The sequence below is a fragment of the Dyadobacter jejuensis genome (assembly GCF_003149085.1).
GTDB lineage: Bacteria > Bacteroidota > Bacteroidia > Cytophagales > Spirosomataceae > Dyadobacter > Dyadobacter jejuensis.
Genome location: NZ_QGDT01000012.1, coordinates 1 through 57,671, shown reverse-complemented (window position 1 = coordinate 57,671; position 57,671 = coordinate 1). Strand labels below are relative to the sequence as shown.

Below are 57,671 nucleotides of genomic sequence, written 5' to 3'. Positions count from 1 at the left end.
AGATGGGGCCGAAGCCATGCTCTTCAGGAGTAGCCAAGGTGGCAGAACACAGCCTCCAATGTCCGCCTTCATAGTCCAAAATGTACTCCCCTTTTATTGGCTTCAAGTCGTCGTTGAGGTATACACGCGACACCGAACGGTGAACTTCATGATTACAGATCATGATATAACCCGATCCATTGGGATTCTTAACGAAAGCGGCACCATCGGGTTGAGCACCATACTTAAAATCTGGAGAATCGCGCAAGGTGTCATCCGAACTAATTAAAGTCGTTATTTTCAAATTACTAAACCCGGGTAGAGATTGGATCAAGGCGGGGGTCACCGACTGATCGACGATTTGGACGGGGGCAACAGCCGGATTGTCCTGTTTAGATGTACAATTTGTTAGGAGTAATCCACTACAAACTAGGCCGGCAAGTGCCGTCTGAGCGGTTTGATGGAAACTTTTAGACATTCTACGGTTTATTTTTATAAAAAGCTAGGGGCACCAGGGCATCACCTGGGTAGGACAATATTAACGAATAAAGATGTAATCACAGGAAAAACAGCCGATTAGCTGTCAATAAAATCGATCGAGAGGAAAGTATACCCCTCAAGAGGTTCCCACCCTACGCCAATACAATCGGCTCCAGCCTACGCAAACACCTCTCGAAGGGCCCCCAGGAGATTATAGTAAAGAGAAAGGCCTGCTTGGTAGTAGAACCTTGCCAGAAAACCGTCCATCAGAAGGCTCGGGACTGAGCCCCCAGCTACCTAGGGAGCTACATGGTAGACCAATAAAGGGATATGGGTATGCACGACCAATTTTTTGGTGAGGCTGGGGTTATACAGTAATTGCTCGAGAAAATCCCTTTTCCGTGTCGATACCACCAATAGATCGGCCCCAGAGTCCTTGCAATAATGATCGATCCCTTTTTCAACTCCTTCGCCGTTGCCCGACTGCACCACCACCTGCTCCTTAGGTATATCAATCGCAGCGGCCCATTGCGCTATCTGGACCTGTTCTTGTGGCTCATCGTGGCCGTGCCCACCAATTTTTATTAAACTTAATTCGGCTTCCAAAGACTTGCTTAGGCTACCTACTGCCGTCGCTATGTCTAATTCACTCGGGTCTAACTGAGTGGCATACACTATTTTTTTTACTTCCTGAGGCGACACTTCCATAGGAACTACAAGGACAGGACAAGGGGCATCTAAGGCGATGCGCGTAGCCGAACTCCCTATCAATTTATCCAAAAAACCGCCACTTCCGGTCCTACCCACCACGATCAGGTCGGCATTGATCTCCTCGGCCACCCGCAATATAGAGGAATAGATGCCATCGGTCGCCCACACGCTTTCGGCTTTAAACCCCTCACTTAGGGCCTCCGTAACATATTCGCTCAACGACCGTCGGGCCTCTGCCTGTTCCTCTTGATAAGTGGGCATACGAGGAATGGATGCCGGGGTGGTTAGGTCGCCAATATAAGGAACATAAGCATACAAAAAAGTGAGAGATGCGCCGGTTTTATCGGCCATTTGTTTGGCCATTACTGTAGCCTTCCGGGCATTCTCAGAGAAATCGATGGGGATTAGTATTTGCTTCATCGTATAGTCCTGTTTAGGTAGTGGTGATGTCGATCGGCCGGTTTGCGCAACAACTACCGTTAAACACCATGATTACCAGTGAAATAATGTCTTACTAAAGATGCAAAAATTATCGATAAAATCAAACAATTTGCCGGGTATTCAGCGCCAAAAAAAGCACCCGAGTCAAGATAGACTCGGGTGCTTAGGCCGTTAAAATGGATACGTTGGTCAGCCAATTGGCTACCGATGTCTCTACTGAGCTACTTGCTTATTTTTTCTGTTTCGATAAAAAAGTAATCAACGACGCAAATTCCTCATAGGAGAGGGCGTTGGCCAGTCCAGCAGGCATCATAGAGTCTTCCATTTCCTGACGCGAAACGATATCCTCTGTTTTGATGGTATACACCTGCCCAGCGATATCGCGCAACACCAGCTTAGTAGCCGACTCTTGGGTCACAAAACCCATATAGGACTTATCCCCTTTGGCGGTAATCAGCACCGAGGCGAAGCCTTGAGAAATGGAAGCATTAGGCTTCAAGATCGACTCCGCAATTTGCTGACGGCTCATAATAGAGCCTATCTGACCCATAAAAGGTCCTTTCATCGTCTCCCCTTTGTTAATGCTATGGCACGCAATACAGCCCTGCATGGTAAACAGCTCCTTCCCCTTGGCGGCATCGCCAGGGATTTTCTCGATGGCTAACATCACATCTTCAATAGATGCCTCGCCTACCTGGCCCTTTTTATTTTTGATTTTCTCCAAATCGATTTTCTTTTCTTCTTTGGCCACTGGCTGTTCTTCTCCTCCAAATTCAGTAATTCCCATACGATTTTTGGCGTTTAAGTCGGCAAAGAATTGCTTACCAGCGTCATCGGCCTTGGCAAACTCTTGCTCCAGCAGTTTTTTTATCTGGGGCGAGGCTGTCCATTGTACCCCCTTGTAGTAAGGACCGTGGGTGTCGGGACGGGTACTCCACCACCAGCTACCGTCATAGTCGGCTTCGATGAGGTAAAGGCGCGACAAGGTCGAAAGAATATCCTTTTTTAAGGGTTCAGCATCGGTTGAAGCATAGGCCGAAATCAACCCTGACACCGCTTTAGGGTCGTGCATATAACGCAGGGCCCATAAGGCCAAGGTGTTGTTTTTGGTCCCTATGGCCTTTACACAAGCATCTACAGCCCCCAAATTGACCAAGGTCCTTACAGCGATATGTGCGGGAATGATAGCCGCATTGGGCGTAGCATGAGGGCCTTCCGTGCCTTTGGCTGGAGCCACAAAAGAGGCCGGTACAGGGGTGGCCAGCAAGGTGGCGGCTACTTCCTTACGATCAAGCCTTCCCAATCCGATCATCGCAGCGATGCGAACCCGCTCCGAAGAGGAGGTCAAACCCTCCAAAAATGGCTCTACAGGAACCTTTGAGGCCCATCCTTTACGATCTGACAAGGCCCTTAATACAGTTTCTTGAACGGCTGGGTCGGCCGCGAGCTTCACCATCGAAGCGATACCTTGCTCTCCTGCCAGCTGGGCATAGGTATATATCCCCGCTACGCGAGCTTCTGGAGACAGGCTAGAGTTACTAGCGACTTTCCATGCCATTTTAATGGCCGATTTGGACGATCTTTTTAATAATTCCTGTTGTGCCGCAAGTCGGGCCACAGCCCCTTCTCCCTGCAACAAGGCGCCCAGTTGCTTCACTGAAGCCTTGCTGACATCGGCAAATGGCCGATAGACCCAGTCTTTGGGAACGGCTCTAACTACGAAACCCTTGCCAGGGTTACCCGAATATCCGGCTCCGTCCCAGGCCGATAGGTACAACCGACCCGACCCGTCCACATCAAGGTCGGTGATTTGAGCCAACTTAATAAACTCTTCTTCCTTTTGTTTGTAGCTTGCCCCGTCGGCGGTTACCCTATGGATATACAGCTGGCTACGGCCCCAGTCGGCCATCATAGGCACTTTATTGAATTGGTCGGGCCAGGTGGGATCGTCCATAAACAAAGCCCCCGTTCCGGACCCACCACCCACGTCGATTAGAGCGGGCAAAATTTCTTCCGTAAAATTTTTGAAAAGCACCGGATACCCATATTCCCCCGATTGGATTTGGTGGCTAAAACGTACGTTCCACCCTCCCCCATCGTTGGTATTGCCCCGAGCGAAGATATTCATCAGAGGGTCGATAGCCAGGTCATAAATGTTTCGAAGGCCATGGGTATACACCTCCATTTCGGTGCCGTCGGGGCGTACGCGTACTATCCCGCCCCCGAGCATGGTAAGCTTGGTTCCGGAGCGGTCTATAGCCTCATGAAACCCAAAATCGCCTACGGCTATATAAATCCAACCATCGATACCCATTCTGATACCATTGGTAGCATGGTCGGTCCCCCTGTTTCGAAGGAAATTGGCATTGCTAATATGCTCAATAAGTGGCTTGGACGGGCCGTCGGCCACGCCATCTTGATCCTTATCCTCAAAAACCACCAGATCCATACCACTGGCCTTGCCAGTTTCTTTGGAAAACACCGTATGCAGTACATACACTTTGTCGCCATTGACTATAATACCCCGAGGGTTGTCGGCTAGGGCGAAAATGGTATGCCGGTCCACTTTCCCATCGTTATCACTGTCGATCAACTTGACGATGCTTCCGTGGTCGGGCTTCTTGCCCAGAGACCCCATCTTATCGACCCCCACATACACGGCACCCCCTGGAGCTACCGCCAAACACGCGGGACTGGGCGTCCACTCAGAGGTCGAGAAATTGGTGATATTCAACTGTTCGGGCCAACTTTTGGCATTGGGCAGCGAGTCGGCCACCGGTGCTACCGATAGGCTAGGCTTATTGGGTTGGCCCATTTCTGGAAAATACCAGAACCATAAAAGGAAGGCGAAAAGAAAACTAGTGGAAATTTTTAACATGCTGGAATAAAAGTACTTGAAAGAATTAGGAATATTGGACTAAGCACCATACAATGCGTCTTATATCATTGTATGCGAGGTCTATCTACCTTTTAAACCGCAAAATAAAACATTTTTATGGCTCCATCAGCTTTACAATCGTGTCTTTTCTACAATTTCTACCAAAATATAGTCCAGAGTGCCTTATCGCCCCTCATTAATGGCCTATTATTTAGAAATGATACATCACACTCACTTTGGCAAAGAAAGGAGTACCTGGAGTGAAATGTATTTCAGAGACGGGTTCTGCTTCATTCTTTAGTCGGCTTTCCGTATCAAACTGCGTTTCCTTCCACTTGGTATTGAATAGATTTTGAATAGACAAGCCCACGGTGTACCGGTCCCACTGCTTATTCAGCTGGAGGTCATTTACAAAATATCCTATGGCCTTTACTGAATAATCATCATTGGCAGGCCTTTGCGCCATATAACGGTAACGAACCGATCCCGTTAATCCATTTTTCATTTGTAAGCTCAGGCCGCCCGTACTGGTAAATATAGGTGCCAAAGGCAAGTAGTTCGACCCTGCCTCTGCAGATAGCGCTCTAGGCTTAGCAGTGCTCAGATCCACATCGGCATATAACGACTTCAGGATCTGATAGCGAATAGAAAGGTCAATCCCCTGTCGGCGCGTCTTGCCTCCAGGCTCCACCACGCCAGCATCTCCTACATATACAAATTCCTGGGCCATCCACAGATACCATAACGAAGCATTCAAGATCATTTTTGGAAAAGGTTTGACCACCAGTCCTAGGTCTGAACCATAGGCCGCTGGCAATATTTGTCTGCCATTTTGGGCTACCACTACCCTGGTATCGTTAGAGTGAAACCCTTTCCCTGTGTTGAGAAACAGCTGAAGCTTGGGATTGAAGGTATAGTAAAAATTCAGCTTTGGAGATAATATTCCCTCCGAGGCACTTTTACGAACGGAAGGGTCTTCTAGCAGGTCGGTATATTGATTATTAAAATAATCGTATCGTAAGCCTGCATTGATGGCCAGTCGATTGGTCACCTGAATCTGCTCATCCAGATATAGCGCGGCATTCATCTCGTTGATATTCCCGTATTTGTATCGCTCCAAAATGCTATTGCGGTTTTTGGTATGAGCCAAGCCTATATGATGTACAAAATCTTGACGAAATTGTGCGCCCAGGGTGGTGGTCCACTGGGTAGATCCTACCTTATGTTGCTGAGAGATACTTCCATTGTATCCCATCAAATCACGGCTTTCCTTTTGGCGAATTTGATCGCCATTGATAGGATCTTCTAGGAAAAAGGTGAAGTTTGAGAACAATTCAAAATCATAATGGCTGTAAAATACCTGATTCTTGATCACAAAATTCCGGGAAGTGACCGTCGCCGTTTCGGCGTTGAAGTTGGTTCGACTGGTGCTGCCTCCCTCGGTAGGGTCAATAGCCCCAAAAAAACCAATCATTCCCGACTCATAGGCCCTGTCAGGGATTTGGCCCGAGGCATCCCATCGGCTCCAGAAAGTAGAGCCCGTTAGGGTCAGCACCGTGTTGTCGGTCAGGTGTCCATGATACTTACCCATGACATTGACCCTATTAAAATGCTGCGGATGATCAAAATAGGAATTGGAAAAGGAGTACTCAGAAGCCAAATAAGCGTTTTGATTGCGATCTCGGCCTTTTTGACCCAACAAATCGATCCCAGCCACGGCTCTAAATGTATCGAATTGCCCCGCTTCCAATTTCACAAAAGACTGCTCCAAAGCATCTTGAGTCTTAAGGTTCACCCATCCAGCTGTCGTAAAATTACCTTTATCGGCATGGTAAGGTCCCTTTTTGAAATCTACAGCCTTAATCATCTCCGGTATTACAAAATGTAAATCTGCATAGCCCTGCCCATGCGCATGGGACACCATATTGACTGGCATCCCGTCTACAGTCAGATTAATGTCGGTACCATGGTCTAAGTCGAACCCTCTGAGGAAAATTTGTTCGGCCTTTCCGCCACCCGCATGCTGGCCGATAAACAAGCCCGGCACCATGCGCAATACTTCCTGGGAATTGTTGATGGGCCTCAGCTTAATATCTACACCACTGATCAACTGATGATCGTGGGGCTCCAACGAAGAAATGGTAACCTCCCCCAACTCGATTTGAGAGGTCATCAGATCGGTGCGGAGTACCATCCTTTCATCATCTTTGATCTGAACGGTTATCGATCGTTTTTTAAAACTAAGATGCGAAAACTCCACGATGTACTCGGCTGCTGCCAAATTGTCGAATTGATACTGTCCTAAGACATTGGTTTGGGCTACCCGTCCTGTCCCCTTCAGGACCACGGTAACATCCTGCAAGGGCATCTGGGTATTGCCGTTATGTACAATTCCAAATAGACTTCCCAAATGGGCATAAGCGGGTATCATGGTCAGCGCAAAAACGGCTATTAGTAATATTGATCGCATTAAAGATTGACTTATTTAGATATTAATGTTTCAAGAAATATGGTTTATTCCATCTCATTCAACGCCCTACTGGTTCCAGTTAGGGCCCACCGAAAATGGCCATTACCCTGCAAGTTTAATAGGTAAGAAGTCCATATAAAATTTTTATTTCCTCACTCCATGCTCCACTACCTGATCCTAGAGCCCCTACGGCTTTGAAACTGAGGGGACACTTAGACGTTTATCGCCTCGATTTTTTTCTATGCAAAAGGCCTCATTTAACAACCACGCATTACTTAGTCTACGCATGGACAAGGGGGAACCTCCCCATTACGCCCCTCGCCCATTCCCGGCCGTGAGGAAGGCCGCTGGAGATAAGGGGGGGGATAAAAAATAATTTTACTCTACCATCACCATAGACTAAATAGTTTTTCATACTATTGCAGCAAAATATCATACAAGCCTAATCAATCAACCGAATGAAAAGAGTAATAATTACGCTTCTATTGGCCATCCTCCACCAAGTGAGCCAAGCACAACAAGCTTCCCCGCCGCTAACGGGTAAAGTGGTGGACGGACTCACCCAGGAGCCTATTCCCGGCGTAAGTGTGGTGATGAAAGGAAGTGGGCACGGGACCATCACCGACGCCATGGGACATTTTTCGTTGGCTGTCACAGTGTCTATGCCCTTCATGCTCCAAATAAGCTCCCTGGGGTACGACAGTCAGGAGGTTTTGATTCAGAATCTGGAATCCCAGCATATCGCATTAGTGGCCCAAGCCATACAGGCCCAGGAGATTATCATCACCGCCTCCCGCATGGGGGAGCGATCGCCCCTATCGATCGAACGTCTCAATCTGAAAGCCATCGCACAATCTGCCGGCCCGAGCTATTATGATGCGATAGAAAACTTAAAAGGGGTCCAGCTGACCACCTCGAGCCTCACTTTTAAGGTTCCCAATACCCGTGGATTCAATGCACCTAACAATTACAGGTTTGCGCAGCTGGTCGACGGCATCGATATGCAAGCGGCCACGCTAGGGGTATCTTTAGGAAATACCATGGGACCTACTGAACTCGATATAGAAAGCATCGCTATTACGCCTGGAGCCGCTGGTGCTGCCTATGGCATGAATGCCATCAATGGGATGGCCCTGTTAACGACCAAGTCACCATTTCTATACCCAGGTTGGGGCATTTATCACAAAACCGGGGTCAATCATATCGATCATAAGGATCATGCTACTGCGATACTCACTGAGACGGCGATCCGCTATGCCAAAGTTTTTACAGAACGGCTGGCCCTTAAAATCAACATGAGCTATTTAAGAGGCATCGACTGGATCTCTAACACGGCTACCGATCAGAACACCAACGACCTGAACACGGCCAATCCTAATTTCGCAGAATTATACACGGCGAAGCATCCGGCCTATGATGCTTGGAATCGCTATGGGGACGAAAGCAATAACAACAACCTTATTACGGTTCAATATCAAGGACAAGCCCAGACGTTTAACGTAAGGCGCACCGGATACTGGGAGAAAGACCTGTATGAGCCTACTGTCAAGACCAGCAAAGTGGACCTTGGTTTGTATTACCGTTGGCCAAGGAGCCTAACGCTCGCCTATCAATACCGATATGGACAGATGGACGGCCTATTTCAAAGAGGTAACAAAATCAAATTGAATGGCGTAAACATCCAAAACCACCGCATTTCACTGGAAGGAAATGGATTGAAATGGAACGCTTATATGACCTTAGAAGATACAGGGCACTCGTACAACCTGAAGCCTACGGCCGACAACCTGGACCTCAACAACGGCACCAATGCGATATGGGCGGGACGGTTTCAGAAGTCCTTACAGGAACATATCGATGGCGGGACAGGCTTGTCAGAGGCATTCCTAATAGCACGCCAAGAGGCAGATAAAGGCAGGGTTGAACCAGGCACAAAGGCTTTCGAGGAGCTAAAAAGGACTATTACGGGTATTAATAATTGGGATATTGCGGCGAATGTCGCCGGTGCTCCCGCCACAGGGGGATCGGCCCTTCGCCAACGGAGCACTACGTACCATTCCGATCTCCAATATTACCTATCCAATAGACTTAAATCGGTAGAACTGCTGGTGGGTGTTCAATATCGCATTTATTCGATCGTTCCCGACGGTAACAATTTTGTAGATTTCAGTCGACCGATAAGCGAAAGAACCCAGCCCATGGAAGATGGAACCTTCGGTAAACGAATACCTTACCAGGTGTTTGGGGCATATGTTTCGGCCAGTAAGGACCTACTCAAAGACCAATTAAAGCTGACCCTCTCGACTCGGATAGACCATAATCCCGAGTATAAACCCAAAATAAATCCACGTTTGGCCATGGTCTATACCGTTTCGGAGCGGAATCATGTAAGATTTTCGATCCAGGATGGCTACCGTTTTCCGTCCCTATTTGAGGCCCTGTCCTTTACTAATAACGGGAATGTACGCCGGGTCGGCGGACTTGCCCGAGTCAATGCCGGACTAGGTTTTAACGATAACTCCTACACATTGGCGTCTGTTAGTAAGTTTATGATGGCAGCACAAAGTGATTTTGACCATGGTAAGGACCAAGGGCAGGTACTCGAAGCGAATAAGGGGCTGTTAATGGCGGCAAATTTAAAGGCGCTCCGTCCTGAGCAAATAAGCACCATAGAAATCGGCTACCGCAGTGTACTATTTTCGAACCAACTGGTCGTGGACTGGGACGCATATGGCAACTGCTATAAAGATTTCTTGGGACAAGTAGAGGTGGCCGTTCCGAATACCGGAACTATTGGCAGTCCAGAAGCCATCACGGACATGCTCGATCGTTCTACCCAAACCCGGTATCGGGTGTATACCAATGCCCAATCGCCACAAATTAGCTATGGATCCTCGCTAGGGCTAAGTTATTATCCGTATCTGAAGTATATCCTAACTACCAATATTAGTTTCAATAAAATGATCCCCAACAAAGGCAACGATCTATTCGTTACTGGTTTCAATACCCCTAGCTTGGTAAGCAATATCGGATTGAGCAACAAAGAGATAGTAAAAAATATTGGATTTAGTGTGATGTACCGTTGGCAACAAGCTTTCGATTGGTTGAGCCCATTGGCAAATGGAAAGGTACCAGCTATCCGGAATGTGGATGCCCAATTGACCATTAGCAGCTCCACCCAGCCACTCCGATTGAAAGTAGGTGGAACCAATATTTTCAACAGCCGATACATTCAATATGCGGCTGGCCCGACCATTGGAGCCCTGTATTACCTATCCATCACTTATGACGGCCCATCTCATAGGCAATAACGGCCCTACATACCGCTCATTAACAAGGATTTAGACCCTATTTTCTACTTGATAAGCACTCCCATAACTGCTGTAGTAGCACTACTTAAAAAAAAGACTTAAATTTAAAAAGTTAAAATAAATCAAAAAAAAATCAAAAAGCCTGTACGTTATTTGGCCAAGGTACTTGTCTTATGATGGAGAAGGTAAAAACGTTTCAACTATTCATAGATGTCATCAAGCCGTATGAAACCAAAGGCTGCTACATATTCAGGAGAACGGCCGTCGATAACCGTGGAACAAGACGCACTAGTCAATCCCAGTGGGGAGAAGTTGGTACTCGATGACGAACTGTTTATAAGAAAAAGTATTCTTGAAAACCCACAGAAGGGGGTAGAGTTACTTTTTGCACGGTATTATCAGGTTCTATGCACCCACGCGATCAAATTCGTAGGGTCCAGAGCCATTGCTGAGGATTTGGTTTCGGAGCTATTTTTGCAATTCTACGCCAACCGGACTTTCGAAAAAATTGATACTTCTTATCGGGCTTATCTCTTTAAGACGGTGCGAAATAGGGGGTATAATTATCTAAAATGGGAGGCCGGAAAACAAATTTCCCTGCAAGACGATTTCGAAGTACTGGACTCGGAGCACAGGCAGCCCGACCAAATCACCCAATACGAAGAACTGTATCAAGATTATGAAAAAGCCGTCAATAGCCTGCCCCTTAGCAGGAGGAATATTTATTTGCTATTCCACACCGACGGAAAGAGCATCAAAGAAATTGCCGCGAAATTAAACATTTCCGTCCGGACCGTCGACACCCAGATCTACCGTGCCTCACAGGCCATTCGCGAAATCATTCGAAACAAATGGTTTCTCAACGGGATAGGCTTCCTCTCCCTGTTTTTGTAGACCAACAATTAACCTATAAAGAATAACCAAATCCCGCCATGGATTCAGCAATTTCCAAACAACTCCTTTTCGATCATTTTGCCGGTCAGGCCACCGCCATGCAGAGGCGAATGATAGACGAATGGGCCACTAAACCCGAAAACGAGGAGCTATTTTACAAATATTTGGAGGAATGGGAAGCCAGCCGTCCTCAATATTTAACGGATACTGCTAGTGCCCAACTCCATTTTCATAATTCAATAGAAAATCTTACCACCGAAGAAAAGACGGTCCCAAAAAAAAGCCCCTGGCTCAGGTCATGGTTCTGGCTGGCGGCAAGCCTTGTCCTGATAGCCGGCCTAGCCTATTTGATGGAGGAAGACATTCGGTACCGACACCTAAGTACGAATCCAGGAGAAATCAACCATTGGACCCTTGCCGATGGCAGTATGGTCACGCTCAATGCCAACTCCATCCTTCGCGTACCCCGCTGGGATTTTGGGGTCGATACCCGAACGGTATATCTGCAAGGTGAAGCCGAGTTTAAGGTAGCACACCTGCCCAATCATCAAAAATTTGTTGTAAAAACCGGCAACCACTTAGATATCGTAGTATTGGGAACAGAGTTTACCGTTTACAACCGGCACAAAAAGACACAGGTGATCCTCAACAAAGGGAGCGTACGACTGGAGCGTAGCAATGGAAAAATAAAGCGCAGCGTCGTCATGAGCCCAGGCGAAATGGCAACTGTACAAAAGCCAGGAGCCGTAATTCAAAAAAGCACCCCACGACCCACCGTATATGCGGCCTGGAAGGAGTCCCGTTACGAATTTGACCAAACCCCCTTGGCCGAAGTCGCCCAAACGTTGGAAGAGCAGTATGGCTACGATGTGGCGATCAGCCCGGCAGGATTAAGTGCCCTGACGATTTCTGGATCCTTTAAAGCCAAAAATGCTACCGACCTGCTGGAGTCTATCGCTCAGGTTTTAGAATTGAAGTACAGCATAGAGGATAAGAAGATGACCATCACCACCCCTTAGCCAGGAAATCTTGGCACGAGTACTCTGAACAATAACTTAAACCAATCTAATATGAAAGTAAACATTACTATTTTTTCACTGCTCTTGATGGGAGGATTAATTCCACCTACAATCGGGCAGACCTTGGCTTACCAGCCAAGACCAGCGGCCATAGAGACCGTTCAAACGGCGGCTACGCTGAAGTTGGCCGACGTACTCCTGCTTTTTAAGGAACATTATAAGGCCGACATATTATACTCCGACCGATCGGTACAAAACCAGTTCCTCAACGCGACGCAAATCGATTGGAACCAGCCTATAGAATCCAATTTTAAGAAGATACTGCCATCTTTAGGGCTAGACTACAAGCGGCAGAAAAATGGGGGCTATTTGATCGTTAAAAAAACCAAGGACTCCAACAGTACTGCATCGGCACAGAGCGGCACCTATAAGCCCCTCATGGCTGAAGACCTAGAAAAGGCAGAGATTATCGACAAGAAAATATCCGGTACGGTGACCGATGCCAGTGGGGAAGCCTTGCCGGGTGTGAGTGTGGTGATCAAAAATACGCAACGCGGCACGGTAACGGATGTCAACGGGCACTATTCCATAGACGTTCCCGAGCAAAATGCCTTTGTAGTCTTTAGCTATGTGGGCTATGTAAAACAAGAGCTAGAAGTGGGCAACCGGACGGTTGTCGACATCAAGCTTAAGTCCGATGAGAGTGCCTTAGAAGAGGTAGTGGTAATCGGATATGGGGCCGTAGAAAAGAATGATTTGACGGGAGCCGTAGGTTCTATCCAGTCCAAGGATATCGTAAGGGCCAATCCGGTACAGGCCGCCAAAGCCCTTCAAGGCCAGGTCGCTGGGGTGAACGTTCAAAAAACCAGTAATAAGGCAGGAGCAGGCTATACCATAGACATTCGGGGCGAAAGTAGCATTAACTCTACCAACGAACCCTTGGTGGTGGTGGATGGGGTGATGGGAGCGAATCTCAACAACCTTAACCCCAGCGACATTCAATCGATGGATGTATTAAAAGATGCGTCGTCGACGGCGATATACGGGTCGAGAGGAGCCAATGGGGTCATTATCATTACGACTAAAAAAGGGACCTCAGGTAAACCCCGTGTCAGCTACGATGCCTATGTGGGCCAAAAGACTCCCAACCACCTACCAGCGCTAATGACGGCTCAGGATTTTTATAAGGCCTATAACGACGATAGGTTAATGGATGGAGGCGTAGCAGAAAAATTTACGACCACCGAATTGGATATGGTCAATTCGGGAAAGTCGACCGACTGGCTCGATCTGCTTACCCAACCTACTTTACAAACCAGCCACTCCCTATCGGTATCGGGAGGAAGTGACAATACCACCTATTATTTTTCAGGAGGATATTTGAAAGAAGGAGGAACCATAGCCAGAACGGGCTTCGAGCGTTATAGCATAAAAGGGGGCCTCGACAGCAAGCTGAACGACAAGGTAAAAGTAGGCTTCAGTTCCTACTATACCTATAACCTTTACAAGCTAGGCTCCAACGAAGCCATACGGTCGGCATATAGGGCCCGGCCTACGGGGGTAAACCTTTATGAGGACGTGATTAATCCGGCCGAAAGTAGCGACCTCAACTACCAAGGCTATGCCGTATGGATGGGTATCAATGACAAGCAGGTACTTAACCCCATCGTGGAGGGCGACCGCGACAACTACCAACACGAAAACAAAGGGTCATCCATACTGGCCAATGCCTATGTCGAATTTGAACCTTTTAAAGGCTTAACCTTTCGTTCTTCTATCTCTACTGCCTTCAATTCTGAAAGGGAGGGGGACTATAGAGGCACCTATACCAAGTCACAACAAACCACTCAAAAACCTAGGGCTCAATACGACACCCGCGCCACGGGCACTTACACCTGGGATAATGTCCTGAATTACCAACTGAATAAGGCTTCGCACTCCTTAACAGTAACGGCCGTACAAAGTGCCTTTAAAAACCGCTATGAAACCTCCACTATTTCCGTCAACAACCTAGCTTATGAATCGGGCTGGTATGCCTTAGGTACAGCGGCTAATATTACGGGGGTGGGTAGTAACCTGTCCGAAAACGCCTTGCTTTCCTATATGGGTCGAATCAATTACGGTTTTAAGAACAAATACCTGTTGACCTTAACGGGCCGCTCCGACGGTGCCTCCCAACTTTCGGAGGGCAACAAATGGGCTTTCTTCCCATCGGCGGCCATTGCCTGGCGAGCAGGTGATGAAACGTTCATTCGCGATCTGAACGTTTTCTCAGACCTTAAACTTCGGTTGAGCTATGGCGTAGTGGGCAATGCTACGGTAAGCCCCTACTCTACCCAAGCCAATATCTCCAAGACTTCGTACGACTTTGATGGAACCCCTGCCTATGGATTCGCCCCGAGTAACTTGGCCAACCGTCAGCTTAAATGGGAGAAAAGTAAGGAGTACAACTTCGGTATCAACATGGGTTTCTTTAACAACCGTATCACGACGGCCATTGAACTCTATAACCGGAAAACGGAAGATCTAATCCTGTCTCAAAAAATCCCAACTTCTACTGGTTTCGACGAGATAACGGCTAACGTTGGTAAAATCGAAAATAAGGGGGTTGAAATTAACTTGAATACGGTCAATTTGGATCTAAAAGGCTTTAAATGGAGTACAAACTTCAATTTCTCTACCAATAAAAATACCATATTGGAGCTATATGGCGGCGGAATTGACGAGGACAAAGGAAACGGTCTGTTTGTAGGAGAAGCTGTAAAGGTCAATTATAATTACAAATTTGACGGCATATGGCAAACCAACCAAATAGATGAAGCCAAGGTATACAACCAAGTACCTGGGTCGGTGCGGGTGGTAGACCAAAACCAGGACGGAAAGATTTCTTCCAATGATGGAATCGACGACCGGGTTATCTTGGGCTCCTCACTGCCCAAATGGCTACTGGGCGTCACCAATCGCTTTAGCTACAATAACTTCGACCTCAGCTGCTTTATCTATACCCGACAAGGCGCTCAGTACCGCAACAACATGCTAAGCGGAACCATGGGGGAAATTTCTAGTGGACGATATAACCACCTCAAGCTGAACTATTGGACCAGCCAAAACCCATCCAATGACTATTTCGGTGTGGTGGCAGCCAACCCTTATCGGACGGCTATCCAATATCAGGATGCAAGCTTTATCAGAATATCGGATATTACCCTAGGCTATACCTTGCCTGGAAAGGCCTTGAATAGGTATGGACTGAGTAATCTGCGGGTGTATGCCCAGGCTTCGAACCCATTCGTGTTTCATAAATTCGACGGTTTAGATCCTGAATACAACTCCTCTGCTTACGACGACGACGTACCCAGCTCGATATTATTGTTCGGCCTAAACCTATCCTTCTGATTCACCCATTAAGCACTAATATTATGAAATTTATAGTTAAACTCCGGATAGCCTCTTTGATATGCTTAGGGCTAACCCCATTGGCCGGATGCCAGGACTTTTTGGATGAAAATTCCATATCTACCCAAACTTCTGAGTCCTACTTTGTAGATGCCACCGGATACGAGGACCTAGTGAGGGCCTGTTATCCCTTACTAAGAGATATTTCCAGACAGCGTGACTTAGTATACCAAGGCACCGATCTGTTTACCAACGAAGGCTGGCACAAGGCGGCCTCAGGTAATACCGGAAATGCCCTAAACCAATATGATGTCCGTTTCAACTCCTCCAATGGGTCGGTAAACACCTTATGGAATACTCTTTACTCCGAAATTGGCAGAACCAATACGGCTATAAGTCGGGTGGATAATATCGAGGGGATGGACGAGGCATTAAAATTGGTACGTGTTTCGGAAGCCAAATTCCTGAGGGCTTTTAGTTATTTTCATTTGGTACAGCAGTTTGGTGATGTTCCCATGCCCCTTACGGAGTCGACTACCTTTTCGAAGGAAGTAACTCGCGTACCTGCGGCCGAGGTATATGCCCAAATCATCAAGGATCTTACAGAGGCCGAACAGGCATTACCCGTTACCGCCACCGATTACGGCAGAGCCACCAAAGGGGCAGCGCAGTTCCTTTTAGCCCGGGTCTACCTGACGAGAGGCTGGAACTTCAAGCAGTCGCTCGGAGGATCCAACGCCGATTTTACCACTGCACTCGCCTATGCCGATAAGGTGATAGCGGCTTATCCGCTAGCAGCCAACTATACCGACTTGTTCCCCAAGCACTCAAAAAATCCTTTAAAGGAGACCTTTCCCACGCAGAACGATCGCAACCCGGAAATTGTATTTGCCGTTCAGTACAGCGACGACGTGCTTACCTACGATGGGGGCAATAATGCCCATTCAATATTTGGAAGTGGGGCCGAGGATACTCCTGGCACCAAGGGCCGTTCCAGCGATTATAACAGGCATTTGAACGACTATACCGTTAGCCCATCGGCATATAGGCTCTACGATCCTCAGCTCGACACCCGCTATGCGCATAATTTCGTTCAGGCCATCTATGCCTTGCTACCCGTCAAGGACTTTAAGCCTATTTTGGGAGACGCCAATACCAAAATTAACATTGCTGTAGGTGACACCGTAGTGTATTTCAGCCCATGGAACAAACCCGCTACTATCGCCGAAAAGGGTATCGATGTGGGTGGCAAAAAACATTATGCGGTTCTTAACACCGATCAATTCGCTATTAGCGCCCAGTCGGCCTTCCATAACCAACAAAAATATCCGATGATGTGGAAATTTTGGGAGCCAGGCATCCCCTATGGTGATGCATATGGCACCCTTGATTTTATACTCTTCCGTTCGGCAGAGGCCTACCTCATTGCAGCTGAAGCCATACTGAAAGGGGCAACAGGCGCTAAACTTGGAGGGGCAGAAGTGTATTACAACAAGGTGGTCGATAGGGCCCTCGGTACCAATCTAGGCGCCGACCCGAAAGCGGCCCTTTACCCAGGCGACTATGCATCACTGGAGTCCAAATCGTACCGGGCTACCGCTGCGAATATCTCTATTGACCTGATTCTGGATGAAAGAGCACGGGAACTACTTGCCGAAGGAATGCGCTGGTATGACCTCAAACGTACCAACAAGCTGATTGAGAGAGCCAAAGCCATGAATCCATGGACGAGAATAAGCAATCAGATACAAGAATTTCACTTGCTAAGGCCTATTCCTCAGCAGGAGTTGGATAGATCGTCCTCTAATATCCCTCAGAACGAAGGCTATTAACTGACGGCAACACCCCTTTTATTAATAGGGCTTAAGGCTCTCGAAACATGGTCCAATCCATCAAAAATTAAAAGAATTCGCAAATAATTAAAAAAAATCGTTTCGCTCTTGCGGTTAAAACCGTTCATAACGTACCCCTATTGAGGAAGGAGATCGGTAGTGGTTATTGAACAGGCCTGTTAAGGACCCAAATAAGCTGCGAGCCTCAGGATCCTTTTATAGGTTAGAAAAATAATGACTAGTGATCAATTTTGATCGCTAGTCATTTTCATATCATGAATAATATTAACGCCATACAAGTGATGAAAAACCTCGGAAAAGAAGCCCTAGTATGCATTTTTACCATGTCATGGATCCTATGGACGGCCGTCCTCCCTACCCAAGCTCAAGGCGACAGCCATCCCCGAATACTGGTAAAAGACGGACAGAAAGACGCCTGGCAAAGCACATTACAGCGCACCCCATGGAAACAAGCGTATATAGCCAACCTTGAAAAAAAGCTCGCACCGTACCTGGCATATTGCCAAGAGGACAGCACCTGGCTCCTATCACGATTGCAGATGAACTGGAATACCAAACACCAAAAGGTATTTGTAAAGGGTGGGAAATTCTCCCATTCCGAAGGACAGGCCCCAGTGCCTACGGTTCGGTTTTCGGGTAGCCGCGACTGGGCCACCGATTACCGTTCACTCCCTCTGGAGCAGATTGTCCCTTTCCAAGACGACGAAAGGGGGATAAGACTTAAACATAAAAAATCGGGCAAAACAGAATGGGTCCTTCCTAACGAATCGGGAAATATTATTGAGGGTATCAACAATCAAATTCTACTCTTGGCTCAGGATGCCGCTTTTTTATACTGGCTGACAGGCCGCCAGGAGTATGCCGAGCTGGCACTTCCCGTTTTTAGTACCTATATGCAAGGAATGTACCATAGGGAAGCCCCCATCGACCTCCTGAAGACCCATCAGCAGGAAATCATCGGTCTGGCCACTTTCGAAGTCATACACGAAAAAAGCGTGGTCCCCTTAGCCCTCATATATGATTTCCTATACGATCAACTGAGCCATGACCACAAAGCCCTCAGCACCGCTGTTTTTCAGAAATGGGGCAATCAGATCATCAAAAACGGGGTGGCCGACAATAATTGGAATCTCTTCCAAGCACACTTTCTGATGTATATTGCCTTGGTGTTAGACGATAACCAGCACTATCCCAATGGCCAAGGCAGGCAATATTTTCTCGATCATATCTTCAATATATCTACAGAGCGGCAATTGGCGATAAGAGAGTCCCTAGGGGTCTACGACCAACAGACGGGAATATGGCCCGAGTCGCCGGGCTATTCCCTCCACGTAACGGCCTCCCTATTGCGCATACTCACCCTGTTAGAGCACTTTACTGGCGAAAATGAGCTGGAGAATTATCCTATCATCGAAAAGTCGGTTTGGGCATCCTTTCAATACTTATTTCCTAGTGGCCACACAGTGGGCTTTGGCGACACCGGCCACAGCAGAATTCCCTCCGAAACCTTCGAACTTTTACTCACCAATTACCTTAGAAATGGCCAAACTCAAAAAGCCGATCAGATAACGCAGCAGCTTTCAGCGGCCATTCATGAAGGGGCTTACCAACGCCAGGCCCATAGCCTCTTCGAGTTGTTCTTTTATTCGGACGACCTACAAAAAGCAGAGCCAAACACAACACCGACCTTGCTTACGACACCGACCTTCTATGCCCCCAATGTGAGTCTTTTCATACAGCGACTGGGGCAAGACAAAAATGCCCTGATGGCATCTTTGGTGGGCTCCTACGGAAACCACGCCCATGCGAACGGGATAGCCCTGGAGTTTTTCGCCAACGGCTACGTGATGGGCCCCGACATGGGCAAAGGCCCTAGCTATTGGCATCCCGATCATCGGGATTATTACGCCCAATTTCCGGCACATAATACGGTGGTAGTGGACGGTAAGTCCTCACATGCTTCCATGCGTGGGCATCATCCTTTTTCCCTAGACGCTCATTACCCCATAGCGGGAGCACCCGCTCCCGCATTCGACAAAGTCACTTACGCCCGCACCTCTTTTGTGGAGCCACGCACTCTCGCCCAGCAGCAGCGACTGACGGCCCTGGTCGCTACCGCAGGAGGACCTGGTTATATGTTGGATATTTTCAGATCCCATATCCCTGGTGCCAGCCAACAACGACACGACTATTTTTACCATAATATAGGCAGTTCAATATCGTTATACGGAAGCAATAATAGCCCACTCAAAAGCCAACCAACTACCGACTTAGGCAGCCACCAGGGCGATCTGAAGGCCTACGACTACCTTACCAACAAAACCCTCCTGAGTACCGATCAAGATCTCCGAGCCGTATTTCAAGTGCCCGTTGGCGGGCAGGCCGACCACCAGATGCAATTATGGATAAAAGGGCAGGATCAACAAACCATTTATACGGCGCTAGCTCCCCCATCCAATGCCTTAAATTCCAGAACAGCACCCAGCGCAATAGTAGATCAGGACATCCCTACGCTTATTATACAAAAAAAGGCAGCGGCCTGGAATAATCCCTTTGCGGTAATATACAATCCAAGGATAGCCGACCAGCCCAACCCAATAGAAAAAGTAGTATTCGATAGCCTATCTCCTACCATTAAGGTGTTTACCGCCGGCGATATGCTGGATATCATCACCCCCTTGGAAGGAAAAAATGAGGTGAAGCTCGACGATGACTTTTACCAGAAGGGAGGACTGTCTATCGTGAGGAGTCAAAGGAGCCAACATAAACCTGAATTTATCTTTTTGTCGGAAATGTATCAATTTAATACCCAAGGATGGCGCATGGAGGCCTTAGGACTACCCTTCACGGCCAGCATAGAAAAAACCTTAGAAGGGTACAAAGTCATAACCGACCGACCTATGCTGCTGGGTGTGCCCGTATCGGAGCACGTCACCGCTGAGTTGACCACCTACCAGGACGGAAAGCCCGGCCAACCCCTACAGGGTACGCCGAGCCGCCAACATAAGAACCTTTTAGAATTCCGAATCAGTGGAGCGATAGACTCTGCCACCCTCGTTTTCGGGGAGCCATAATCCTTAATCCCAAAACCAATTCACCTCTCAATTTCAATACAAATCCTTAAATCATGATCAGAAGACTAAACCGTTTAAGCTGGCTCTTTATCAGCCTATTATTCTTTTCTTTTAAACCCAAACAGGAGCCTGTCGACTTGGTATATCCTTTCGTAGACTCCGCCAATTCGCGCTGGTTTTTCTTTAGTTCGGCATCCAGGCCATTCGGAATGGTCAACCTCAGTCCCGACATGATCCTGGATGGAGCATGGAATTCTGGCTACCGTTATAATGAAAAACATATACGTGGTTTCAGCCATATTCATGCTTGGCAGCTGTCGGGAATACCCGTTATGCCCACCACGGGTCCTTTTAAGGGACACCAAGGCCCAGAGGCCTATAAGTCGGCATATTCTCACGACGGGGAGATAGCCAAGCCGGGTTATCATAAGGTAGCGCTTCAGGACTATGGCATCACGGCCGAGCTAACCTCTACCACCCGAGTAGGATTCCATAAATATACCTTCCCAGCCTCTACCCAGAGCCATATCCTCTTCGACTTTACTACCGTACTAGGACCTTCTGAACAAGAAAGAGGCCGTATTCAGCGCATCAGCGACCGAGAGCTTTCAGGCTACGTGGTTATGGCGGCCACCTCCCGTAGACCCCGACCAGTGACCGTCTATTTTTCGGCTAGTTTCGAACAACCCTTCGATACCTTTAAGACTTGGCAAAAAGGCAATTTACAGGAGGGCAGCGACGTGGTAGAAGGTGAGAAAATTGGGGCTTATTTGAGCTTTGCGACCAAAAAAAATGAAGTCAGGAAAATGAAGGTGGCGATCTCCTACGTAAGCGAAGAACAAGCCAAGCTCAACATGAAAACCGAACTCCCTCATTGGAATTTCGACCAGGTAGTAGCCGACTCCCGGGCCGAATGGAACGAGAAACTCGGACGCATAGCCATAGAAGGAGGCTCCACCGACCAGCAGCGCCGCTTCTATACCGACCTTTGGCATGCCCTACAAGGTCGTAGAATTATAAGTGATGCCAACGGTAAATACACCGACAATACAGGCCCCAGCCCACAAGTGAAACAAATACCCTTGGACGAATCGGGCAAGCCACGTTTTAACCACCATAACTCCGACTCCTTTTGGGGGGCTCAATGGTCTCTGAATACCCTATGGCATTTGGTATATCCCGAAATCACCGAGTCATTTATCAATTCCATGCTGCTGATGTACGACGACGGCGGGCTTATTCCTCGTGGTCCTTCGGGAGGCAACTATACGTACGTAATGACGGGCGCCTCCTCAACCCCATTTATCACCAGTGCCTACCTGAAAGGCATCCGTGGCTTCGATATCGACAAGGCCTACCAGGGGCTTGTCAAGAACCATATGCCAGGAGGAATGATGAGCAAAGCGGGCTATGAACATAATACGACGATTGGAGGAGGCTTAGAAAGCTATATTGAAAAAGGATATATTCCTCATCCCCTTACCAAAAAAAGGTATGGTGGCCACCAGGACGGCTCCGCTCAAACACTTGAATATTCCTATCAGGATTTTGCTCTGGGCCAACTGGCCAAAAAACTGGGAAAAACCGAGGATTTCGAAACCTTTAACAAGCGCGCCAGCAATTACAAGAACATTTGGAACAAAGAGATTGGCTGGATGTGGAATAGAGAGCAAAATGGCGATTGGGCTGAACCCGTGGACATACTACGCTATCAGAATGGCTGGGTAGAAGGGAATGCGGCACAGTATACCTGGTGGGTCCCTCACGATTTAAAAGGCCTGAGCCAGCTGATGGGTGGCAGAGAGGCTTTTACCGAAAAACTCAACCAATCTTTCGAATTTGCACAAAAACACGATTTTGTATCCGGGAAAAACCATGCGGGGGAAACCTTGGAAATGAACCGCAAGGTGTATATCAATTATGGCAATCAACCTTGTATGCAGACGGCCTATTTGTTCAATTATTCGGGGGCTCCATGGCTTACCCAATACTGGACTCAACAGGTGATCGAGAAAGTATACAGCGATGTATCCCCAGAATTGGGCTACAGTGGCGACGAAGACCAGGGGCTGATGGGCTCTCTGGCCGTTTTAATGAAAATCGGAATCTTCTCTACCAACGGTGGAACGAGTGAAAAACCCTATTACGAAATCACTACGCCACTTTTCGACAAGGTACAAATCAAACTCAACCCGAAATACTATTCCGGAAAGCTGTTGACTATCGAAACCAACAAGAAAAATGTACAAGCCGGCGATTATTACATCCAATCGGCACAAGTGAACGGGAAACCCTTGGATCGGGCTTGGATATACCATGAAGACCTGGTATCTGGGACCACCCTGAAAATGAAAGTTGGCAATAAGCCCAACAAAAATTGGGGTAGTGCTCCAGAGCAAGCACCACCATCCATGACTCCCTAACCTCCCTTTTGTCGCTAAGCACAAAATACAAACCCCAAATGGTCATTTCCATTGGGGTTTTGTATTTTGGGTATACTCCATTCGAGAACCCGAACTTTAGGTCTCCTAATATTATAGTAATAAAATAAGTAGCAAGGTAAAATCTCTTAGGTGGATCCTCAAAGTACTCAGGGCCTTGTTTACATGGTATTCCACGGTACGTTCCGGGATGCCCAGCAGTAGGGACACCTCTTTGACAGACTTATCTTCGAGGCGATTCAGGTTAAAAATATCCCTTGTTTTAGAGGGCAGGTCCTCTATCCCATTGGCAATGGCCGATTTCAGATCGCTGAATGCCAGATCCTGCTCGGTATTGCTATCACAATCGACTTGTGTTTCTAGCCTATCTTTCTGGTAGGTTCTGCGGATAATTTGAGCCTTTATATAATTGAGAACCTTGTATTTGGCTGCAGAATACAAATAACTTTTTAAGTCCGAAATTTCTAAACGGTGACGCCGCTCCCAGATATCTACGAAGATATCTTGCACCATTTCTTCCGCCTCAGCCTCCACTTTCACTTTCGCCTTGATAATCCTGTAGAGCCGGTACCAGTATTTTTCATAAATCTGCTGAAAAGCCTCCTGGTCACCAGCGGCTAACAAATTTAAAAGTAAAATATCGGTAACTAGAGTGTCTTGCATATGCTCAGGTCAGGATGTCCATATAGTGGGTTATACCGAACCATAATATTCGACACAACTAACATTCTTTCAATATTATATTAAAAAAACAAAATATTCAATAAATATCAGACGAAAATAGCACATTTTACCCTCATCGAAAGCCTACATTTCTTCAGTTTGGCAAACCAATAGCTATTGACCTATCATCGGTTATCCTTGAAGCACCCCTGCAACCAAATCGCAGCTATGGCCATGGTCTTTTTAGTAGGAATCAGCTGGAACGGTCCTGTCCTCTCTAATTCCTAAACCTCATGACTTTAAAATACAAATATACTGACGCTACAAAATTGGATACGACAATCAAATACTTAGAACAACTGCGTCCAGTTGACCCGTCAATAAAATAATTGAACGTGTCAACTAGGTAAATTTTATAAAAAAGTAAACTAATCAAAAAGTTCAGTTGCCATATTCATTGGGGGTCCATCAAATAGACCTCCTTTACTCTAATAAGCATTTAGTGAATTGAATTCTTTGAAAGGGCTCATCGTAGTGGGTCATGCTTTAAAAAAACCAAGCACTTTATCTGGAATAGAAAAACATTACTCCCAGGCCTTTATGCTGACGATATATGCCGAAGGCGAAGTATTGGTTGCCCCTACCGTATGTAGACACCAACCTTAACCCTAATTTATAGGGTGAAAGTACTCCTACCTCGTTTTCGCAATGAGGTAGGAGCACTATTGATTAATAGAATAGGTCGCCGGCACCCAGTACCTTCGGGGCGGCGTCGGCCTGCTGCCACTGCAAAGTACCATTGGCCTGGCCCGATTCGGCATGCTGATACACCAAGGTAACGGGATGGAAACCGGCTTTCAAAGCCACAGAGCCGCTAAGTGCTTGACCGTTTTGATATTTATAGCTCCCATCGAGCACGGTAGCGTCATGGATGCGCATCAGGAAAGAACCGTTAGCCTCCATAGAGAACCGGTAGTTCCCATCGGCAGGTACTTTGATATAGCCCTTCACCACGGCCATTCCCTCTTTCATCTTCACTTGCGACAGGTCGCTGGACTTCAAGATTCCCTTTTTGCTCGGTTTACCAGACATATTCGACGATACCCAGGGGTATGCTCCCTGAAAATAGGACCATTGCAGTCCCGCCTTGGTAGGCTCAATGGATAAGGCTGGCACAAAATCCTGGTCATAAGGCCTTGGGGCTTCTGCATCGGGACGTCGTATCCGCAACACCTCATCTTTAAATTCCTGCTGAAGCTTTTTAAATGCGGGTTCACCTGCCAAGTTTTTGGTCTCTTGAGGGTCTTTTACCACGTCATATATTTCAAAATCGTCGGACGCCGTGCTGATATTGTACCGCACGCCTACATAATCCCCCTTGCGGATTTTCTGCATGTTATTGCGTTTTCTATTTCTATGGCTCGTGTCAAACTCCTCAAAACTTGGCGTTTTCCCATTCTGCTTGTACTCGATATACACCTTGCTGGTATTAGGCTTTCCCTTGCCCGTCAGGGTGGGGATCAACGATACACCGTCGGTACGGGCTGGTGCTGGTAGTTGAGCGGCATCGGCAAAAGTCGCCAGCCAGTCGTAGGAGGCGCTAGGCTGATCGATCACCCGTTGTCCGGCAATGGCAGCAGGCCAACTCACGATTGTCGGCATGCGCACGCCTCCCTCCCATACGTCGCGCTTGATGCCATCGAAGGGCCCAAAGCTATTGAAAAAAGTGGGCTCATATTTGGCATATTCCTCGGGCAAATACGACTCTACCGACGGACCATTATCGGAAGTAAACACCACCATGGTGTTTTCGTCGATATTCAAGTCCTTCAGCAGCTTCATGATATCGCCCACGCCGTCGTCGATCCTCCGGCATAGGGTAGCATAGCGCTTATAAGTGTCGGGCCAGGGCACTTCGGCAGTGGCTGGATTCTTGTCGTGGTCGTAAGTGGCGTTGGCGTAGTCGGGATGCACATAGGAGTCTGGCGTCCCCGATGCAGTATTGATCATATGCCCTGGCTTCCCTAGCCACTGAAGGCCCCCTTTGAGCCCTCCACCGGCCGGGTACGCCTGCGTAGGCAATTCCAATACGGCATGAGGGACGTCGTAAGCGAGGTACAGGAAGAAAGGATCCTCTCCTTTAGACTGCTCTACTTCTTTCTGTATCCAGTTTTTGGCAGCGGCGGTCCAAAGATCGGTGGTAAAGCACTTGTCCAAGCCTTCGGATACCTCTTGACGGTTGTCCCAAACTTGCATGCGTCCCCTGTAAATACCTTCCTTGGGATAGTGCTCATGACCATCTTTATGTCGAATATAGGCATAAGAATAGTCGAACCCCCTGTTTAAGGGGTGGGCAGGCCAGTTGGGCTCGACATCGGCTTTGCCTTGCAGTCCCCATTTGCCTACCAGGCCGGTCTTATAGCCCGCTTGTTGTAATACATTCCCTAAGGTATAGGTATCCTGCAAAGCCTTGTCGAACTGGTTATCGCGTACATTGGCATGTCCTTGGCTCACTCCCAGCAGGATAGATGCCCGAGATGGCGCACAAACGGGCGCTGCACAGTAGTGATTGGTGAGCATGGCTCCCTGATGGGCCATGGCGTCGAGGCTGGGGGTAAACTGCCAGGGCTCACTGCGATCGTTATTTTTGAGCCGCTGGTTTTGCCAAAAGGCCCCGACGTCGCCCCACCCCATATCGTCGACCAGCACGAAGATGATATTCGGCTTTTTGGTCTTTTTAGGCTGGGCCTGTATCGTTAGCGCACTTAGCACGGCTAAGCTGCTCCATAAAATTGATTTAAACATAAATTTCACAATAATGTTGATCTAAAAAATTTAGAAAGAAGTAAAGGGGGTTTTTTACTTATATTTTGGCAGAAACCTTCCCCAAACCCGCCACATTTCAATTTCTACAAGCTATAATATCATTTGGTTTCATGGCGGTTGACAGGCCTCCTTCCTCCACCCTCCCCTTGCAGCCGGAACTTTTTACAGTTACTTTTGGGTAGATCTTTCGAGTCAAAAGGTAAATTTTATAGCTACAACCTCCCTATGTCTGTACATCACTCCGAATCCAAAGATCCTTTTCTGAGGGTAGAGGCCCTTACTGCCCAATCACTCAAAGACCTAAAGGTAATAGGCCCCAGTGGATTGACACTCATCTGGTTCACCCACGACCATAACCAGCTCGTCATAGGAGGCACGCCCGTAACGTTTGACAAAAACCAAATCGTATTTCTTACCGAATTCGACGCCATAGAAGTAGTGGCCCTCCATGGAGCTCGACTCGTCCAGTTCAATCGCCCATTTTATTGTATCATCGATCATGATAGTGAGGTTGGCTGCAAAGGCATTCTTTTTTTTGGAGCGAGCAGGCGACCCGTTATACAACTCCCCGAAGCCGAACTTGAAGTATTCGAGCACCTCTACAGTTTGTTTTTACATGAATTAAAAACGGAGGATACCCTGCAGTTAGAAATGTTGCGAATGTTGCTCAAGCGTTTGCTGATCTTATGTACGCGGATATATAAGGCCCAGTCCTCGTATCTAAATCTAGAAAATGGGCAGGTTGATTTGATTAGGGAATACAACTTTTTGGTGGAGACCCATTTTAAAACCCATCATACCGTAGCCGAATATGCGTCGATGCTCCATAAATCGCCGAAGACCCTATCCAATTATTTCGCCAAGTTCTCTTCAAAAACTCCCTTGCAATTTATTCAGGATCGGAAAATGATGGAAGCCCGCATACTTTTGGAGAACAGCGTCTGGAGCATCAAAGAGATCGCCTACGAATTAGGCTTCGAGGATCTACAAACCTTTGGGCGTTTTTTCAAGAAACAGTCTGGAATAGCACCTTCCGACTATCGCGACAAGTCCTAAGGGAAAAATTGCCTATCCTTCGGGCAATCCTACCTATCGGCACGGGTTTAAAGGGTGTTTACTTTGCATCATAGATTTTTAATCAACCTTTTAAACGAACACGACGATGTCTAAATACGCAGTTCCTACCAAAGCAGAAGTTACCCCAGCCAACCAGGCCATATTTGAGAAATTGGAAAAATCCCTGGGTTTTGTTCCTAACTTATATGCCTATTACGCCAAAAATGAGACGGCTCTAGGCGACTACCTCACCCTTCAAAACCGCAAAAGTACTTTAAAAGCCAAAGAGCGGGAGGTTATTAACTTGGTCACCAGCCAGATCAACGGCTGCCGGTACTGCCAATCGGCACATACGGTATTGGGCAAGATGAATGGCTTTACCGACGAGCAAGTTCTGGAACTTCGCGGTGGATCGGCCAGCTTCGACGCCAAAATCGACGCCTTGGTAAAACTTACTGCGGCGGTAGTTACCAACCGAGGAAAAGTAGATGAAGCCACCAAAACGGCCTTCTTCGACGCAGGCTACACCGAAGCCAACCTGATCGACGTGGTGATTGTGGTGGGCGACAAGGTCATCAGCAACTACATTCATAACCTCACCGACTTCGCCATCGACTTTCCTTTGGCTCCCGAGTTGAACGAGGTAGAGGCTTAATTTTAATACACTTCATCGACAAACCGCGGGGCGACAGCCAGAACGATAAATTCCTATCGTTATGGCTGTCGCCCCATTTTTATTGACCCCTGCCGGCGTTTAGTCTCGATAGGTTTCCAAAAACAAGCCCTCCGGATAGCCTACCTCTACCAGGAATAGCCCCTCAGCGGGTGCTTGCGGGCCAGCAAACTTCCGATTGCGTGCTTCGATTACCTCCTTCATATTCTCGACACTACGCTTTCCACGGCCAATATCCAAAAGCGTTCCTACCACAGCTCTGACCATTCCTCTCAAAAATCGATTGGCCTGGATATGAAAAATCCATAAGTCGCCCCGCACTTCCCACTCGGCCCGGGTAATGGTGCACCTAAAGTTATTGACGTTGGTATGCACCTTGCTAAAGCTCTCAAAATCGTGAAGTCCCAGCAGCCCTTTGGCGGCGGCATTCATACGGTCCACGTCCACCGGGCTCGATAACCCATAGGCCACTTCATGAAGGAAGGGGTTCTTAGTCCTTGAGATCCGGTATTCGTAACGTCGGTGGGTGGCCACAAACCTGGAATTGAGCTCAGGGTCTACCCGGTGCAGGGCAGCCACCGCTATGTCGTCGGGCAGTAGGCCGTTGAGCCGGTATACGAGTCGGGGGGGCAGAGCGGCGCCCTCGGCCCTATCGAAATGGGCAAACTGCTGAGTGGCATGGACGCCGGTATCGGTACGGCTACTGCCGGTTATAGCCACAGGCTCCCGGAGTATTTTCCCTAGTGCTTGCTCCAATATCTCTTGCACCCCTATGGCATTGTTTTGCCTCTGCCACCCATGATAGGCCGTTCCTTTATAACTAAATTCGATGAAATAACGCATGCCCAAAATTAGTATAAAGTCCCTGACTTTGCGATTTCATGAATCAGATTGCAAAAATTCCTTCTAAGTACATTAACTTTGAATTCCATTTACACTTAAGGAATAGTATGCATACCGAAGAGAAAAAAGAAGAGAAAAGCCTCAATTTTTTAGAAGAGATAATCGACAAGGACCTTCGTTCGGGCAAATATGACCAAATCGTCACACGTTTCCCCCCCGAACCCAATGGCTATTTGCATATAGGTCATGCCTCCAGTATATGTCTGAATTTTGGTCTTACCAAAAAATTCCCGGGCTACACCAACCTTCGGTTCGATGATACCAACCCTACCACCGAGGATACGGAATATGTGGAAAGCATCAAAAATGACATCCGCTGGCTGGGTTTCGAGTGGAAAAACGAACTATTTGCCTCCGATTATTTCGATACTTTATATGGCTACGCCATTCAATTGATAGAAAAAGGACTAGCCTATGTAGAGGACTCTTCTTCTGAAGAGATTGCGCTGCTGAAAGGAACGCCCACCGAACCCGGCAAAAACAGTCCCTACCGCGATCGCAGCATCGCCGAAAACTTGGCGCTCTTTGCCCAGATGAAGGAAGGAGTCTTTCCCGATGGTAGCAAGACCCTAAGGGCCAAAATAGATATGGCGCACACCAATATGCTGATGCGCGATCCTATATTGTACCGAGTAAAACATGCCCACCACCACCGTACAGGAGATGCTTGGTGCATATACCCCATGTACGACTTCGCCCATGGCCAGAGCGACTCCCTAGAAACGGTGACGCACTCCCTATGTACCTTGGAGTTTATGCCGCATCGCGAGCTATACAACTGGCTTATTGAGCAATTGGGCATTTACCCCTCCCGTCAAATCGAATTTGCACGGAGGAACCTCAACTATACCGTAACCAGCAAGCGTAAACTCTTACAATTGGTAAAAGAAGGCCATGTGACCGGCTGGGACGACCCCCGTATGCCGACGATCAGTGGCCTAAGACGGAGAGGATATACCCCCCATAGCATCGTGGACTTCTGCGACCGGATTGGCGTAGCACGTCGGGAAAACATGATCGACGTGGGCCTTTTGGAGTTTTGCATCCGGGAAGACCTTAACAAGCTAGCAACTCGCCGCATGGTGGTACTCGATCCTCTAAAGGTTGTTATCACCAACTTCCCCGAAGGGCAAACCGAATGGCTTACCAGTGAAAACAACCCCGAAATGGTGGATTCTGGAGACCGCCTGGTGCCTTTTACCCGCGAAATATTTATAGAAAGGGACGACTTTATGGAAGTGCCTGCCAAAAAATACTTCCGCCTCGCACCAGGAAAAATGGTGCGCCTTAAGAGTGCCTATATTATCCAGTGCGACGACTTCGTAAAAGATGAAAACGGGGAAGTGGTGCAGGTGAATTGTAGCCTCATTGAAAACTCAAAAAGCGGATCCGACACCTCGGGCATCAACGTAAAAGGGACCCTTCACTGGGTGTCTACCACCGAAGGCTTGCCTATGGAAATACGCCTCTACGACCGGCTCTTTGCCGTAGAAGACGCTGCAGGTCAAGAAGGGGACTTTAAGGACTACCTCAACCCTCACTCTCTACAGGTAATAGAAGCCATCGGAGAGCCTGCCTTAAAAGATGCTGTAGAAGGAGAATCGTTCCAGTTTTTGAGAAAAGGATATTTTACCAAAGATAAGGATAGCAGCCCCGAGCGATTGGTATTTAACAGGACCGTTACCCTGAGAGATAACTGGGCCAAAGCTGGGAAATAGCCTACCTCTTATTGTAGAAATTACAGTCATAGCCGCCCCCTTCCAAGTTTATCTGGAAGGGGGCGGCTATCTTTATCTAGAATGTTTTAAAATAAAATTGAATTATTCATTCTCCTCTCCTATCTTTGTGTCAAATTAGTGACCTTACCAATTCTTCATTCGGTGAAAGCAATTAACGAGTTATTTAGTGTTCCCTTCGGATCCAGCTATCAATGTGACAAAACATCTCGTATTGTATTGAAGTATAAAGAAATGCATGCTTCTTTTCGTATCCTCGACTTCTTGCATTTTCGTTCGCTAATTAACCGCATCGACCTTCATAGTAAACTATTTGACTTATCCGACGAAGCCGATTATGAATGTATAGAGGCCCCTTGCCTCAATTTATACCATAAGCTTCCCCTCTGTGAATTCATTCAGGTGCGCGAGTTGGTCAATGGTACGCATTTTGCGATAGAACTCAACTCCATGCTGCATGTGGCCCTGTATCAGGACCCTTCCATGGCCTAGCCTAACCAGCACCTTCGTTTTAGACCAATTATAAATTTTTCTACAGCGTTGGTTGTCTGAATTATCTTGTACAATTTGCGTTCATTATAATATACCAAATAATACAACCACCTATGAAAGATCTATTAAGACAACATACTTCTTTGAAAGAGGAAATTGAAATACTATTGAATAGCCAAGTAAAAATGGAAGCCGAAGCTTCTTCCAAATATTTGGCCATGGCCTCTTGGTGCGACCGCAACGGGTTTAAGACCAGTGCCGCCCATTTTATGCGCCAGTCCGACGAAGAGCGTGCGCATATGCTCAAACTCTTTAACTACATCATGACAGTAGGAGGAACGGCCATCGCCCCCGAAATCGGACCGGTAAAACAGGACTTTAGCTCTTTCCGCAGCGTTTTCGAAGCGGCCCTTCAAAGCGAAATTAGCGTGACCCAGTCGATTAACCGCCTGGTTACCGCCAGCCGTAGCGCCGAAGACTATGCTACTGAAAGCCTGATGCAATGGTTCGTTAACGAACAAGTAGAGGAAGAAGATAACGCCCGTCGTGCCCTAGAGCTTTTCGACGTGATCGGCGAAGAAGGAACCGGCCTCTATCATATCGACAAAGCCATGGCGAAGATAGGTCCTGGAACCACTGCGTTGTAGGCTGTAGGCTGTAGGCTGTAGGCTGTAGGCTGTAGGCTGTAGGCTGTAGGCTGTAGGCTGTAGGCTGTAGGCTGTAGAAGGCAAACTGAAAATGCTTGGAATTTACTCATTAGATTGGTAGTAAATTCCAAGCATTTTTTGGTTTTAAAGGATTAGGCAGCGGGTTTACAGTTTTAGGCTGTAAGCTGTATTGCCCTGTTTTCGTTAAAAAGGTCCACCTCGAGGTTCAGGCACGCTGAGCGGACCGCTTTAACAGCTGAGGCAGTCGGCTTTCAGCAATCGACTGTGAGCTATAAGCAATAAGCCCCCCTTTCAACCACGCGGCGGCAGCATTTGACCTTAGACCATCAACTAAGACCTAAGTCCTAATAACTAACTTGTCCTTCGACTGCCCTTCGACGCGCTCAGGGTGACAGCTTTACCTGTACGACGGAGCGCTTTAACATTTAACCTTTAACCTTCAACTAAGACCTAAGTCCTAACAACTAAACTTGTCCTTCGACTGCCCTTCGACAAGCTCAGGGTGACAGCTTTTACCTGTACGACGGAGCGCTTTAACATTTAACCTTTTACCTTCAACTAAGACCTAAGTCCTAATAACTAAACTTGTCCTTCGACTGCCCTTCGACAGGCTCAGGGTGACAGCTTTACCTGTACGACGGAGCGCTTTAACATTTAACCTTTAACCTTCAACCTTCAACTAAGACCTAAGTCCTAACAACCTAACAGCCTAACAACCTAACACCCTAACAACCTATCCACCTAATTCTCCCCCACCTTTTCAAACCTAGCGGCTTTGATTACGTAGTCTCCTCTTTCTTTAAAATATTGCTCTAGCTCTTCGATCATTTTTGGGGCGCCGATGTAGATCGAGTTTCTTTGGTGAAACGAAACTGGTTTGACGTCCAAAATATCGGACTCACAATCGATGGCCTTGGCACCTGCTTGCTCGGCTATAAAGGCCATGGGATAGCATTCATATAATAACCGTAATTTGCCCTGTGGGTAGTGGGGAGTTGGTGGATAGAGGTATATACCCCCTTTCAGTAAGTTGCGGTGGAAATCCCCTACCAGCGAACCGATATACCGACTCGACATACGTCGCTTGCGACAATTTAGGATATAACGCTGGGTATAATCATAAAAATCATCGAAATTCCCTTCATTGACCGAATAGATGGCTCCATCTTCTGGGGATTTGACATTCCGATGAGAAAGGAAGAATTCGCCCAAGGAATTTTCATAGGTAAAGGCGTTGACGCCCGCTCCGGTGGTGTACACCAATATCGTAGACGAGCCGTAAAGAATATATCCTGCCGCTACTTGCTTACGGCCTCCCTGGAGAAAATCTTCCATGGTAGCCTTGGTGCCCCGGGGCGTCACCCTGCTGTACACCGAAAAGATGGTCCCTATCGAGACGTTCACATCGATATTCGAAGAGCCATCGAGCGGGTCAATGGCCACCACATATTTGGCGTCATCGTTGCCGGTATAGATGATCTCATCCTCCTCCTCGGTGATGATAGCACATACCTCGCCCCCATTCTTTAGGGCACGGATAAAACGAATATCGGCGATCACATCGAGCTTTTGTTGGTTTTCCCCCTGAACATTAGAAGTCCCTAAGGCCCCGGTAATATCTACCAACCCCGCTTTGTTAACCTCCCTATTGATGATTTTACCCGCCAAAGCGATATCCCGGAGTAGCTGAGACAACTCTCCTGAAGCGAATTGAAAGGCCCCTTGGTTTCGTTTGATAAACCGATCGAGGGTAATCCCTACCGGTAAAGCCATTTTTTCACCTTTTGAAGTCATATTTCCCATGATTAAATTATATATGCTATCGTTAAAATTGTACAACCTTAAATGAACAGCTCCAGAATGGTGAGGGAGAAATGACCCGAATTTAAACAAATGTCGGCGATACAATTAAAACTATCTCGCCAACCTCTTAGCAATCCATGTAATAAATGACGCTATAAAAAAACAATTCCCCTAAACCATTCCCTAGATTCTCATTTTAATCTTATTTATTGTAGGTCTTGTCAAATTTAAAGACCAGCAGTAGTATTTATGGAGTCAAGACAAACTGATTTCTAGTAACTTAATGAATTTTTGGCTAATTATTGGTATGATACGGCTCTTTTTTATTAATTATGCCCCTGTCACTTCCTAATCTCAATAGCTATTGAATGAGCATTTTGACATAATACGGGCGATTGTAAGAAAAGACCCTAAGGCTTTTGACGTCCTATACGACAGCTTCTCAACGAAGGTGTACAATACGGCGTTAAGCTACCTTCAGAATGTAGAAGATGCCGAGGAAGTCACTCAGGACGTTTTTCTAAAGGTCTATCAATATGCCTCAAAATTTAACGAAGAGGCAGCCGTGAGTACCTGGATCTACCGGATTACGGTGAACAGCTCCTTGAATTTTATCAAAAAGAAAAAACGCTTCTCATTTCTAAAATTTGGCAAAACAGATGTGGAGCTACCCGATTTTGAGCACCCTGGGGTGCTTTTAGAAAATAAGGAAACGGCCCAATCGTTATTTAAAGCCATCCAAGACCTTCCAGAATCTCAAAAAACGGCATTTATACTAGGCTATATAGAAGAGCTCCCCCGACAGGAGATTGCCGACATCATGGAAACGACCCTCAACGCGGTAGAGTCCCTACTGCAAAGGGCTAAGAAAAATCTAAGAGTAACCGTAAAAAAATATTAATTTCTGGCGAAGGAAATTGTGCCAAGCGTTGTCTAACAAAATATTACTGAAATGAAAACGGACCCTAATAAAAAAATGATGGACTTATTCGACAGCATGCGCAACAGCCAACGAGCGGAGCCTCGGCCCCAGTTGAAGGAAGAGATTCGACAGAAAATTATGATGCTGACCGACGAGACCGTCATTCCCATAAGCCAATGGAGGTATATGGCCGCAGCAGCGGCCGTGCTTCTGGTGTTAAATCTCTCTGTTTTCGTTACCAGCCTCCGCAGCAACGCGGCCGACCAAGGAGTACTAAACTCCGACTCTTATGCGGAACAAAGCCTGGTATCCAACTATAAACTTTACGAGTAATGCCAGCACTACGTTTATATAAATGGGCGGCTATAATCCTACTGGTCGTTAACTTGGCGATGATCGCTTTGTTTTTTTGGACCAAACCACCGCATAAAACCCCTTTGAAGGGACTGAATTTTGAGTCACACAAAATTTTGGAGTTGGACGACTCCCAAAATGAACATTTTCTCGAATCGGCCCAGCGCCATATCCAGCAGATAGAGTCCCTTAATGCCCAGCAAAAAACGATGCTCCAGGAGTATTTCGACAGCCTCGTTCAGCCCAAAGATTCCGTAGAACAACGGAGCCTTTTACTGAAGCTGGAAGCACTAGAAGGAAAAAAAATCGAGATGACCTTAGCCCATTTAAAAGAGGTAAAATCACTTTTAAGGCCTGACCAAGAGGATAATTTCAAAATTTTCTACCAACAACTCCTAGGCAGAATGCTACTACAAGAGAAAAAAACGGGCCCTCCCCCGCCGGAATTTTGAAGACGGGGAGTCTATAGCAGAAATAAACAGTATAAATACATCTGATATGAAATTTCTTGCTTTCCCCCTGTCCATCATGCTACTGGCGACTACTGCCCTCACTTCATGCAAGGACGACGATACGGTAGATACCGAAGACGATACCGAAGCCACCCTACATACCGCCTTTAGTGAGTTCGACTCCGATCACTTCAGCATATATCTGGACGGCGACGAAGTGGTGATTGAAACCGACGGGCTACCCAACCATACCTCGCCCTATTGGTCCAATACCACCGCCCGAACCGCTACTGACCCTATGGGAAACAGCCTCACCACAGCAGCTGCGGCCACCAACCACGCCCTATTCGTGGCGCCTACCGTTACCTCTTTTGCCCAAATGGCTCCAGGGAATATCGACGATTTTAATGGGTCCTACTCCTTGAGAGTCCCCGCCAACCCCACCAAGGCCAGCAGCTCTTCGGCTACAGGCTTAGGAGCCATAGGCATGGCTGTAAGTGGCTCGGTGATTTATAACGACGAAGAGGGACCTAACGTCCCCCTGGACGACGCCGCCCCTTCTCTGGACTATTCTGGAGCACATACCGGCCCACAGAGCTACCATTACCACCTAGAGCCCAAGGCCTGGTCCAACGACGATAATAAGCTGATCGGGGTGATTTCGGATGGCTTCTTTCTTTATGGTAGAAAATGCTTCTCAACGGGCACCTACCCTACCGACCTCGACAGCTCGGGGGGCCATACGAGTAGCACCCAGCATAACGACCAAGGAGAGTATCATTATCATATTCAGAACGAATTGTACCTGAACCAGTACTATATATTGTTTCCGGGAAATTATCAAGGAACTCCCAATGCCATTCAGTAAACTACTCACGCTGCTCTTACTGTTAGGACTTGGTGCCTGCCAGAGTAAAGAAGGGTCTTTGGCTACCTCCGTGGTAGCCGAAGACTCCCTCACGCTGGTTCCAGAAAAAGGCCTGGTCTTCTTTCACAACGTACCCTTTTCGGGAAGTGCCGTCTCCTACTATCCCAACGGAACCAAAGCCACACAGACTACCTATATGAATGGCAAAAAGGACGGCCCGTACCAAAAATGGTACAACACCGGATTATTGAGTTTTGAGAGTAATTACGTCGATGGCAAAATAGATGGCGTCCAATATTCCTGGTGGAAAGACGGAAAACTACGCTCGGAATCGCATTACCGCCGGGGAGTGCCCCATGGCCTGCAGCAACAATGGTACGGCAGCGGGGTGATATTTAAAAGGCTGCACCTGGTCGACGGAAAAGAAGAAGGCCTTCAGCAGTCGTGGAGGAGGAATGGGAAGCTTTATAGCAATTATGAGGCGAAGAATGGCCGTATATTCGGACTGAAACGGGCTAATTTATGTTACGAACTAGAAGATGAAAAAGTACTTTATAACGATTAACCTGCTCATGGCCTTGGCACTACTGAGCTGCAGCCCAAGCAGCCAGACGGAAAGCGCCCCCCAAGCCCTGCCTTACTACCATACTGCCGACTTTACCCCCCTGTGGCTCGACGCTCAGGATCCAGCCTTGGACACCCTGCACCGCATAGGGGAGTTTAGGCTAGTGGACCAGCTAGGCGATACCCTCACACAAGCCAACTTCAGGGACAAGATTTACGTTACCAATTTTTTCTTTACCACCTGTCCGGGCATCTGTCCTAAAATGACCTCCAGCTTATCTATGGTCCAGGACGCATTTCTAAATGACGACGATATACTCCTGCTCTCACATTCCGTAACCCCCAAAACCGACTCGGTACCCGTACTCAAGGCCTATGGGGAGCGAAAGGGAATAGATGCAAAAAAATGGCACTTGGTTACTGGAGACCAACAAGAGATATACCATTTGGGACGTAAAGTATACTTTGTAGAGGAAGACCTAGGCCTCCAAAAGAGCGATGATGCCTTTTTGCATACCGAAAATCTGGTCCTCATCGACAAAAAACAGCATATCCGTGGAATCTATAACGGACTAAACAAAGCCTCCATCACGCAACTAATTGCCGACATCAGGACCCTGCAACAGGAGCACTAGGATCTGAAACAGATGGAGACAAAGGGAGGTTTTATGGACTAAAACTTGGAGATGGATCGAGTAGTTCACCCCGAAAGGATACTTTATTGACATAATATTGTATGGAACCCAGTATTGGGTTCTACTATTCCATTTACCTAATCCCTACCCATCTTTCACTATGAAAGTATTAACTACACTTCGGCTCACCGTAGCCGCCCTCTTATTAGCAATAGGCCCCTTGATGGCCGAAATAAAGCTTCCCGCCATCGTATCGTCCAATATGATACTCCAACGAAACGCCAAAGTGGTACTCTGGGGCTGGGCCGACCCGCAGGAGCGCATTACCATCCAAGCCTCCTGGCTCAAAGGAAGGCTTAGAGTCCAGGCCGACCAAGACGGGCATTGGCGCCAGGAGGTTCAGACCACCAACAGCAAGGCCCCACAGACCATCCAACTGAAAGGCAATAATTCTGACATCAACCTCGATAATATCCTATTTGGTGAGGTATGGCTATGCTCAGGACAGTCCAATATGCAGCAGCCCGTCACGGGCTATAATGGCCAACCTACTTTTGGGACCATTGAGGCCGTTACCCATGGCAGCAACCCCAACCTACGCCTGTTTACCGTGAAACGCGTGGGCGCCAAAACGCCCCTTGAAGATGTTAAGGAATATACTGCCTGGCAGCAAGCCTCTCCCGACAACGTAGGAGAATTCAGCGCTGTGGGCTATTACTTCGGCCAGCAGCTCCAGCAGGTCCTCGACGTGCCCGTGGGCATTATCCACACCTCCTGGGGAGGCAGCATCGTAGAAGCCTGGATGAGCAACGAAACCTTGAGTGCCTATCAAAAAATAGACCTTACCAACGCCGATCTTAGCAAATCGCACGGCGTGAAGACTGCGCTTTTCAATGCGATGATTAACCCGTTAATCCCCTTTACCATCAAAGGAGCCCTTTGGTACCAGGGAGAGAGCAACAGAAATCAGCCCGAAGCCTACAAGGAGCTTTTCCCAGCCATGGTCAAAGACTGGAGAACACGCTGGAACAACGGCGACTTCCCCTTCTATTACGTGCAGATAGCTCCTTTTGGCTATAAGGACTCCCAGTCGGCGTTTATTAGAGAGGCCCAGCTGCAGTGCGAAGACCTGATCCCTAACGCCGGAATGGCCGTAGCCATGGACCTTGGCAAGGAGATGTCTATTCACCCCCCTTATAAAAAAGAGGTAGCAGACCGGCTCCTGTATTTGGCCCTGAACAAGACCTACGGCTTTAGTAAAATCGATTGTGCTGGCCCGAAATATGTTTCCAGCAAACAACAAGATGGTGGCATGGTCCTCCAATTTGACCATGCCGAAACGGGCCTATACAGCACCGAAGGCTTAGAAGGCTTTGAGATAGCCGGGGCCGACAAGGTATTCCACCCTGCCGACGCCAAGATAGTGGGTACCGACAAGGTCCTCGTTAAAAGTATCCATGTGGCATCGCCGGTAGCGGTTCGCTATGCCTGGGAAAACTGGATCATCGGCAGCCTTTTCGACACCAATATGCTTCCCGCCTCCTCCTTTAGAACCGATACCTGGGAAGAACCCGTTAAGATCAGTCAGAAATAATTGACGGGGTCATTAAGGGACCATCCGGTGGGGACCATCCCGTGGGGACCATCCCGTGGGGACCATCCCCTAAAGACCCCTGTGGGGCCGACCCACCCGAGTCGGCCCCACAGGCAACCATCTTAGCTTTCACTTAGGCCTTCTATATCCTTTACGGGCTACTTTTCGATCGGGAAATTAATCGAGACGCCATTGAAAGCTTCCCTTTTTTACGGTGCCATCCCGGAAGGTCACCCGATAGCCAAAGGCCGGCACTTCGACCCCCGCTTGGGTTTGCTGGCGGACAGGCCCCAGATTTACCAGGACCTGGGTGCCAGAGGAAAAGGTAGATTGTTGTAAGTTAAAATCGGGACTTAAATATTGGTGGGTCTTAAGCTCGGAAAAGAACGTTTCCCGGCCCACCGGACTCACCACTTCATTGGCCATTTTGATCATCCCCTTCATCCCATCGAACTCATAGGGCGAAAAGAAGATAGTCGACCCGACCCCAAATAGCATATTGCGGAGGGACTTGACCCTAAAATCCCCATTTTCGGAGATTTGGTTGTCAGGATCTTGAATTTTCCCAAAAATGGCCACTGCATCGTGAAACACCAAATTGAATAAAGGGGCCCTGTGGGAAATCTCCGACAGATTGGAATTGAGGTAGGTCATCCCTTCAAACATATCGAAATACGGTATCCACTGCTGCTGACCATGCTCGGTACCATTCACCAAGTTTTTGGAGTCTAGGTACTTGGCCAAGGCAAACAAACCGGAATTATCCTGATCGGCAAAATAAGAGAAGGAGATGTCCGTAATATCGGCTTCCAAGCCCAAGGCGTCGATTTCCCTATCCAAGCTTTTCTGCGCCAGTCCCAGCTGTTTACTAGGGTCAATATTGGCCCATCTACTTCCTGTTCTTTTTAGTTTGCCCTGGGGGTCTTTCTCAAATAAAGTAGTGTCGAAATCTGGATCATTCTCTAGGGCCGCCGAATAGGCATGGTACGACGAATACAAATAACCATATTTCTTCGTCAAGTCTACCGCTTCTTTAAGTTTTTTAGCTCCTCCGAGTGCCTCGCTAATGGGCCAACAATTAGGAACAAAATTGGAGAAAGTCCCCCAGGCATGGAAAAAGGCCTGGTCTACCTTTAGCTCATCGTGGGTTGTTTTGATGATATCTTTGAGCTGGTCGAAGGTAAAGGCCATTCCAGGCATATTTACATAATGCGGATACCCCCCATACAGCCCCAAATAGATGGCTCCGGCCAATTTCTTTACATCAGGGTCCCGCTTGGCTTTTTCTTCCAGCGACACAAAATACCCTCTTCTAACGACCTCTTTCCTATAAACTTTGGCCATATCGACGTAGTCGCCATGGGGGATAAACGTATAACGGATTACTTTGCGCTCCTTGGGTTTCTGCAGATTCCATACGGGGTCCAAAAAAGCGATGCGTTTGTTGGGAGACATTCTTCCCGCTGCATTGAATAAATACTGCCCATTATTATTGATATTATAAAATAACCGAGGCCGGGCATCCTCATCGATCACCCCTATCACCGCCGATTTTTGGTTGTAGGTCCCCCACCACGGCATCGACAAGCCTGATGCATTGAACAGATCCATCATCCCCGTGGACCTCGCGACATAGGTAGCATCGTCCCAGCGGCAAAAAGCCCCCCATTCATCGGGAAAATATAGGAAGGGCTGATCATCCCTTGTTTTTGAGGAATGACCACCGCTCCCCTATCCACGTCGGTTTCTAAGCTAAAAGCCCTAGCGGGGTAGCGCAAGTCCGACAGCCTGTATTTGCCAGCCTCCCAGGCCACCACAGCTACATCCAAACTCCCTTCGTCGGCATCAAGACGTAGCTCTGTTTGAACACGTACCCCTTCGGCCACCACATTCCCCTCTAGGATGGGATTCTCAAATTCGATACCGATAACCCACTTACTTTTTTGAGTTACCCTGATGTCCTTAATCTTTGATATATTAACCGTTTGGCCTTTAATACCCCCGCCATTCACCTCCATGAGGCCTGCTGCATCCTCCCAAGGGTCCGACTTCCAAAGTTGCCCCGAGGTTTTTTCCAACACCGCAAAGCTTCCAGTTCGCTGGTCGACGGTGACTTTAACAGTCCTATTTTCAAGCACCATTTCGGAAGTCTTCTTCGTATGCGCCCCCTCTGGTTCCCCATTGGCATAGGCGGGCATCGCACCCAGGGTCAGCAATATGCCTATTAACGTATACCATGCCACTCCACCATTTATATTAGACTGTTTTCTTTTCATGCAATCAGATCGCTATTGTTTATTCATTATGACTATTCATACAAATAAATGTATTTTATTTAACACCAAATCTCAAGATTTTACCATTCACAAGCACTTTCTTACCCTTCTGATTTTTAAAAGAATGGGGGTTGGCGCTACTATAAGGGAACGCCCAAGTCGAGTCACCAATAGTAAATAGAAAATATACACGCTATTTAAAATTTTAAGATAAAATAGTATCTTTCGATTTTTCATGATTATAGATTGGCGAGTAAGAAATACCCGTCTTCAATTTTTAAATTTCTTTCCAAAATCGAAAAACCACCTAAATGCCCATACCCGACTACCAGACACTAATGCTACCTCTGTTGAAAGTGGCAAAAAACAAAAAGGAATACACCGTCAAGGAAGTTGTTGAAATTCTGGCCTATCAGTTTGAACTTACCGAGGATGAACGAACCACACTGCTGCCCAGCGGACAATCGTTTTTGTTTTCTAACCGAGTGGCATGGGCTCGAACTTACCTGAAAAAAGCAGGACTGCTGGATTCTCCTAAGCGAGGCACTCTATCGATCACTTCTCGAGGCTTAACGTTATTAAAAGACAATCCAGACAGAATCGACAATAAGATTTTGAGAAATTATTCCGAATTTGTAGAGTTTCAAAATTTTAGACGCGAAGATGCGGAAGCGGCTAGGTCCTTAGAAGTAAGCTCTGAAACAGATTCGGATACTCCAGAAGAAGTTATTGATAATGCTTCTCAAAGGATACGCAACTCACTTGCCCTGGAAATTATTGATACCGTCAGAAGCATGTCGCCATCCTTTTTTGAAAAATTGGTCGTTCAACTGCTAGTAAAAATGGGCTATGGAGGCTCAATTGAGGATGCTGGGAAAGCGGTAGGAAAAACCAATGATGAAGGTATTGATGGAACAATTAAAGAAGACAGGCTCGGACTAGATATTATATACATTCAAGCCAAGCGCTGGCAGAAGGGCAACTCGGTGGGGCGTCCAGAGCTACATAAGTTTGTAGGTGCATTGGCCGGACAGGGTGCAAAAAAGGGGATTTTTATTACTACTTCCACCTTTACCAAAGAGGCCAAAGAATACACCCCTCGCAATGAAACGAAGATGGTACTGATTGATGGAGAGGAGTTAGCACAATTAATGATTGATTACAATCTGGGTGTTTCAACTCAAAAAGTATATGAGATCAAACGGTTGGACAGTGATTATTTTGATGAGAATTAGGGTCTACCTTTACGCCTCCCTAGGGCTTAACCAAACTATTAGAAAGTAGATGGAGAAAGTCTAGCTAGTATATCATAGGAAAAAGTAACCATTCGCCCCTGCTCTTCCACGATAACTAGCCTGCAACTTCCGAACGCAGTACCCGGCAATTTAAAAGTGTGTTAGCGATAAAGGAAAAAGTATTTATCAATAGTAAACAAAAAGAGTTTAGCCGGGAGCGAGTACTGGAAATTTTTCATTTATCAGAGGCCGAAGGTTTGGCAGCGCCAATCTTTTCATTAGTTCAAGGTTATTTAACGGCGCCCATCCTCAACCATACATGAAACTAAGATTTATAAAGAAATAGAGGATCTGACACACCGACTTATTTATTTCATATCTAACCGCATGAGTCGTAGCGAATTAATGGAAGCGATGGGACTGAAAAACAGATCGCATTTTGCCAAAAATTACCTGGAACCTGCCCTAAGTGACGCCATCATTGAGATTACTGTGCCGGATAGTCCACGTTACAGAAACCACAAATGCCGCCTAACATCCAAAGGCGAAGCCCTAAAACAACAGTTGCTACATGACAAACAGTAAAACCAACGAACAGGCGCTGGAAGCGGCTATCGAAAAGGCATTAACAGGCCAAACCCAAGAAGAAATTCGGGAAAACGGTCCGCAATTTGAAGATAAGCAAGGAAATTATGGTACTAGTAACGGGTTTTGGATGGGTAACGCCCATGACTTCAATGCACAATTTGCACTAGACGAAACCCGGTTCTGGCATTTTTTGGAAACGACCCAAAACGCAGAACTACAAAAATTACAGCGCAGCCCCGACAGGAAGGGCAAGATTTTAGAGCATTTCGATGGGCTGGTAAAGAAAAACGGCCTAGGTCAACACACTTGATCCAACATTCGGCCGGTTCAGGCAAGTCCAACTCCATTACTTGGGTTGCTTATCAGCTGATAGAAACCTACCCCGAAAACGACACGGTTAACGGCTCAAAAGGGCTACAAAAACCGCTTTTTGATTCGGTATTGGTAGTAACCGACCGGATATTGCTCGACAAACAGATTCGGGAAAACATCAAACAGTTTTCGGAGATAAAAAACATAGTGGCACCGGCCTACTCCTCCCGCGACCTAAAAGAAGCACTGGAATCCGGAAAGCGGATTATCATCACCACCATCCAAAAATTCCCATTTATTGTAGCTGGGCTGGACGATCTCGGTCATAAAAACTTTGCCGTCATCATCGACGAAGCACATGGTTCACAAAGCGGTACCACCGCCGGCAAGATGAACGAGGCCATGGGGGCTATGCCGCTTGAGGAGGACGAAGTAGATTTGCAGGATAAGATATTGAAGGCGATCCAGAGCCGGAAAATGAAAAGTAATACGTCGTACTTGGCATTTACGGCTACCCCCAAGAACGCCACTTTCGAGCGGTTTGGTGTCAAAAATCCAGATGGATCTTTTGGCGAATTCCATTTGTATTCCATGAAACAAGCCATAGAAGAGGGCTTTATCAAGGATGTATTGGCCAATTATACCACTTACAGGAGTTATTACGAAATTGAAAAATCCATAGAGGACAACCCGATTTTCGACACCGGAAAGGCACAGAAAAAGCTCAGGGCATTTGTGGAAAGAAACGAAAGTACCATCGCCACCAAATCGGAAGTGATGTTAGATCATTTTTTGACCCATGTGGTACAAACCAAAAAATTAAAGGGCAAGGCCAAAGGCATGGTCGTTACCCAGAACATAGAGTCGGCGATTCGGTACTATACCGAACTGAAACGGATACTACGAAGCAAAGGTGATCCGTTCCGGATAGCGATTGCATTCTCCGGCAAAAAAACGGTGAACGGTATAGAGCATACCGAAGATAGTCTGAACGAATTTCCACCGCAAATGGACATCTCCAAGTCCTCCGACCCCGGCTATATTCAAGACAAAATTGCCCGGTATTTCAACATGGACGAGTTCCGACTGTTGGTAGTGGCCAACAAATACCTCACAGGATTTGACCAGCCAAAACTCAGCTGCATGTATATCGACAAAAAACTACAAGGTGTACTGGCCGTGCAGGCACTTTCCAGGCTAAACCGAGCCGCCGATAAGCTCGATAAAAGAACCGAAGATATATTTGTACTGGATTTTTTCAATACCATAGACGATATCCAAGCCTCTTTCGACCCCTTTTATACGTCCACATCCCTTAGCAGAGCAACGGACGTAAACGTACTGCATGACCTAAAAGCCGAACTCGATAACACGGCTGTGTACGAATGGGAAGAGGTTGAGCAATTTACAAATGATTATTTCGCCGGTGTACAGGGCGACCTGCTGAGCTTTGGTATCGATAAGGCACAAGATCGATTCGACTATGTCCTAGAATTGACTGAAGAACAAAAGATAGACTTCAAGATCAAGGCCAAACAATTTGTGAAAATATACGGCCAAATGGCCTCCATTATCCCATTTGAAGTGGTGGCATGGGAGGTTCTGTTTTGGTTTCTTAAATTCCTAATACCCAAGCTGTCGGTGACCACAACGGAAGACGTACTAATTGATGAAATACTGGAATCGGTGGACTTGTCGACTTATGGTCTGGAAAGAACCCGCCTAAACCACAACATAGCCCTAGACGACTCCGAAGCCGAACTAGACCCACAAAATGCCAACGTAAGAGGAGCCCATGGACCTGCGGAAGAAACCAATCCACTCGACGAAATCATCAGGAGTTTTAATGAAAGGTGGTTTCACGGCTGGGACGCAACCCCAGAAGACCAACGTGTAAAATTCATAACCCTAAGCCAACACATACAAGCTCATCCCGATTTCCAAAGTAAAGTGGCCGATAACCACGATAGTCAAAACAGAGACTTGGCGTTCAAACGAATACTGGAAGATGTCATGACCCAACAACGAAAAAAAGACCTTGGTCTATACAAACTCTTCGCCACCGACGAAGCCTTCAACCGCTCCTTCTTCGATATGATGAAACGAATGAGCAACTTGGGGAGTGGGTGGTAATGAAATAGATCAATGTACTTCTGAGTTAAAGCCCCAAAAGGTTTCATATCTATAGCAACCAGGCTGCTCCCATTGAACCTCTTGACCTTGTTTTGAAGTATCCCTATGGCGTCAAACTTAGCGCAGAATCTAGCAACCTTTCATTAATTAGCCAGCTAAATGGTTTGAGCTTCTGTTTGCACTCACTGCCGGCGTACCGCAATAATCTTGTAGAAATCGCCATAAGGCCAGTAGCAATAGGACGTAAAAAGCGAAGCGTCACACCGTACTTATTTGCAGGTTCACAAGAATCTGCCCAACAAAACGCCATCATGTATACCTTCATGGCCGACTGCAAAGATCATGACTTAAATCCAGAAGCTTGGTTAAATCATATTTTGAAAAAAATCCCATTAGCAAGCATCATAGAATTAGCAAATCTACTTCCCGAATATTTCAAGAATCTGGACAGAGGTAATTAGAGGGTTACCGAGTTCGGTTTTTCTTTGCAAATCCAATGACCCTATGCCCTATTTATATAATGGCCTTAGGGGGAGAAGGGGCGACTGCTTACCTAGAATACCTCAATATCGGACCGTACAAATTTAAAATCGGGCAAAAGTTACTACACTACAGCCATATAATATCAAACAAAATAGTCATTTTTCATAATTATTAACATGCAATAACCAATCAAACCAAATTTTAAGATTATTATACTCATAAATGCAGAATATTGGTTATGTTATCTCTAAATTTAGTTACTCAACCGAAATGCTAATCACTTAGAAGGCAACAATGATTTTGATCGATGAAAAAAAATTACTGGAGCAAATTGCCCTTGGAAACGAAAAATCATTTTCCACCATCTATGACTTTTACTACCCTGAGATTCGAAGATATGTTTTAAAATTTGTCAAATCAGACGAATATACCGAAGACCTATGTCAAGAAATATTCTTAAAGGTCTGGGATATCCGCGGCAATCTGGTCTCTATCTTTTCTTTTAGAGCCTATCTATTCGTCCTGGCTAGAAATATCACATTTAATTTTCTCAAACATGCTGCCATGGAAAAAACGGTGCAGGAAGAAATAATGAGAAGTTCCTTTGTATTGAATAACTACTCAGAAGAGGAATATCAAACAACCGAATATCTGGAATTTATAGACAGGGTGCTCGCACAGATCCCACCCCGTAGCAGGGAAATTTTTGAATTATGTCGGGTAGATGGCCATACTTATAAGGCCACAGCCGAACAACTAGGTATTTCTAACAACGCTGTTAAAAAACATATGATCCGAACCATGAAATACCTAAAAAATACTATTTTAAAGGAATTTGGTCTCTCCGTAACTTGGATAGGGGTCGCTATAGAACTTACTTTCATTTAATGTATTTTACTTATTTTATTTTGCAGAATACGATAAATGTGAAATTTTATCGGAGCAAGAGGTACCCTATTCCAAATATTAATTGTCTTTTCATCAAACCTGCAACGAATGAGTGAATCAGAAATCAATGCTGAAATAGTTAAAAAGTATATCACGGATAAGGCCTCACCCGACGAGATGAAAGTCTTCTTTTATCTCCTAAAAGAGGGCAAACTCGACGGGGAACTACGAAAGCACATGGATTCGGAAATAAAAAATGGGCTTATGGATATTGAAAAGAAGGAAATTAAAACGGTACAGAAGAAATATGCCTGGGATTGGCGGATAGCCGCATCGATCCTACTGCTTATTGGAGCCGGATTCCTTACCTACCTGAATCCTTCCTGGTTGCCTTGGCGAAATTCGGAAATCAACTTTTCGTATATAGCTACCGGCAGATCCGAAATCAAAAAAATCATACTATCCGACGGCTCTATTGTTTGGTTGAATGCCTCCAGCAAGCTTAGGTATCCAGTACAATTTGAGAAAGCCAAGCGAGAGCTATTTCTAGAAGAAGGGGAAGCTTACTTCGAAATTGAACGAGACGAAAAAAAGCCAATGGTGGTCTTTGCGGCAGGTACAGAAACGAAGGTGCTTGGTACGAAGTTTAATATTCGGTCCTATAATTTCCTTCCTTCCGTCCAAATAACAGTAACCAATGGAAAAGTTTCAGTTTCAACAAAATCGATAAATGAGCAAAATACCCTGCATTTATTACCCAATCAGAGGGCGAGTTTTAACCGTTTAGATGCCCTCACCTTTCAAGATTCTATCCATGCTGAAAATGCCTTGGGATGGAAACAAGGGAGAATGATATTTGACAATGAATCTTTAAAAGATGTGGTAGCTGAACTGCAACAAAAATACAATACCCCCATTGAATTCGAAAAAAGCGGTCTTCAAAACATACGTCTTTCGGCCGAGTTTGAATCAAAAGACTCATTGCCTGATGTCCTCGAGGCTTTGAGCCTTGCCAATAACCTAGAATACGAACTTGAAAATGGAAAAGTGTTACTAAAATCAGTCAAATAACTTAAACCTTAAACGTATGAAATAAACTCTCACCACCTTAAGAAAGCAAAACGGCAGGCAAAATGCCCGCCGCCTTATTTCGGATAAAACTACTCAGCGCGCAACGCCAATCACCTGCTGGGTAGCTATCTAGTGCTTGCGTATGTTTTCACATTTACAACAAAACATGTCAAATTTATGAAAAATTATCTCTATCGTGCACGGCTCAGTACTTTAGTTTTCAGAATGATGAAATATTCTTTAATTGTAATGCTTCTTATTGCTTTAGGAACACCGCTACTATTGGCTGAACCGTCTCAAGGGCAGGCCTTAAAAGATACGCGAATGGATCTTACGATTCAGAACGGAAGCTTGAAAGATGCTTTAACGCAGATCAAGCAGAAAACGAAGTTCAAGCTGATCTATAATGAAAGCCTAATTTCAACTTATAAAGTAAGTGTAACCGTCAAAAATGAGCGACTCGATCTGCTATTAAGAGACCTACTCAAGGACACCAAACTCGATTTCAGAGAAAGTGATGGAAAGGTAATTCTGTTTGAAAAACCACCTGTTCCTGTGAAAAAATCCCCAGCAGAAACATCTTCATCACTTACCCCTGTCCTCAATCTTTCGAAAGAAATCGATAGACAAATAACGGGTACTATTATCGACAGGCAAAATGAGGAAGCCCTTCCCGGCGTTTCTGTACTCGTAAAGGGAACCAATATTGGGGCAATCACGGACGTAGAGGGTCATTATGTACTTCGTGTACCCGATAGCGGTCCTGTAGTCTTGGTATTTTCATTTATCGGCTATAAAAAACATGAAATAGAAGTCGGAAACTCCAAGATAGTAGATGTAGCACTCGATACGGAACTGAATCAACTCAATGAACTGGTCGTAACAGGGTATACCACCCAAAATCGAGCGGAATTTACGGGATCAACTTCTCATATCAGTGGCGATGCCATCGCCAGTCGTCCTGTCACCAGCTTCGACCAGGCCCTAGCCGGTCAGGCGACTGGGGTAAGCATCATCTCAGGTGGTGGTGCTTTGAATGAAGCCCCAGTTTTTAGAATAAGAGGCTTTAACTCCATACAACTAAGTTCTTACCCTTTGATAATCATAGATGGAATTACCTCTTTTACTGGCGATGTAGGCAATTCAGCGGAGAACAACCCCTTATCCGATTTGAATCCGAATGATATTGAATCCATGGAAATTTTAAAGGACGCTTCAGCAACGGCCATTTATGGGTCCAGGGCCGCTAACGGGGTGGTTGTGATTACCACCAAAAGAGGGAAAAAGGGGAAAGCCAAGGTGAACTATGATGGATGGGTAGGACTGAACACCAAGCCCATTCTCCCAGAACTCTTAGGGGCAGAAGATTACGTCATGATCAAGAATGAAGCCAGGATCAATACGGGTCTAGCGCCAGCTTTCAATCTGCAGCAAACAGCAGACGGTGGCTTTGTCGACACCAGGTGGTACGACTATATCTACAAAACGGGGACCTCCCATAACCATAACTTGAATATTTCGGGAGCCACAGAAGCGACCTCCTATTTCGCATCCCTTGGCTACAGCAATCAAGAGGGTTTTATGATCAAAAACACCTTTGAAAGAACCAATGTAAGACTCAATTTAGATCATAAGGTAACCAAAAAGCTGTCCTTCGGTACCAATATCACCTACAGCAATTCTGAAAATTCCAATTTAACGAGTGGAACGGGAGCTGCATTTTCGCTCAATAATCTAGCCAGGATGGGGATGGTTTTGCCTCCTAATCTAAGTCCCTTCAATGAGGATGGAACCTATAATATTGTTGGAAATTCAATTGGATATGGGGCCAATTCCATTTTAACGGGCTATTACAATATGCTTCCCCTGATTGAACATGACAAATTCACGTCGGAAAGTAACTCCTTTATGGGCTCTGCTTATGGGGAGCTTGAGATCCTCAAAGGTTTGACGTTAAGAACCAATTACAGTGTCAATATCCTGAACACCGAAAATAAGTCGTTTAACAACCCGTATCAGGCTGGCGGGTTTTCAACTAACGGCTCGGCCAACAACTCGATGAATAAGAATAAAAGAATTGGCTGGACCAATACCCTGAATTACACCACCACCATTGCTACGGACCATAGTCTTTCCATTCTGGCAGGAACTGAGGTGATTCAGACCAGTTCAAACGACTGGGGAGTGACCAGACAAAACCTGAACGATCGATTTTTCGATACTTTTGAAGGCGGATGGGCCACTTTACGAACTTCATCGGGGAGTTTTGCTGAAGATGCTTTTCAATCCTATTTTTCGAGTGTCAACTATGATTTCAAGAAAAAATACTTGCTGAGTGCAAGTTTCCGTAGAGATGGTTTCTCTGGACTTGCGATGGGACATAAATATGGGAATTTTGGGGGAGCATCGTTGGGCTGGAATATTTCGGAAGAAGATTTTTTCAAGAACTCTACCCTATCCACATTCATCACCGGACTTAAGCTCCGAGGTAGCTACGGACAAGTCGGCAACGTCAATATCGGCGAATACTCCTCGCTGTCACTTTACGAGTCCGCCACTTATGGAGGACTCGCCACTACCCTGAGTCCATCTCAAACGGGAAATACAGACCTGCGATGGGAGACCAGTAAAAAAACCGATTTCGGAGTAAATATTTCCTTGTTTAACAATAGAGTTACCATCGATGCCGATTATTATAAAAACAATATCGACGGCATGATATTGGATGCAGTGCAAGCCCCTTCGAAGGGAATACCCGGAAATACCATTACCTACAATGTGGGCTCCATGTACAATTCGGGATTTGAATTCGACTTAAATACCACATTGATCAATAATAAGGATTTCCGCTGGTCGGTCAATTTCAATGTAAGCACCTTGAAAAATGAGGTTACCGAACTGGCCAATAATAATACCGACATCTGGTCGAGTGGCCTTGAAACCTCCAATATAACCAGAGTAGGCCACTCCATAGGAGCCATTTACGTGGTTGAGACTACAGGTGTTAATCCTGCCAACGGGCTCCGGAAATACCTGAATAGAAATGGCGAAGAAGTACAATACAACCCGGTGGGTTCATCATGGACCTATCTCGACGACGGACCGGCCCCAGCCTTGGACGCTTTCGGAGACGGTTATGTAGCAGGCAACTCCATACCTTCCTATTATGGCGGATTTAACAACACAATTTCCTTTAAAAACTTCGACCTTACGGCCAATTTCGTTTATTCCGGTGGCAACAAAATGTACAACGGAACGAGGGCAACCCTGCTTGATAATCGTTTTTTTAATAACCAGACAGATATCCTAAGGCGTTGGACCACCCCTGGACAAATAACAGATATCCCGAAGTTGCATTATAACGATCAATACGCCAGTGGATCCGTACTGATGCATTCGGCTAATGTAGAGAATGGTGGCTATGTTAAGCTAAAAAATATATCGCTAGGATATAGGGTTCCTGTGAAAATTCTGCATAAAGTGGGCATCTCATCCATGCGTATTTACACCTCAGCTACAAACTTCTTGATTCATACCAAATATACCGGTTCTGACCCCGAAATTTCAGCCAATGGAAATTCAAATACCCAGGCCGGACGAGACAAGAACGCCGTTCCTGCAGGCAAGTCGTTTACTCTAGGACTCAATATTGGTTTTTAATCATTAAACCCAAAAACGAAATGAAAAATTTCAAAACATACTTTCGCAAATTGGTGAGTGCCCTATTCATGATTATACTCCTGTTAGCCAGTATAGCCTGCGACAAGGACCTATTGGAAACGGTACCGACCACCAGCATTTCAAGCTCCAATGCATTCGACACCCCCGAACGGATCGACGCCCAAGTGAACGCCTTGTATTTATCGGTTAAGAGTTCTCAGTTTTATGGTGGCAGATATACCATCTATCAGGAATTACGGGGCGATGAATTCATATTAAACAAACCCAATGTTCAAACTGGACAACTCACCTGGAGTCATACCGTAAATTCGAGTACGAGTGAAGTGCAAAATTTATGGGGAAATGCCTATGCATCCATCAACCTTATTCATATTTTCATGGAAGGGCTGGAACTGAATAAGGCCAAAATTAGCAGCGAACTATACACCCATTTTATGGCAGAAGGCAAATTTTTACGTGCCTTAAGTTACTTAGCGCTCGTTCAACAATATGCCCGCCCCTATATTGAAGATAAGGGGGCTAGCCCGGGTCTACCTTTGCGTCTGAAGGCCGAGCTATCGGTACAGAATAACGCCCTGGCAAGGGTGAGTGTGGCAGAAATATATAATCAGATCCTTCAGGATCTGAACGATGCCGAAACTGGCTTACCCCTTACCTATGCCAACGCCGCAACCAATACGACCCGTGCGCATCAAAACACGGCCATAGCATTAAAAACACGGGTTTATTTAATTCAAGGTGAATATGCGAAGGTAATGAGCGAAGCGGCAAAAATAGTCCCTCTTCAAGCACCCTTTCAGGCAGCTACAGGCGTGGGTCATAAGCTGGAAGCCACGATCACCGATGTTTTCTTAGGGACATATACAGGGAATGAGGCCATTTTTTCCTTACCCATGAGCAGTTTAGATGCGCCTGGTGGGCAGAATTCCCTAGCCTATTATTTCACCTTTAATCCGGGTAATGCCGAGTACTTTTTGAATGTGAACGGCACTGTTTCCGACCCTGTTTTTAGTAGTACCTCTACCGATCAGCGTAAGAATCTGGTGGTCATACAACAAGGTTTACCATGGCTGTACAAATTCAAAGTAGCATCGACCTATGCCGATTACATCCCGGTAATCAGATACGCCGAAACCCTGCTAAATTATGCAGAAGCCGCAGCACAGACAGGCAACCTCGATTTGGCCACCGACTTGCTCAACGCCGTCAGACAAAGGTCAGATCCAGCGTACAACTTTCCTTCTGAAAAAATAGCGTTACAAGGTGCATTGATTACAACCATTTTAGAAGAAAGAAAAATTGAACTACTTGGTGAAGGATTTCGGGTTCCCGATCTGCAGCGAACCCTTCAGCCCTTACCAGCAAAGGCCGGCCCAGCAGCATCGTCCCCTGAAGTAGCTCCCTCCGAAAGCAAGTACATTTGGCCTATTTCAGCAGCCGAGCTGTCTACCAATGAGCTAATGGTACCAAATCCTTAAAAGCTCAAACACAACCTAAAAGTATCCAATTATCAAACAGTTAATATATGAAATTTAACATTTTAGTTGTAGTAGGACTATGCCTTGCCAGCACAAGTTCTTTTGCGCAAGGCCGACCGTCCGCCACCCCGGCCACCCGATCTCAAACCCCGGCAACTTCAATTTCTTCTGTTACTCAAGGTTATAAAAAAGCGGATGGATTTTTCCCCTTTTACTATGATGAAAGTACGAGTAAGATACTGCTCGAGGTGGACAAATTGGACCAGGAATTTTTGTTCTTCAATTCACTTTCAACTGGTGTTGGTAGTGGCGGTCCGGAGCGCGGACAAGGGAGCACTGGAATCATGAAATTTATAAAAGTGGGGCCAAAGGTATTCTTAATGCAGCCCAATTATAATTACCGAGCCATAACAGAGAGCAAAGATGAAGCCTACGCCGTAGAAAACAATTTTGCGAGCTCCATCATTTTTGGCTTCGTTCCATTGGCGATAGAGGCCGATAAAATTTTGATAGACCTTACCCCCTTTATCATTCGGGATAGTCAAAAAGTTGGAGACCGAATGACTAGTCGGCGTGGTGGGGCGTCAGGAGGCGGAGCTTATCGTCTAGATGAGTCCCGTTCAACTGTGTTCATGGAGAACACTAAAAACTTCCCTAAGAACACCGAATTCGAATCCTTATTGACCTTCACTGGCTCGGGCGGCGCCCAAACTAGCAGGCGGGGTTCGGGAGGGATTGCCCCCGATCCTACGGCCATTACGATACGCATGCATCAGTCCTTCGTTGAGCTCCCCGATCCGGGCTATAAACCCCGGAAATTCGACCCTCGCTCTGGAATGAATATGCACAGCTATATGGACTTCTCAGCACCGATGACCGAACCGATCGTCAAACGATTCAGTCGTAGGCACCGGCTAATAAAAAAGGATCCCAAAGCGAAGATGAGTGAAGCCGTTGAACCCATCATCTATTATATAGACAGGGGAGCACCGGCGCCCATTAAAAAGGCCCTTATTGAAGGAGGAGCCTGGTGGAATCAAGCATTTGAGGCAGCGGGCTACAAAGATGCCTTCCAGGTCATGGAACTCCCCGAAGGAGCTGACCCTATGGATATCCGCTATAACATCGTCAACTGGATCAATAGAACGGGAAGTCCCCGGGGTTTTTCTTCTGGGGCCTCCTACACTGACCCACGGACCGGTGAAATTATCAAAGGTGTTATTACCTTGGGTTCTGACCGCCATCGTCAAGATTATTTGATTATGGAAGGCATTTTGCAACCCTATGAAGACGGAAAGCCCGTTTCAAAACAAATGGAAGAGGTGGCCCTGGCCCGGATTAGGCAACTATCCGCCCATGAAATTGGTCATACCCTGGGCTTTTTCCACAATTTTGCAGCCAGTATTAAAGGCCGAGCCTCGGTGATGGATTATCCTTTCCCAAAATTTACTACGAAGCCCGATGGTACCTTCGATGTTTCGGACGCCTACGCTAAAGGTATTGGGAGCTGGGACAAAAGGTCGGTAATCTGGGGATATTCGGAATTCCCCGCAGGGGCCAACGAAGATGAAGAACTCGATAAAATAATACAGGAGAATATTAAGCAGGGATACCAATTTATACCTGATATTGGAGGTCATACCCACCCCAACTCTCACCAGTGGGATGATGGTGAAAATTCCATAGTAGAACTGAACCGCCTCATGGCGGCAAGAAGGGTATTGCTCGACAGATTTTCGGAAAAAGCAATCGTAGAAGGAGCGCCTATGGCCACTTTAGAAGAGGTACTTGTACCCATCTATCTATTACATCGCTACCAGATAGAGGCCGTCTCTAAAAACGTCGGAGGATTATATTTTACCCATGCCCTGAAAAACGACGGCCAAACGGCAACCAAGATGGTGGAGCCCGCCGAACAATGGAAAGCCTTGGATGCACTGCTAGCTACCATTACACCAGATGCGCTGACCATTCCAGAACAGCTGATCCAAAAAATCCCCCCTCGACCTTCCGGCTATTCCGGAGTAGGGGAAATCTTTGATCGACATACCGGCCCAACCTTCGATCCAATGGCCGCGGCCGAAACTGCTGCCGGCACAACACTGGCATATCTTTTGAATTCCGAAAGGGTAGCCCGTTTAATAGAATACAATGCACGAGATAGTAAGCAACCCGGCTTCATGGCCGTGGCCGACAAATTGATAGAAAGTACTTGGAAAAAGCCCCTAGAAAGCGGATACCGTGGAGAATTACAAATTCTAGTAAATAATCTTACGCTCAAAGCATTTCTAGGCCTTGCCGCTGACACTGAAGCATCCGAAAGTGTAAGAGGCGAAGCCCTGCTTAAAATAGACGGGTTGCAAAAATGGATGACTTCTATCGTAGAGCAAGCCCCGCTCAAACAGAAGGCCAATTTGTTGTTTGGACTGTCTCAGATTGGAGCATTTAAAGCAAATCCTGATAAATTTAAGCCCGCTTCTGTATTATCAATGCCGGCAGGTGCACCAATAATGGGTGGAATGGACTTTTTGGACTGCGATGTAATGGAGTTTTAATACTATCCTTAACAAAGATTATTCTGGGACACGATCTGTATTTTGGCAGATCGTGTCTCATTAGTTCTAGGTAAATGTAGGCTGAAAAAGTCAATTGAAAAGAAAATGGTATTATTCCAGCTTTAGTATTTAAGCCAAGGAACGGACTTGTACACCAAAGATAAATCCCCGGTATGCCCGCTCAGAATAAAATACCGTTTCCTTAAGTCTTATCGTCCCCCACTTGTTCCTCCTTCTAATTTAATATGCAATTCTGCAAAAAGGTCGTAACATACGTTTTTCAAAAGCAGCTCTGACAGTCATTATTGAATCCCTTAAAAAGTTCACCTATAATCCCGATATTTAAAAGATATAACATAAAAAAGTTCCTGACTTCTTGATTCTCTGCCTTGCTTATTTAGTAGAATAGAGTACTCTTTCCCCTAAAGTACTGTACGCCCCATCTTTCCGGAGCAGTCAGGTCCGCTCCCCCACTTACATGCCATTTACCTATTACGGCATTGCTATAACGGCTGCCAGTTTGATCGTCGATGTCTTTTTGTTTAATCGTTTCACTGTCTGCCAGTCTTCCCCCTTCGAACCAACACCCGTTCTAAAACTATACTGCCCGGTCAGCAGGGCCGCTCGCGTGGGAGAACACTCTGGATGGGCCCATAAATTGGTAAAGGTAATTCCATTCCTAGCTAAGGAATCTAAGGTAGGTCTACTGGCCTTTGAACTGTTGATTCCGGGATAAGCCCCAAAGGCATCCCAACCCATATCGTCGGCGATAATCAAGACAATGTTCGAGGGGGTCCCATCCTCTTCCTCATTTATGGCTATTTGTTTCTTACAAGAGGCAAAAATAAAGAGGAGTAATATGGGAAGTAAAAGTAGCTTGTGAGTTATTATCGAATGGTTTTGAATCATAGACTCCCTCTAAACCATATGTTTTAAGCTACTAACAAGGTTATTTTTAAATCGGTAGAGGCCAGGTTTGGTTTAGACCATGTTCCACTACTGATTAGTTAACAATGGGAGTATGGGTATTGGGCTGATCGCTAATTCGAAGTGTTCAGGCCAGTGTTATCCGAACAAACTCTGCCAATTTGTAGGACATAACATAGCTATTAGAAAATAAATGTTAATCTATTATTTAAGCTACCATTTCTCAGTGGCTCCCCTTTTGGATTAATCCTATTATAAGAGAGCAGCACTTAATCATGTACTGCCTGGGCCAAAATTCCCACTCACCCAATTATCTCGTACCACGCTCAGACTGGTATGTATGAGGGTATAAGTGTTTAAGACTTATTATATGAGTCATTATTGATATCCATTAATAATTCTCTGCTATCGATGTTTAAGACTTGCATTCCATACTGTTAAGTATTAGCAAGGTAATGTAGACTTTAATTCAAAACCCATAAAATCGAATTTGCTTCGGGTAGTTTCCTAGTAGGTTCTTCGTTAGAATTGGTGACGTCAATATATATGGGAAACGGATTCATATAAAAAACACGACAATAGTTCTAATACTATGCAAATAGCTATATCGACGTCAAATACTTAAAGTGATTTAATGATTCAATATTTTACAGGAAATTGATTATAATAAACTCCAATTTTTAAACAATTTACTGGCTTATTTGGGCAGCAAAGCCAAATCATTAAAGATTTGATGTAATCTTGGCTTCACCAAGGTTGACTAAGAACCGCATGTTGCCCCCCAGTAGTCGGGTATAATACTCCCCAGAATTAGGGCCACTGTTAAAATTTAATTTTTAATCTTAAATTAGTGGAACTATGAGAGCAAAAAGGAGAAAATTCAGTTCA

General features: G+C 46.3%; 40 protein-coding genes (1 of these 40 running past the window's edge). 29 read left to right on the top strand and 11 right to left on the bottom strand.

Features of this window, described 5'->3' with window-relative positions; translation table 11 throughout:
- The 4 genes from CLV98_RS18625 to CLV98_RS18610 all read right to left on the bottom strand — a co-directional run.
- A protein-coding gene (locus CLV98_RS18625) for a PhoX family protein (RefSeq protein WP_109676778.1) crosses the window boundary here: on the bottom strand, positions 1–457 show its 5' end (the start). It extends 1,016 nt beyond the left edge of the window; 457 of the gene's 1,473 nt are visible here — the first part of the coding sequence; it begins with the start codon at positions 455–457; the stop codon falls past the left edge of the window.
- Positions 458–756: 299 nt separating this feature from the next.
- On the bottom strand, positions 757–1,590 hold the full coding sequence (locus tag CLV98_RS18620) for a universal stress protein (protein WP_109676776.1): 834 nt from the start codon (positions 1,588–1,590) through the stop codon (positions 757–759).
- A 250-nt stretch (positions 1,591–1,840) separates the two neighbouring features.
- Positions 1,841–4,489 carry a DUF7133 domain-containing protein gene (locus tag CLV98_RS18615; RefSeq protein WP_109676774.1) on the bottom strand — a complete coding sequence of 883 codons (2,649 nt, stop codon included), beginning with the start codon at positions 4,487–4,489 and terminating at the stop codon, positions 1,841–1,843.
- 211 nt (positions 4,490–4,700) lie between these two features.
- The gene (locus CLV98_RS18610) at positions 4,701–6,959 is read right to left on the bottom strand and encodes a TonB-dependent receptor (RefSeq protein ID WP_109676772.1); all 2,259 of its coding nucleotides are present in this window, start codon (positions 6,957–6,959) and stop codon (positions 4,701–4,703) included.
- A 458-nt stretch (positions 6,960–7,417) separates the two neighbouring features.
- Between CLV98_RS18610 and CLV98_RS18605 the strand changes: the two genes are divergently transcribed.
- The 7 genes from CLV98_RS18605 to CLV98_RS18575 all read left to right on the top strand — a co-directional run bounded on the left by CLV98_RS18605 (position 7,418) and on the right by CLV98_RS18575 (position 22,929).
- Positions 7,418–10,270 (top strand): carboxypeptidase-like regulatory domain-containing protein, encoded by a 2,853-nt coding sequence (locus CLV98_RS18605; RefSeq protein WP_109676770.1) that lies wholly within the window; start codon positions 7,418–7,420, stop codon positions 10,268–10,270.
- A gap of 225 nt (positions 10,271–10,495) precedes the next feature.
- Positions 10,496–11,164 carry a sigma-70 family RNA polymerase sigma factor gene (locus CLV98_RS18600; protein ID WP_109676767.1) on the top strand — a complete coding sequence of 223 codons (669 nt, stop codon included), beginning with the start codon at positions 10,496–10,498 and terminating at the stop codon, positions 11,162–11,164.
- Between the two features lie 38 nt (positions 11,165–11,202).
- Complete coding sequence (locus CLV98_RS18595) at positions 11,203–12,183, top strand: FecR family protein (protein WP_109676765.1); 981 nt, start codon at positions 11,203–11,205, stop codon at positions 12,181–12,183.
- 51 nt (positions 12,184–12,234) lie between these two features.
- Positions 12,235–15,579 (top strand): SusC/RagA family TonB-linked outer membrane protein, encoded by a 3,345-nt coding sequence (locus CLV98_RS18590; protein ID WP_109676763.1) that lies wholly within the window; start codon positions 12,235–12,237, stop codon positions 15,577–15,579.
- Between the two features lie 23 nt (positions 15,580–15,602).
- Positions 15,603–17,411 carry a RagB/SusD family nutrient uptake outer membrane protein gene (locus tag CLV98_RS18585; protein WP_109676761.1) on the top strand — a complete coding sequence of 603 codons (1,809 nt, stop codon included), beginning with the start codon at positions 15,603–15,605 and terminating at the stop codon, positions 17,409–17,411.
- Positions 17,412–17,686: 275 nt separating this feature from the next.
- A complete protein-coding gene (locus CLV98_RS18580) occupies positions 17,687–20,506 on the top strand; it encodes a heparinase II/III domain-containing protein (RefSeq protein WP_109676759.1) in 2,820 nt (939 codons plus the stop codon).
- Positions 20,507–20,559: 53 nt separating this feature from the next.
- Positions 20,560–22,929 (top strand): GH92 family glycosyl hydrolase, encoded by a 2,370-nt coding sequence (locus tag CLV98_RS18575; RefSeq protein WP_109676757.1) that lies wholly within the window; start codon positions 20,560–20,562, stop codon positions 22,927–22,929.
- 111 nt (positions 22,930–23,040) lie between these two features.
- On the opposite strand, the gene CLV98_RS18570 is transcribed toward CLV98_RS18575, so the two are convergent.
- On the bottom strand, positions 23,041–23,610 hold the full coding sequence (locus tag CLV98_RS18570) for an RNA polymerase sigma-70 factor (protein WP_109676755.1): 570 nt from the start codon (positions 23,608–23,610) through the stop codon (positions 23,041–23,043).
- 729 nt (positions 23,611–24,339) lie between these two features.
- A complete protein-coding gene (locus tag CLV98_RS18565) occupies positions 24,340–26,415 on the bottom strand; it encodes a sulfatase-like hydrolase/transferase (RefSeq protein WP_109676753.1) in 2,076 nt (691 codons plus the stop codon).
- Positions 26,416–26,661: 246 nt separating this feature from the next.
- Between CLV98_RS18565 and CLV98_RS18560 the strand changes: the two genes are divergently transcribed.
- Together CLV98_RS18560 and CLV98_RS18555 are read left to right on the top strand one after the other, a co-directional pair.
- Positions 26,662–27,492, top strand: a complete 831-nt coding sequence (locus CLV98_RS18560; protein WP_109676915.1) for a helix-turn-helix domain-containing protein — start codon at positions 26,662–26,664, stop codon at positions 27,490–27,492.
- A 106-nt stretch (positions 27,493–27,598) separates the two neighbouring features.
- Positions 27,599–28,147 (top strand): carboxymuconolactone decarboxylase family protein, encoded by a 549-nt coding sequence (locus tag CLV98_RS18555; RefSeq protein WP_109676751.1) that lies wholly within the window; start codon positions 27,599–27,601, stop codon positions 28,145–28,147.
- Positions 28,148–28,246: 99 nt separating this feature from the next.
- Here CLV98_RS18555 and truA read toward each other — a convergent pair whose 3' ends face one another.
- Entirely contained in the window at positions 28,247–29,008 is a 762-nt protein-coding gene (gene truA / locus CLV98_RS18550) for a tRNA pseudouridine(38-40) synthase TruA (protein WP_109676749.1), read from the bottom strand.
- 107 nt (positions 29,009–29,115) lie between these two features.
- On the opposite strand from truA, the gene CLV98_RS18545 reads away from it, so the two are divergent.
- From CLV98_RS18545 to CLV98_RS18535, 3 genes are all read left to right on the top strand, one after another.
- On the top strand, positions 29,116–30,786 hold the full coding sequence (locus tag CLV98_RS18545) for a glutamine--tRNA ligase/YqeY domain fusion protein (protein WP_109676747.1): 1,671 nt from the start codon (positions 29,116–29,118) through the stop codon (positions 30,784–30,786).
- A 237-nt stretch (positions 30,787–31,023) separates the two neighbouring features.
- A complete protein-coding gene (locus CLV98_RS18540) occupies positions 31,024–31,296 on the top strand; it encodes a hypothetical protein (RefSeq protein WP_229203457.1) in 273 nt (90 codons plus the stop codon).
- 113 nt (positions 31,297–31,409) lie between these two features.
- Positions 31,410–31,943: a ferritin gene (locus tag CLV98_RS18535; protein WP_109676737.1), complete on the top strand. Its 534-nt coding sequence runs from the start codon at positions 31,410–31,412 to the stop codon at positions 31,941–31,943.
- A 762-nt stretch (positions 31,944–32,705) separates the two neighbouring features.
- On the opposite strand, the gene fbp is transcribed toward CLV98_RS18535, so the two are convergent.
- Positions 32,706–33,758, bottom strand: a complete 1,053-nt coding sequence (fbp, locus tag CLV98_RS18530) for a class 1 fructose-bisphosphatase (RefSeq protein WP_109676913.1) — start codon at positions 33,756–33,758, stop codon at positions 32,706–32,708.
- Positions 33,759–34,131: 373 nt separating this feature from the next.
- On the opposite strand from fbp, the gene CLV98_RS18525 reads away from it, so the two are divergent.
- From CLV98_RS18525 to CLV98_RS18495, 7 genes are all read left to right on the top strand, one after another.
- Positions 34,132–34,668 carry an RNA polymerase sigma factor gene (locus CLV98_RS18525; protein ID WP_109676735.1) on the top strand — a complete coding sequence of 179 codons (537 nt, stop codon included), beginning with the start codon at positions 34,132–34,134 and terminating at the stop codon, positions 34,666–34,668.
- 51 nt (positions 34,669–34,719) lie between these two features.
- Positions 34,720–35,022: a hypothetical protein gene (locus tag CLV98_RS18520; RefSeq protein ID WP_109676733.1), complete on the top strand. Its 303-nt coding sequence runs from the start codon at positions 34,720–34,722 to the stop codon at positions 35,020–35,022.
- A complete protein-coding gene (locus CLV98_RS18515) occupies positions 35,022–35,495 on the top strand; it encodes a hypothetical protein (RefSeq protein ID WP_109676732.1) in 474 nt (157 codons plus the stop codon). The genes CLV98_RS18520 and CLV98_RS18515 overlap by 1 nt, the downstream gene beginning before the upstream one ends.
- A 46-nt stretch (positions 35,496–35,541) precedes the next feature.
- Positions 35,542–36,363 (top strand): YHYH protein, encoded by an 822-nt coding sequence (locus CLV98_RS18510; RefSeq protein WP_109676730.1) that lies wholly within the window; start codon positions 35,542–35,544, stop codon positions 36,361–36,363.
- Positions 36,350–36,928 carry a toxin-antitoxin system YwqK family antitoxin gene (locus tag CLV98_RS18505; protein WP_109676728.1) on the top strand — a complete coding sequence of 193 codons (579 nt, stop codon included), beginning with the start codon at positions 36,350–36,352 and terminating at the stop codon, positions 36,926–36,928. Before CLV98_RS18510 ends, CLV98_RS18505 begins: the two co-directional genes overlap by 14 nt.
- A complete protein-coding gene (locus CLV98_RS18500) occupies positions 36,903–37,562 on the top strand; it encodes an SCO family protein (protein WP_109676726.1) in 660 nt (219 codons plus the stop codon). The genes CLV98_RS18505 and CLV98_RS18500 overlap by 26 nt, the downstream gene beginning before the upstream one ends.
- Positions 37,563–37,722: 160 nt before the next feature.
- Entirely contained in the window at positions 37,723–39,156 is a 1,434-nt protein-coding gene (locus CLV98_RS18495; RefSeq protein ID WP_109676724.1) for a sialate O-acetylesterase, read from the top strand.
- Positions 39,157–39,333: 177 nt separating this feature from the next.
- Here CLV98_RS18495 and CLV98_RS18490 read toward each other — a convergent pair whose 3' ends face one another.
- Complete coding sequence (locus tag CLV98_RS18490) at positions 39,334–40,770, bottom strand: DUF5696 domain-containing protein (protein WP_109676722.1); 1,437 nt, start codon at positions 40,768–40,770, stop codon at positions 39,334–39,336.
- The gene (locus tag CLV98_RS18485) at positions 40,767–41,432 is read right to left on the bottom strand and encodes a hypothetical protein (RefSeq protein WP_109676720.1); all 666 of its coding nucleotides are present in this window, start codon (positions 41,430–41,432) and stop codon (positions 40,767–40,769) included. Before CLV98_RS18485 ends, CLV98_RS18490 begins: the two co-directional genes overlap by 4 nt.
- Positions 41,433–41,743: 311 nt before the next feature.
- On the opposite strand from CLV98_RS18485, the gene CLV98_RS18480 reads away from it, so the two are divergent.
- The 10 genes from CLV98_RS18480 (at position 41,744) to CLV98_RS18440 (ending at position 55,856) form a co-directional block, all read left to right on the top strand.
- A complete protein-coding gene (locus tag CLV98_RS18480; protein ID WP_109676718.1) occupies positions 41,744–42,667 on the top strand; it encodes a restriction endonuclease in 924 nt (307 codons plus the stop codon).
- Positions 42,668–42,982: 315 nt separating this feature from the next.
- Positions 42,983–43,252 carry a Fic family protein gene (locus tag CLV98_RS18475; protein WP_374755198.1) on the top strand — a complete coding sequence of 90 codons (270 nt, stop codon included), beginning with the start codon at positions 42,983–42,985 and terminating at the stop codon, positions 43,250–43,252.
- Positions 43,239–43,565, top strand: coding sequence for a hypothetical protein (locus CLV98_RS23955; RefSeq protein WP_229203456.1), 327 nt, complete (start codon positions 43,239–43,241; stop codon positions 43,563–43,565). The genes CLV98_RS18475 and CLV98_RS23955 overlap by 14 nt, the downstream gene beginning before the upstream one ends.
- A complete protein-coding gene (locus CLV98_RS18470) occupies positions 43,562–45,700 on the top strand; it encodes a type I restriction enzyme subunit R domain-containing protein (protein ID WP_229203455.1) in 2,139 nt (712 codons plus the stop codon). The genes CLV98_RS23955 and CLV98_RS18470 overlap by 4 nt, the downstream gene beginning before the upstream one ends.
- Positions 45,701–45,792: 92 nt before the next feature.
- The gene (locus CLV98_RS18465; protein ID WP_109676712.1) at positions 45,793–46,161 is read left to right on the top strand and encodes a hypothetical protein; all 369 of its coding nucleotides are present in this window, start codon (positions 45,793–45,795) and stop codon (positions 46,159–46,161) included.
- A 316-nt stretch (positions 46,162–46,477) separates the two neighbouring features.
- Positions 46,478–47,071: an RNA polymerase sigma factor gene (locus CLV98_RS18460; protein ID WP_109676710.1), complete on the top strand. Its 594-nt coding sequence runs from the start codon at positions 46,478–46,480 to the stop codon at positions 47,069–47,071.
- A gap of 108 nt (positions 47,072–47,179) precedes the next feature.
- Positions 47,180–48,142, top strand: coding sequence for a FecR family protein (locus tag CLV98_RS18455; RefSeq protein ID WP_109676708.1), 963 nt, complete (start codon positions 47,180–47,182; stop codon positions 48,140–48,142).
- Between the two features lie 177 nt (positions 48,143–48,319).
- A complete protein-coding gene (locus CLV98_RS18450) occupies positions 48,320–51,802 on the top strand; it encodes a SusC/RagA family TonB-linked outer membrane protein (protein ID WP_109676705.1) in 3,483 nt (1,160 codons plus the stop codon).
- Positions 51,803–51,822: 20 nt separating this feature from the next.
- Entirely contained in the window at positions 51,823–53,301 is a 1,479-nt protein-coding gene (locus CLV98_RS18445; protein ID WP_211320067.1) for a RagB/SusD family nutrient uptake outer membrane protein, read from the top strand.
- A gap of 47 nt (positions 53,302–53,348) precedes the next feature.
- Positions 53,349–55,856 carry a zinc-dependent metalloprotease gene (locus tag CLV98_RS18440; RefSeq protein ID WP_109676703.1) on the top strand — a complete coding sequence of 836 codons (2,508 nt, stop codon included), beginning with the start codon at positions 53,349–53,351 and terminating at the stop codon, positions 55,854–55,856.
- 492 nt (positions 55,857–56,348) lie between these two features.
- On the opposite strand, the gene CLV98_RS18435 is transcribed toward CLV98_RS18440, so the two are convergent.
- Positions 56,349–56,765, bottom strand: a complete 417-nt coding sequence (locus CLV98_RS18435; RefSeq protein WP_109676701.1) for a sulfatase-like hydrolase/transferase — start codon at positions 56,763–56,765, stop codon at positions 56,349–56,351.
- Between the last annotated feature and the right edge of the window lie 906 nt (positions 56,766–57,671).

Coding starts and splice junctions, on each gene's coding strand:
- CLV98_RS18620 (WP_109676776.1), bottom strand. CDS start 1,590: ATGAAGCAAATACTAATCCCCATCGATTTCTCTGAGAATGCCCGGAAG.
- CLV98_RS18615 (WP_109676774.1), bottom strand. CDS start 4,489: ATGTTAAAAATTTCCACTAGTTTTCTTTTCGCCTTCCTTTTATGGTTC.
- CLV98_RS18610 (WP_109676772.1), bottom strand. CDS start 6,959: ATGCGATCAATATTACTAATAGCCGTTTTTGCGCTGACCATGATACCC.
- CLV98_RS18605 (WP_109676770.1), top strand. CDS start 7,418: ATGAAAAGAGTAATAATTACGCTTCTATTGGCCATCCTCCACCAAGTG.
- CLV98_RS18600 (WP_109676767.1), top strand. CDS start 10,496: ATGAAACCAAAGGCTGCTACATATTCAGGAGAACGGCCGTCGATAACC.
- CLV98_RS18595 (WP_109676765.1), top strand. CDS start 11,203: ATGGATTCAGCAATTTCCAAACAACTCCTTTTCGATCATTTTGCCGGT.
- CLV98_RS18590 (WP_109676763.1), top strand. CDS start 12,235: ATGAAAGTAAACATTACTATTTTTTCACTGCTCTTGATGGGAGGATTA.
- CLV98_RS18585 (WP_109676761.1), top strand. CDS start 15,603: ATGAAATTTATAGTTAAACTCCGGATAGCCTCTTTGATATGCTTAGGG.
- CLV98_RS18580 (WP_109676759.1), top strand. CDS start 17,687: ATGAATAATATTAACGCCATACAAGTGATGAAAAACCTCGGAAAAGAA.
- CLV98_RS18575 (WP_109676757.1), top strand. CDS start 20,560: ATGATCAGAAGACTAAACCGTTTAAGCTGGCTCTTTATCAGCCTATTA.
- CLV98_RS18570 (WP_109676755.1), bottom strand. CDS start 23,610: ATGCAAGACACTCTAGTTACCGATATTTTACTTTTAAATTTGTTAGCC.
- CLV98_RS18565 (WP_109676753.1), bottom strand. CDS start 26,415: ATGTTTAAATCAATTTTATGGAGCAGCTTAGCCGTGCTAAGTGCGCTA.
- CLV98_RS18560 (WP_109676915.1), top strand. CDS start 26,662: ATGTCTGTACATCACTCCGAATCCAAAGATCCTTTTCTGAGGGTAGAG.
- CLV98_RS18555 (WP_109676751.1), top strand. CDS start 27,599: ATGTCTAAATACGCAGTTCCTACCAAAGCAGAAGTTACCCCAGCCAAC.
- truA (WP_109676749.1), bottom strand. CDS start 29,008: ATGCGTTATTTCATCGAATTTAGTTATAAAGGAACGGCCTATCATGGG.
- CLV98_RS18545 (WP_109676747.1), top strand. CDS start 29,116: ATGCATACCGAAGAGAAAAAAGAAGAGAAAAGCCTCAATTTTTTAGAA.
- CLV98_RS18535 (WP_109676737.1), top strand. CDS start 31,410: ATGAAAGATCTATTAAGACAACATACTTCTTTGAAAGAGGAAATTGAA.
- fbp (WP_109676913.1), bottom strand. CDS start 33,758: ATGACTTCAAAAGGTGAAAAAATGGCTTTACCGGTAGGGATTACCCTC.
- CLV98_RS18520 (WP_109676733.1), top strand. CDS start 34,720: ATGAAAACGGACCCTAATAAAAAAATGATGGACTTATTCGACAGCATG.
- CLV98_RS18515 (WP_109676732.1), top strand. CDS start 35,022: ATGCCAGCACTACGTTTATATAAATGGGCGGCTATAATCCTACTGGTC.
- CLV98_RS18510 (WP_109676730.1), top strand. CDS start 35,542: ATGAAATTTCTTGCTTTCCCCCTGTCCATCATGCTACTGGCGACTACT.
- CLV98_RS18505 (WP_109676728.1), top strand. CDS start 36,350: ATGCCATTCAGTAAACTACTCACGCTGCTCTTACTGTTAGGACTTGGT.
- CLV98_RS18500 (WP_109676726.1), top strand. CDS start 36,903: ATGAAAAAGTACTTTATAACGATTAACCTGCTCATGGCCTTGGCACTA.
- CLV98_RS18495 (WP_109676724.1), top strand. CDS start 37,723: ATGAAAGTATTAACTACACTTCGGCTCACCGTAGCCGCCCTCTTATTA.
- CLV98_RS18490 (WP_109676722.1), bottom strand. CDS start 40,770: ATGATGGATCTGTTCAATGCATCAGGCTTGTCGATGCCGTGGTGGGGG.
- CLV98_RS18485 (WP_109676720.1), bottom strand. CDS start 41,432: ATGAAAAGAAAACAGTCTAATATAAATGGTGGAGTGGCATGGTATACG.
- CLV98_RS18480 (WP_109676718.1), top strand. CDS start 41,744: ATGCCCATACCCGACTACCAGACACTAATGCTACCTCTGTTGAAAGTG.
- CLV98_RS23955 (WP_229203456.1), top strand. CDS start 43,239: ATGACAAACAGTAAAACCAACGAACAGGCGCTGGAAGCGGCTATCGAA.
- CLV98_RS18460 (WP_109676710.1), top strand. CDS start 46,478: ATGATTTTGATCGATGAAAAAAAATTACTGGAGCAAATTGCCCTTGGA.
- CLV98_RS18455 (WP_109676708.1), top strand. CDS start 47,180: ATGAGTGAATCAGAAATCAATGCTGAAATAGTTAAAAAGTATATCACG.
- CLV98_RS18450 (WP_109676705.1), top strand. CDS start 48,320: ATGAAAAATTATCTCTATCGTGCACGGCTCAGTACTTTAGTTTTCAGA.
- CLV98_RS18445 (WP_211320067.1), top strand. CDS start 51,823: ATGAAAAATTTCAAAACATACTTTCGCAAATTGGTGAGTGCCCTATTC.
- CLV98_RS18440 (WP_109676703.1), top strand. CDS start 53,349: ATGAAATTTAACATTTTAGTTGTAGTAGGACTATGCCTTGCCAGCACA.
- CLV98_RS18435 (WP_109676701.1), bottom strand. CDS start 56,765: ATGATTCAAAACCATTCGATAATAACTCACAAGCTACTTTTACTTCCC.